This is a genomic window from Ruegeria sp. AL1, assembly GCF_056540905.1.
Genome location: NZ_JBQFXP010000014.1, coordinates 1 through 57671 on the forward strand (window position 1 = coordinate 1; position 57671 = coordinate 57671).

General features: G+C 55.1%; 50 protein-coding genes and 1 pseudogene. 22 read left to right on the forward strand and 29 right to left on the reverse strand.

The genetic code is table 11. The features are described from left to right. The first annotated feature begins 554 nt into the window (after window positions 1-554). The gene (locus ACRZ9X_RS19720; RefSeq protein ID WP_480521782.1) at window positions 555-941 is read left to right on the forward strand and encodes a VOC family protein; all 387 of its coding nucleotides are present in this window, start codon (window positions 555-557) and stop codon (window positions 939-941) included. A gap of 420 nt (window positions 942-1361) precedes the next feature. On the opposite strand, the gene ACRZ9X_RS19725 is transcribed toward ACRZ9X_RS19720, so the two are convergent. After that, complete coding sequence (locus tag ACRZ9X_RS19725) at window positions 1362-1703, reverse strand: hypothetical protein (RefSeq protein WP_480521783.1); 342 nt, start codon at window positions 1701-1703, stop codon at window positions 1362-1364. A 459-nt stretch (window positions 1704-2162) separates the two neighbouring features. Here ACRZ9X_RS19725 and ACRZ9X_RS19730 point away from each other — a divergent pair, with 459 nt between their 5' ends. Then, a complete protein-coding gene (locus ACRZ9X_RS19730; RefSeq protein ID WP_480521784.1) occupies window positions 2163-2339 on the forward strand; it encodes a hypothetical protein in 177 nt (58 codons plus the stop codon). 365 nt (window positions 2340-2704) lie between these two features. Here ACRZ9X_RS19730 and ACRZ9X_RS19735 read toward each other — a convergent pair. Continuing rightward, window positions 2705-3414: pseudogene (locus ACRZ9X_RS19735) on the reverse strand (IS5 family transposase). Between the two features lie 627 nt (window positions 3415-4041). Between ACRZ9X_RS19735 and ACRZ9X_RS19740 the strand changes: the two are divergent. From ACRZ9X_RS19740 to ACRZ9X_RS19775, 8 genes are all read left to right on the forward strand, one after another. After that, window positions 4042-5187, forward strand: coding sequence for a M24 family metallopeptidase (locus ACRZ9X_RS19740; protein ID WP_480521785.1), 1146 nt, complete (start codon window positions 4042-4044; stop codon window positions 5185-5187). Beyond that, a complete protein-coding gene (locus ACRZ9X_RS19745) occupies window positions 5184-5897 on the forward strand; it encodes a maleate cis-trans isomerase family protein (protein ID WP_480521786.1) in 714 nt (237 codons plus the stop codon). Before ACRZ9X_RS19740 ends, ACRZ9X_RS19745 begins: the two co-directional genes overlap by 4 nt. A gap of 133 nt (window positions 5898-6030) precedes the next feature. Further along, entirely contained in the window at window positions 6031-7131 is a 1101-nt protein-coding gene (locus ACRZ9X_RS19750; RefSeq protein ID WP_480521787.1) for an ABC transporter ATP-binding protein, read from the forward strand. Between the two features lie 102 nt (window positions 7132-7233). After that, window positions 7234-8334 (forward strand): extracellular solute-binding protein, encoded by a 1101-nt coding sequence (locus ACRZ9X_RS19755; RefSeq protein ID WP_480521788.1) that lies wholly within the window; start codon window positions 7234-7236, stop codon window positions 8332-8334. 70 nt (window positions 8335-8404) lie between these two features. Next, a complete protein-coding gene (locus ACRZ9X_RS19760) occupies window positions 8405-9679 on the forward strand; it encodes an ABC transporter permease (protein WP_480521789.1) in 1275 nt (424 codons plus the stop codon). A 5-nt stretch (window positions 9680-9684) separates the two neighbouring features. Continuing rightward, complete coding sequence (locus ACRZ9X_RS19765; protein WP_480521790.1) at window positions 9685-10896, forward strand: ABC transporter permease; 1212 nt, start codon at window positions 9685-9687, stop codon at window positions 10894-10896. Between the two features lie 160 nt (window positions 10897-11056). After that, complete coding sequence (locus ACRZ9X_RS19770; RefSeq protein ID WP_480521791.1) at window positions 11057-12268, forward strand: aminopeptidase P family protein; 1212 nt, start codon at window positions 11057-11059, stop codon at window positions 12266-12268. A gap of 295 nt (window positions 12269-12563) precedes the next feature. Continuing rightward, the gene (locus ACRZ9X_RS19775; protein WP_480521792.1) at window positions 12564-13265 is read left to right on the forward strand and encodes a hypothetical protein; all 702 of its coding nucleotides are present in this window, start codon (window positions 12564-12566) and stop codon (window positions 13263-13265) included. A 79-nt stretch (window positions 13266-13344) separates the two neighbouring features. Here ACRZ9X_RS19775 and ACRZ9X_RS19780 read toward each other — a convergent pair whose 3' ends face one another. From ACRZ9X_RS19780 to ACRZ9X_RS19795, 4 genes are all read right to left on the reverse strand, one after another. Then, window positions 13345-14271, reverse strand: a complete 927-nt coding sequence (locus tag ACRZ9X_RS19780; RefSeq protein ID WP_480521793.1) for a serine hydrolase domain-containing protein — start codon at window positions 14269-14271, stop codon at window positions 13345-13347. Window positions 14272-14288: 17 nt separating this feature from the next. Continuing rightward, complete coding sequence (locus tag ACRZ9X_RS19785; RefSeq protein WP_480521794.1) at window positions 14289-14618, reverse strand: hypothetical protein; 330 nt, start codon at window positions 14616-14618, stop codon at window positions 14289-14291. A gap of 176 nt (window positions 14619-14794) precedes the next feature. After that, window positions 14795-15766: an agmatinase gene (speB, locus tag ACRZ9X_RS19790; RefSeq protein ID WP_480521795.1), complete on the reverse strand. Its 972-nt coding sequence runs from the start codon at window positions 15764-15766 to the stop codon at window positions 14795-14797. Between the two features lie 238 nt (window positions 15767-16004). Further along, window positions 16005-17525, reverse strand: coding sequence for a UxaA family hydrolase (locus tag ACRZ9X_RS19795; protein ID WP_480521796.1), 1521 nt, complete (start codon window positions 17523-17525; stop codon window positions 16005-16007). A 116-nt stretch (window positions 17526-17641) separates the two neighbouring features. On the opposite strand from ACRZ9X_RS19795, the gene ACRZ9X_RS19800 reads away from it, so the two are divergent. From ACRZ9X_RS19800 to ACRZ9X_RS19830, 7 genes are all read left to right on the forward strand, one after another. After that, a complete protein-coding gene (locus ACRZ9X_RS19800) occupies window positions 17642-18379 on the forward strand; it encodes a GntR family transcriptional regulator (RefSeq protein ID WP_480521797.1) in 738 nt (245 codons plus the stop codon). Next, entirely contained in the window at window positions 18376-19428 is a 1053-nt protein-coding gene (locus tag ACRZ9X_RS19805; RefSeq protein WP_480521798.1) for an aldo/keto reductase, read from the forward strand. Before ACRZ9X_RS19800 ends, ACRZ9X_RS19805 begins: the two co-directional genes overlap by 4 nt. Beyond that, entirely contained in the window at window positions 19418-19846 is a 429-nt protein-coding gene (locus ACRZ9X_RS19810; RefSeq protein ID WP_480521799.1) for an RbsD/FucU family protein, read from the forward strand. The genes ACRZ9X_RS19805 and ACRZ9X_RS19810 overlap by 11 nt, the downstream gene beginning before the upstream one ends. Further along, window positions 19843-20673: an amidohydrolase family protein gene (locus ACRZ9X_RS19815; protein WP_480521800.1), complete on the forward strand. Its 831-nt coding sequence runs from the start codon at window positions 19843-19845 to the stop codon at window positions 20671-20673. Before ACRZ9X_RS19810 ends, ACRZ9X_RS19815 begins: the two co-directional genes overlap by 4 nt. A 1-nt stretch (window position 20674) precedes the next feature. Continuing rightward, window positions 20675-21787 carry a fumarylacetoacetate hydrolase family protein gene (locus ACRZ9X_RS19820; protein WP_480521801.1) on the forward strand — a complete coding sequence of 371 codons (1113 nt, stop codon included), beginning with the start codon at window positions 20675-20677 and terminating at the stop codon, window positions 21785-21787. Between the two features lie 13 nt (window positions 21788-21800). Beyond that, window positions 21801-23306 (forward strand): aldehyde dehydrogenase (NADP(+)), encoded by a 1506-nt coding sequence (locus ACRZ9X_RS19825; RefSeq protein ID WP_480521802.1) that lies wholly within the window; start codon window positions 21801-21803, stop codon window positions 23304-23306. A gap of 143 nt (window positions 23307-23449) precedes the next feature. Further along, window positions 23450-25132 (forward strand): AMP-binding protein, encoded by a 1683-nt coding sequence (locus ACRZ9X_RS19830; RefSeq protein ID WP_480521803.1) that lies wholly within the window; start codon window positions 23450-23452, stop codon window positions 25130-25132. A gap of 155 nt (window positions 25133-25287) precedes the next feature. On the opposite strand, the gene ACRZ9X_RS19835 is transcribed toward ACRZ9X_RS19830, so the two are convergent. Further along, entirely contained in the window at window positions 25288-25938 is a 651-nt protein-coding gene (locus tag ACRZ9X_RS19835; RefSeq protein ID WP_480521804.1) for a TetR family transcriptional regulator C-terminal domain-containing protein, read from the reverse strand. A 105-nt stretch (window positions 25939-26043) separates the two neighbouring features. Between ACRZ9X_RS19835 and ACRZ9X_RS19840 the strand changes: the two genes are divergently transcribed. After that, window positions 26044-28503, forward strand: coding sequence for a GcvT family protein (locus tag ACRZ9X_RS19840; RefSeq protein ID WP_480521805.1), 2460 nt, complete (start codon window positions 26044-26046; stop codon window positions 28501-28503). A gap of 1146 nt (window positions 28504-29649) precedes the next feature. Here ACRZ9X_RS19840 and ACRZ9X_RS19845 read toward each other — a convergent pair. The 3 genes from ACRZ9X_RS19845 to ACRZ9X_RS19855 all read right to left on the reverse strand — a co-directional run bounded on the left by ACRZ9X_RS19845 (window position 29650) and on the right by ACRZ9X_RS19855 (window position 32727). Next, on the reverse strand, window positions 29650-31173 hold the full coding sequence (locus tag ACRZ9X_RS19845; RefSeq protein WP_480521806.1) for a tripartite tricarboxylate transporter permease: 1524 nt from the start codon (window positions 31171-31173) through the stop codon (window positions 29650-29652). 1 nt (window position 31174) lies between these two features. Next, window positions 31175-31666 carry a tripartite tricarboxylate transporter TctB family protein gene (locus ACRZ9X_RS19850; protein WP_480521807.1) on the reverse strand — a complete coding sequence of 164 codons (492 nt, stop codon included), beginning with the start codon at window positions 31664-31666 and terminating at the stop codon, window positions 31175-31177. A gap of 80 nt (window positions 31667-31746) precedes the next feature. After that, the gene (locus tag ACRZ9X_RS19855) at window positions 31747-32727 is read right to left on the reverse strand and encodes a Bug family tripartite tricarboxylate transporter substrate binding protein (protein ID WP_480521808.1); all 981 of its coding nucleotides are present in this window, start codon (window positions 32725-32727) and stop codon (window positions 31747-31749) included. Between the two features lie 109 nt (window positions 32728-32836). On the opposite strand from ACRZ9X_RS19855, the gene ACRZ9X_RS19860 reads away from it, so the two are divergent. The 3 genes from ACRZ9X_RS19860 to ACRZ9X_RS19870 are packed head-to-tail and all read left to right on the forward strand — an operon-like array spanning window position 32837 to window position 35867. Further along, window positions 32837-33502 carry a response regulator transcription factor gene (locus ACRZ9X_RS19860; RefSeq protein ID WP_480521809.1) on the forward strand — a complete coding sequence of 222 codons (666 nt, stop codon included), beginning with the start codon at window positions 32837-32839 and terminating at the stop codon, window positions 33500-33502. Beyond that, window positions 33499-34875, forward strand: coding sequence for a sensor histidine kinase (locus ACRZ9X_RS19865; RefSeq protein ID WP_480521810.1), 1377 nt, complete (start codon window positions 33499-33501; stop codon window positions 34873-34875). Before ACRZ9X_RS19860 ends, ACRZ9X_RS19865 begins: the two co-directional genes overlap by 4 nt. Continuing rightward, window positions 34845-35867: an ABC transporter substrate-binding protein gene (locus ACRZ9X_RS19870; protein ID WP_480521811.1), complete on the forward strand. Its 1023-nt coding sequence runs from the start codon at window positions 34845-34847 to the stop codon at window positions 35865-35867. The genes ACRZ9X_RS19865 and ACRZ9X_RS19870 overlap by 31 nt, the downstream gene beginning before the upstream one ends. Window positions 35868-35877: 10 nt before the next feature. Here the strand turns inward: ACRZ9X_RS19870 and ACRZ9X_RS19875 are convergent, their stop codons facing one another. From ACRZ9X_RS19875 to ACRZ9X_RS19895, 5 genes are all read right to left on the reverse strand, one after another. Beyond that, a complete protein-coding gene (locus ACRZ9X_RS19875; RefSeq protein ID WP_480521812.1) occupies window positions 35878-36777 on the reverse strand; it encodes a mechanosensitive ion channel family protein in 900 nt (299 codons plus the stop codon). A 253-nt stretch (window positions 36778-37030) separates the two neighbouring features. Next, window positions 37031-37504, reverse strand: a complete 474-nt coding sequence (locus tag ACRZ9X_RS19880; RefSeq protein WP_480521813.1) for a hypothetical protein — start codon at window positions 37502-37504, stop codon at window positions 37031-37033. A 52-nt stretch (window positions 37505-37556) separates the two neighbouring features. Next, the gene (locus ACRZ9X_RS19885) at window positions 37557-38642 is read right to left on the reverse strand and encodes an alpha/beta hydrolase (protein ID WP_480521814.1); all 1086 of its coding nucleotides are present in this window, start codon (window positions 38640-38642) and stop codon (window positions 37557-37559) included. Between the two features lie 128 nt (window positions 38643-38770). Then, window positions 38771-39571, reverse strand: a complete 801-nt coding sequence (locus ACRZ9X_RS19890) for an outer membrane protein (RefSeq protein ID WP_480521815.1) — start codon at window positions 39569-39571, stop codon at window positions 38771-38773. A 48-nt stretch (window positions 39572-39619) separates the two neighbouring features. Next, complete coding sequence (locus tag ACRZ9X_RS19895) at window positions 39620-41296, reverse strand: sulfatase-like hydrolase/transferase (protein ID WP_480521816.1); 1677 nt, start codon at window positions 41294-41296, stop codon at window positions 39620-39622. A 331-nt stretch (window positions 41297-41627) separates the two neighbouring features. On the opposite strand from ACRZ9X_RS19895, the gene ACRZ9X_RS19900 reads away from it, so the two are divergent. Then, window positions 41628-42530: a helix-turn-helix domain-containing protein gene (locus ACRZ9X_RS19900; RefSeq protein WP_480521817.1), complete on the forward strand. Its 903-nt coding sequence runs from the start codon at window positions 41628-41630 to the stop codon at window positions 42528-42530. Window positions 42531-42647: 117 nt separating this feature from the next. Here the strand turns inward: ACRZ9X_RS19900 and ACRZ9X_RS19905 are convergent, their stop codons facing one another. The 14 genes from ACRZ9X_RS19905 to ACRZ9X_RS19970 all read right to left on the reverse strand — a co-directional run bounded on the left by ACRZ9X_RS19905 (window position 42648) and on the right by ACRZ9X_RS19970 (window position 57671). Beyond that, window positions 42648-44150 (reverse strand): mannitol dehydrogenase family protein, encoded by a 1503-nt coding sequence (locus ACRZ9X_RS19905; RefSeq protein ID WP_480521891.1) that lies wholly within the window; start codon window positions 44148-44150, stop codon window positions 42648-42650. Further along, window positions 44150-45154: an ABC transporter ATP-binding protein gene (locus ACRZ9X_RS19910; RefSeq protein ID WP_480521818.1), complete on the reverse strand. Its 1005-nt coding sequence runs from the start codon at window positions 45152-45154 to the stop codon at window positions 44150-44152. The genes ACRZ9X_RS19905 and ACRZ9X_RS19910 overlap by 1 nt, the downstream gene beginning before the upstream one ends. A gap of 12 nt (window positions 45155-45166) precedes the next feature. Next, on the reverse strand, window positions 45167-45997 hold the full coding sequence (locus ACRZ9X_RS19915) for a carbohydrate ABC transporter permease (RefSeq protein WP_480521819.1): 831 nt from the start codon (window positions 45995-45997) through the stop codon (window positions 45167-45169). Window positions 45998-46009: 12 nt separating this feature from the next. Next, window positions 46010-46876 (reverse strand): carbohydrate ABC transporter permease, encoded by an 867-nt coding sequence (locus ACRZ9X_RS19920; protein WP_170712197.1) that lies wholly within the window; start codon window positions 46874-46876, stop codon window positions 46010-46012. A 107-nt stretch (window positions 46877-46983) separates the two neighbouring features. Beyond that, complete coding sequence (locus ACRZ9X_RS19925) at window positions 46984-48288, reverse strand: ABC transporter substrate-binding protein (RefSeq protein WP_480521820.1); 1305 nt, start codon at window positions 48286-48288, stop codon at window positions 46984-46986. A 94-nt stretch (window positions 48289-48382) separates the two neighbouring features. Further along, window positions 48383-49408 carry a LacI family DNA-binding transcriptional regulator gene (locus ACRZ9X_RS19930; RefSeq protein ID WP_480521821.1) on the reverse strand — a complete coding sequence of 342 codons (1026 nt, stop codon included), beginning with the start codon at window positions 49406-49408 and terminating at the stop codon, window positions 48383-48385. Window positions 49409-49468: 60 nt separating this feature from the next. Then, the gene (locus ACRZ9X_RS19935) at window positions 49469-50491 is read right to left on the reverse strand and encodes an adenylate/guanylate cyclase domain-containing protein (protein WP_480521822.1); all 1023 of its coding nucleotides are present in this window, start codon (window positions 50489-50491) and stop codon (window positions 49469-49471) included. Between the two features lie 3 nt (window positions 50492-50494). Beyond that, on the reverse strand, window positions 50495-50854 hold the full coding sequence (locus tag ACRZ9X_RS19940) for a group I truncated hemoglobin (protein ID WP_480521823.1): 360 nt from the start codon (window positions 50852-50854) through the stop codon (window positions 50495-50497). Window positions 50855-50969: 115 nt separating this feature from the next. Continuing rightward, a complete protein-coding gene (locus tag ACRZ9X_RS19945) occupies window positions 50970-51800 on the reverse strand; it encodes a class I SAM-dependent methyltransferase (protein ID WP_480521824.1) in 831 nt (276 codons plus the stop codon). A 63-nt stretch (window positions 51801-51863) separates the two neighbouring features. Further along, window positions 51864-52691 carry an alpha/beta fold hydrolase gene (locus tag ACRZ9X_RS19950; protein WP_480521825.1) on the reverse strand — a complete coding sequence of 276 codons (828 nt, stop codon included), beginning with the start codon at window positions 52689-52691 and terminating at the stop codon, window positions 51864-51866. A gap of 567 nt (window positions 52692-53258) precedes the next feature. Continuing rightward, complete coding sequence (gene galE, locus ACRZ9X_RS19955; RefSeq protein WP_480521826.1) at window positions 53259-54266, reverse strand: UDP-glucose 4-epimerase GalE; 1008 nt, start codon at window positions 54264-54266, stop codon at window positions 53259-53261. A 37-nt stretch (window positions 54267-54303) separates the two neighbouring features. After that, complete coding sequence (locus tag ACRZ9X_RS19960; RefSeq protein ID WP_480521827.1) at window positions 54304-56601, reverse strand: glycosyltransferase; 2298 nt, start codon at window positions 56599-56601, stop codon at window positions 54304-54306. Window positions 56602-56676: 75 nt separating this feature from the next. Then, window positions 56677-57363: an NAD(P)H-binding protein gene (locus tag ACRZ9X_RS19965; RefSeq protein WP_480521828.1), complete on the reverse strand. Its 687-nt coding sequence runs from the start codon at window positions 57361-57363 to the stop codon at window positions 56677-56679. Further along, window positions 57270-57671 carry a DUF1348 family protein gene (locus tag ACRZ9X_RS19970; protein WP_480521829.1) on the reverse strand — a complete coding sequence of 134 codons (402 nt, stop codon included), beginning with the start codon at window positions 57669-57671 and terminating at the stop codon, window positions 57270-57272. Before ACRZ9X_RS19970 ends, ACRZ9X_RS19965 begins: the two co-directional genes overlap by 94 nt.

Genomic DNA, 57671 nt, shown 5'->3' on the forward strand with positions numbered 1-57671 from the left:
AAACACCTTGCGCAGGGGACGTCCATAGATCCACTCCTTGGCGGTTAAGATGCGCCAGAAACCCTCTCTTATCACATCGACTTAAACTGCCCCAGTTGCGCTGACGTCAGACAGAGGCGGTCATACATGGCGGAAACCCTAACTTTGTGTCATACGTCGATACTCAGTATCGACACTATGCACCTGGTGCAGACAACAAATAATTGACGCCGTGTATCGATAAGAAGGTACAGAGTATTGATGAATGCAGAACAAGCACGAATGGCAAGAGCAGCGCTCAAGGTGGGTGTTCGTAAAATAGCGGATATAGCCTGGGTAACCCCGACCACAATTGCTAACTTTGAGAACGGGTCCGATCTAAAGCAATCAACAGTAGAGGCATTGAGGAACATCTATCAGTCACTCGGAGTGCAATTCCTACATGACGGCGCCACATCTAACGGCACTGGTGCTGTATTGGTAAGGATGGGTAACCAGTGAAGATATCCCGCCACCCCAAGCGGGGCACGATAGTCACGGCTTGTTTTGACACAGCAAACTTCTAGGAGCCCATCATGGCATTATTGGCTTTTGACCACGTGAACATTCGCACCACCAACCTGGAGGAAATGGTTAACTGGTACGGTGAAGTTCTTGGCTTGCATCCGGGCAAGCGACCAGATTTCGGTTTCCCGGGCGCTTGGCTCTATTTGAATGTCACTGCAGTGGTGCATTTGGTCGAAGTGAGTGAACAGCCTGAAATTGGTGGAAACCCTTCACTGGAACATTTCGCCTTTCAGGCTGAGGACTTCGACGCTTTTGTTAAGAAACTTGAAGATAAGGGTGTTGCCCACACGATTGATCCCGTACCCGGGACGCCCATTGTGCAGGTCAATTTTCGAGACATCGACGGCAACCACATTCATGTTGATTTCGTAGTTGAAAACGGAGCGGCATCTTAGCTGCACGCAGCAAGTGCATTAGGCCTGACGCCGTGTTGTCACGTGCTGCGTGCAGATATCCTCTTGTTTCAGCCGTATAGCGATGAGCCTCCAACCTAGCCTTTCGGAAACCGCGTTAGTTGCTTTGCGGGGACCATCCTTATGGACAGGGTCCCATTTTCGTTTTCGCAAACATATATCAGGTGAGGCTTTCTTTCAAACCCACCTGCCCGAATAAAATCAATCGCATACTCACCGCCAGACTCAGAGCAAGCAGCCTTCCAATCTGCGATAGCTTGCTCCTCTGTCATTGACCAGCAAAGGCTGGGCACGCAGATTAGCATCAAAGAGAGAAATTTTTCCATAATCGTTACCTTTATTGACACAAAACACCTGGGTGGCTCAGGTCCGCTGGACCGCATAGAAACCGGGAAATGACAGTCAACTTGCCAGTCTTGTCACTGCGTCCGATGCTCGCGCGAGAAATAGTTTGGAAAGCTCATTTTCTGGCCTGGGATTGTTTTTACCTGACGACGAAACCAAAAGCTGTTCAGCTTGGTAAATACAAATCGCGCGCTGGAATATTTTCTCGGCCAAAGGTGATGAATAACAGCCTTGCTCGCAATAATCCAACTCTTGAGAGATTCCCTCAAGAGCTTCTGAGGGAAGGCTTCTTAACACGACACTAAGAGCGGAAGTTAAACCTAAATGCCCCTGATCCAAGCCTTGCTGAAAGGACTCGCTTGACACCGAGCAGGTGGGCACAAAAAACTCATTACTCACTACACGTCACCTTTACACCTGACACACACGCCGAAAACAAGACGACGCAAACCAACTATATTTCTATGTTTCGATGAGGATTGCGGCGAATGCGTGGCCGAAGTTGGAAGGCGGTCAAATTGTTAATAAAATTTACGTGAATTGGCAATTTCAAGGAATAGACTCGGAGGCGAGTAGGATTGGCTCGCGCCCCCAAAGCCCATTCTTGAGAGCCGCCGCACACGGCTAAGAGCCATGCGCGCGTGTGGTACGCAGAAAACCCAGTTTCAACGGGTCTAACCGCGCCAAAACCGCTAAAGCTGCTAAGCGGACCGCCGCCGCGTATTAGTGCGGTTCAGAATTAATATTTTGGTCACGATTAACGCACCATGAATGATACATTTTCAGCTTGTTCAACTTGGTTCAGGCAAACATTGGCCACAAGAATGACATTACTATTTCAAGTTCTAGGTGAGCGCCATGGAGCTATGCAACGGCAACGAACTGAACAACGACCATAACAAGTGGTCAGAGTGGACGATGCGCCCCAAAAAGCGCGAAGCCAAGCTGACTGACTATGCTTCCGGATTCGTCATTGCCTTGGCAACCTTTGTTGTCTGCGGCGCTCCGCAGTATTTGATTACCCTCACGTCCTGATCCTCTAGACATCCCGTCCAATCCCGGTACCCGCACACTTTGTGCCAAACTCCACTTTTTTTGAAAGTGTGAGTCTGAAGGGTCGCACCATCCCCATAATGGCGCGGCCCTTCATTGTATTGAAGAATCATGGCTGCCAGTTCGCCGATTTCGGCAGCATTGTTAACAGAAGGTTAACAGTCCATTTCACAGCCCTTAAACGACCACATGCATTAATGGTCACATGTCGCGCATGCGCCGAAAACAAGTATCCAGAGTTTGGTGAGGATCACGGGATGTTTGACTATGCTTTGACTATAGCAACAGCTTCAATTTGGATCACAGTCGGTTTCATTGCCAGCAGCGCGTTAATCTAGGCTCAGGACTCATAGCCAGTAAATCACGAGGGTAGCCAATGAGATTGCCGAGAGGAAGACCTTTGGGCATCTGTCATAACGGGTTGCAACACGCCGCCAATCCTTGAGCCTTTCGAGCATATTTTCGATACGGTTCCGTCGTTTATATCGGCGCTTGTCATATCGCACGGTCGCCTTGCGTTGCAGTCGACATCTGGCAGGCTGCTCATCAATGCACGTGCGCCTATGTAATCACTGACCTGCCCGGCGGTGACAAACTGGTTCAGCGGACGCCCTCGGCTGTCACAGATCGCGTGCAGCTTTGTGTTCATACCGCCTTTGGTTCGACCCCTCTCGGCAGCACCCTTCGGATGCGCCTGCCGGGCAGTGAATCAGGCGGCCACGTCCCCTTTTTTGACCGCAAGGCTGGACGCCGTGCGATGGGCATTGAGATATGTTGCGTCGATCATGGCCGTCTTTTTCTCACCATGGTCGGCCGCCAATCCCATCAACATCTGCGCAAAGATCCCCTTATCACCCCATTTCTTCCAACGATTGTAGAGTGTCTTATGCGGCCCATATTCTTTGGGTGCGTCTCGTCGCCGTAAGCCATTGCGATTGATAAAGATAATCCCACTCAACACACGCCGATCATCGACGCGCGGATTGCCCTGAGACTTCGGGAAGAAAGGTTCAAGACGTGCCATCTGCGCATCCGTCAGCCAGAAAAGATCAGACATGGTCACCGCTCGGTTTTCAAACCGTGAGTCATGCCGAACCACTGATATCAATGGGTCCTGTGCCTAGGAGGTTGTGGGGTATTTTTTGTGGAGGTATGGATTGTATATCCCGTCCAATACGTCTTGAAAGTAGAGACGCACACAAAATTTGAGGGCAGAGACACACATAATTGCTGGTTATCGGCCTTGCGCAGTTCTTTAAGTCCTTGTAAGTAAAGAGATATACCTTACCGCGCCAAATTGCTCGATATTCGCAACCCGCACCACTCTGATATGTCACCACAAATTGGACTATGTTTGCGCGGTTTAAGCCGTATATCCGGTGTTCGACATTCACACAGACGGCTCAGTGACCTTCGCGCCTTGGCGGTTCGGTGCAGCGTCATTGCCCAACAGCCGACACGTTGTTGCGCGGATCAAGGTTGACACGCTTATGACAATTGGATGACGTCTCTCTAATTTCAATTCCGGAGGGGTCATGCGGATCGCGACCAGATACCCTAGGCGCAGTACGCATCGGGTTTTTGTGCTCGGTTCTTTGCGGGCTGCTAATAAAGGTGCCAACGGGCCGACCACCATGCAAAAAACACGCATGGCCTTCTACGCTCTGGCTCGGGACATCGGCGAATGAGAGGGTTCACGCAAGCAGAGTTTGAGGGCAGGACCCGACGCGCCCAAAAGATGATGGAAAGGGCCGGAATATCCGCCCTGTTACTGACGACAGAACCGGACCTGCGCTATTTCACCGGATATTTGACCCGCTTCTGGGAAAGCCCGACGCGTCCATGGTTTTTGATTGTCCCGCTGGCCGGAAAACCCATTGCCGTAATCCCGTCTATCGGCGCTGCCCTGATGGCACAGACCTGGATTACCGACATCCGGACCTGGGTTGCCCCTGATCTGTGCGACGACGGGGTCTCGCTATTGGATGATACGATACGGGAAAAGACACCTTCTGACGGGGTGATCGGCGTGCCTGATGGCCACGAGACCCACATTCGTATGCCGTTGGCAGATTTGACACGTGTGCGAACGGCACTTGGCGCGCGACGCATCGACAGCGATCAGGGTATTCTGCGGCAATTGAGATTGGTCAAGTCCGAGGCCGAAATCACCAAAATCAAAACCGCGTGCGATATTGCGGGCCGGGCTTTTGCACGCATACCAGAGATTGCGGCCAAAGGAGTCGCTCTGAACGACGTGTTCCGCAAGTTCCAGATTCTATGCCTTGAGGAGGGTGCCGACTGGGTGCCTTATCTGGCCGGTGGCGCCGAGCAGGGTGGATATACGGATGTAATCTCGCCTGCCCGTCCCGAAGCTTTGAGAGCGGGCGATGTCCTGATGCTCGACACCGGTCTGGTCTGGGATGGTTATTTCTGCGATTTCGACCGTAACTGGTCTGTTGGCCCCCCCGCGCCGACCGTGCGCGACGCGCATTCCAGATTGATTGAAGCCTCGGACGCCGCGTTTGAATTCGCCCGCCCCGGAACAACGGCAGCAAATCTGTTCGAGACAATGAATAAGGTTCTGACGGATGGCAACAGCGGAACGGACGCCGGACGCTTAGGTCATGGACTGGGAATGTCATTGACCGAATGGCCTTCTTTGATTCCAACCGATCACACGGAATTGCAGCCGGGAATGGTACTGACCCTCGAGCCGGGAATTGAAGTGAACGGAAAGATCATGGTGCATGAAGAGAATATCGTGATCACAGAAACCACCCCTCAATATCTCAGCCCGCGTTCTGAATCGGAGATTCCTCAAATATGACCCTGATGTCTTATCGTCTGGACGAAGATGACACGCACCCCAATCCCATGGGGCTGATCGTATTGCAGGCTGACGAAACCATTGAACCCGAATTCCGAACCTGGTTCGGCGATGGTTCGGACCCGCTCTATGTCACACGGATACCCAGCGGCGCGAATGTCACGACCGACAGTTTGTCCCGGATGGAGAAAGACTTGCCCCGGGCGGCAGACCTGCTGCCCAAGTCCCAACCTTACCGGGTTGTAGGATATGCCTGCACATCGGCGAGCTCTGTCATCGGTTCGGACCGGGTTGAAGAAATGGTCAAGAAAACCTGCAATGTGCAAACAGTAACAAACCCGTTGCGCGCGGCTGTCGCCTGTGCAGCCGATCTGGGGGTGTCGCGGTTTGCGCTGTTGTCACCTTATGTGGAAGAGGTCAACACACCCCTGCGTGAAGCCTTTGCCCGGCAGGGTATTTCCATGGATATCTTTGGTACATTCGGAGAATCTGAAGAATCCAAAGTCGCCCGCATCACCCCCCAATCAGTTCTCGAAGCCGCCGTCGCGCTGGGATCGGATCCTTCAGTTGAAGCTGTTTTCCTGAGTTGCACAAACCTCAGGACTGCAGCAATCCTTGCGAAGGTCGAGGCGCTGCTGGGCAAACCTGTCTTGTCAAGCAACCAAAGCCTTGCCTGGCACATGACACATCTTAACACGCTAAAAGATTAGCAGAAAATCATTTCGTTACCGGTAACCGAACAATTCCGTCTTGCCAGTTCCGCATTGCTGCGTCTTTAATGCAGGCCATGATCAATGAAATCCGGACCAAACCGGATCATAAATTGACGCAACAGGGGGTCTTGTGACCGACACGAATAATGATGCCGCGTTTGTTGAATTTCAACGCGTCCAAAAGTCTTATGATGGCGAGAACCTCGTTGTAAAAGACTTGAACCTGGCGATGCCAAAAGGCGAATTCCTGACCATGCTGGGGCCGTCCGGATCGGGCAAGACGACCTGCTTGATGATGCTGGCCGGTTTTGAAACTGCCACCCATGGTGAAATTCTGCTGGATGGAAGCCCCATCAACAACATCCCTCCGCACAAACGCGGTATTGGGATGGTGTTTCAGAACTACGCCCTGTTCCCGCATATGACCGTGGCCGAAAATCTCTCGTTCCCGCTGGAAGTTCGGAAAATGGACAAATCCACGCGCGAGGCAAAGGTCAAGCGCGCGCTGGACATGGTGCAGATGGGCATGTTTGGCGGCCGTCGTCCTGCACAGCTTTCCGGGGGGCAGCAACAGCGGATCGCGCTGGCCCGCGCACTGGTTTTCGAGCCCGAGCTGGTCCTGATGGACGAGCCTCTGGGCGCGTTGGACAAGCAATTGCGCGAACATATGCAGTTTGAAATCACCCGTCTGGCGCATGAGTTGGGCATCACCACAGTCTACGTAACCCATGACCAGACCGAAGCGCTGACCATGTCCGACCGCGTTGCGGTGTTCGACGATGGACGCATTCAGCAACTGGCCCCGCCGGATCAGCTTTATGAAGAGCCCGAAAACAGCTTCGTCGCGCAGTTCATTGGCGAAAACAACACGCTGGAAGGTGTGGTGAAATCCATCGATGGTGACACATGCCTCGTTCAGCTGGACGACGGCTCGGAAATCGACGCAGTGCCGATCAACGTGCATAATGCGGGCGATCGCACAAAGGTTTCGATCCGGCCCGAACGCGTTGAATTCAACAAGGATCGGCTGCATGCTGACGCGCATACGCTGAAAGCGACGGTCAAGGAATTCATCTATATGGGTGACGTGTTCCGCTTCCGCATGTCGGTGGCCGGCAATGACGAATTCATTGTCAAGACACGAAACGCCCCCGATGCCATCCGTCTGAAACCCGGCCAAGAGATCGAGATCGGCTGGCTCGCACAGGATTGTCGTGCGCTGGACGCATAGACCAAGCCGCGCAGGACAGATGCGGCTTCACTGAGGGACCGGCTGGCGAAAACCCGTGCGTCAGCTGACCATACAACAAACGGGAAGTACTGGGAGTAACACATGAAACCAACCAAAACACTGCTGACCGCAGCGGCCCTTGCGACGGCTGCTGGCGGCGTTTCCGCCGAAGAGATGACACTCGTGTCCTGGGGTGGAGCCTATCAGAAATCACAATCCAAGGCGTATGCTGAACCATTTATGGAGATGAATCCTGGCGTGACCATCGTCTGGGACGAAAGCTCGCCGGAAGCGGTCGCAAAACTGCGTGCGATGAATGAGGCTGGCAACATCACATGGGATCTGGTGGACGTCGTTGCGGCGGATGCAATCCGTCTGTGTGACGAAGGTCTCGCGATGGAAATTGATCCCAACGAGCTGCTTGCCGCAGCGCCCGACGGAACATCGGCAGAAGATGATTTTGGCGACTTGCTGGTCAGTGATTGCTTTATCCCCCAGATCGTCTACTCGACAACGGCAGCCTATCGCCCCGATTTGCTGCCATCTGGTGCCTCTGCCCCTGACTCGATCTGTGCAATGTTCGACCTTGAAGCCTACCCCGGCAAACGTGCTCTGGAGAAGCGCCCGATCAACAACATGGAATGGGCGTTGCTCTGCGACGGTGTTGCCAAGGATGATGTCTACGATGTGTTGGCAACAGAGGAAGGGCAGCAACAGGCGCTCGATAAGCTGGGCTCGATCAAAGATCAGGTTGTCTGGTGGGGCGCTGCGGCGGAACCTCCTCAGCTCCTGGCCGATGGTGAGGTTGTAATGGGCACGTCCTACAATGGCCGCTGGTTCTCGGCGATCGAAGAACAGGACCAGCCGTTTGCGATGCTGTGGGATGCACAGGTGTTCGATCTGGACGGCTGGATCATTCCGGCTGGGCTGAGTGAAGATCGCCTCGCCAAGGTCAAGGAATTCGTAAAGTTCGCTACGGATACGCAACGTCTGGCGGATCAAGCCGCTTACATTTCGTACGGCCCGGCCCGTGCTTCGTCGGCTCCGCTGGTCGGTCAGCATGCCGAACTGGGCATCGACATGGCGCCGCATATGCCGACCGATCCGGAAAACGCCAAGAACACGTTCCTGTATAACTACGAGTTCTGGGCCGACTACCGCGACGACATCGACGCTAAATTCCAGGCGTGGCTGGCGCAATAAACGTCTGATTTCATGATACAGTCGGGGGCGGTGCGCCGCCCTCGGACCAAAGAAAACCCAAGGGGCACCGATGACTGACGCAAGCCAAAACGCCGGACCTATGTTGGCCGCGGACGGAACGCCGCTCAAGCAATCGCTGGCACGTTCATTACGGCGGCAAAAGCTGCGCGCGCTGATGCTGGTGGCCCCACTGCTGCTGTTTGTCCTGTTCTCGTTCATCGTTCCGATTGCTTCGATGCTGTTCCGGTCGGTGGAAAACAGCATTGTGCAGGAAACCCTACCCCTGACGGTCGAAGCCCTGCAAAACTGGGATGAAACCAGCGGCGAGCTGCCGGATGAGGCGGTTTATGACGCCTTTGTCCGCGACATGGTTGTGGCGGTCGACAACAAGACACATACCCGACTAGGCTCGCGCCTGAACTACGAAGAGACAGGCATGTCCTCGATGTTCCGCCGCTCGGGTCGGAAAATGGGCAAGCTGGACCCCGAAACCGATGGACCGTTCAAAGATCAGGTCATCGAAATCCACGAGGGTTGGGGCGAGCCGCAGACTTGGGCGGTGATCAAGACGCACTCTCCTGCCGTCACCAATGGTTACTTCCTGAACGCGGTTGATATGCGCCGCACGCCCGAAGGCGCGCAATCGCAGCCCGAGGACAAGCAGATCCTGATCAAGCTGTTCGGGCGTACGCTGTTCATGTCGCTGGTGATTACCGGGGCCTGTATCCTGTTGGCCTATCCGGTGAGTTATCTGCTTGCGACGCTGCCGATGCGGGTGTCGAACCTGTTGATGATCCTTGTCTTGTTGCCCTTCTGGACCTCGCTTCTGGTGCGGACCTCGGCATGGAAGGTGATGTTGCAACAACAGGGGGTGATCAACGAAACGCTGGTCTGGCTGGGGCTGGTGGCCGATGACGCGAGACTGGTGATCATCAACAACCAGATTGGCACAATCACGGCGATGACCCATATCCTGCTGCCGTTCATGATCCTGCCGATGTATTCGGTGATGCAGACCATACCCGAATCCTACACCCGTGCCGCTAAATCCATGGGCGCGACGAACTGGACGACCTTCTGGCGCATCTATTTCCCGCAATCCATCCCGGGCATCGGCGCGGGCTCGATCCTCGTGTTCATTCTGGCGATCGGCTACTACATCACGCCGGAAATCGTCGGCGGCACCAAGGGCGTCTTCATCTCGAACCGGATCGCCTACCACATCTCGTCCTCACTGAACTGGGGGCTGGCGGCTGCGCTGGGTACGATCCTGCTGGGCGTCGTGCTGTTGCTCTACTGGTGTTACGACAAGATCGTCGGCATTGATAACGTGAAGCTGGGATAATCGACATGGCCGCACTTACTCCGATATCCCGCAAACCTCTGTCGATGGTCCTGCCCAGCGTTGCGCTGGCAGGGGCCTTTGCCGGTATTTTCGTCGGCGCAGGCAACGGCTCGATCCTTCTGGGCATCATCGCCGGGGCCGCCCTGATCGCCGCGCTGGCATGGGTCTACATCACCGTCCTCAAAAACGAGACGCTGGCCCGCTGGATCACCATCCTTGGCTTTGGCATCTTGGGCTTCTTGGCGTCCGGCCCGATGGGCGGCGTTCTGGGCCTGCTGGGCGGCTGGTTCTTTTCGTGGTTCATCTATTGGCTGTACGAAGGCCGTTATCGCCGCAAACTGCTGCCCTATCTGACGCCGAAGCAGGTTTTCTATCACTACCTGTTCCGGGTCATCTGCGGCGCGATCTTTGTCTTCCTGATCACCCCGATCCTTGTGGTGCTGCCGCTGTCGTTCAACGCGCAGGACTTCTTTACCTTCACGCCGGAAATGCTGCGTCTCGACCCAGAGGGGTACTCGCTGAAGCATTATCGCGATTTCTTCACCAACAATGAATGGCAGCGCAGCTTCAAGAACTCGCTGATCATCGCCCCGATTGCGACGGTGATCTCGGTCTCGCTGGGCACGCTGGCGGCCATCGGCCTGAGCCAGAGCCATGTGCCCGGTCGCCGTGCCATCATGGGCATCCTCATCTCGCCCATGATCGTGCCGCTGATCATCTCGGCGACCGGCATGTTCTTTTTCTACAGCGACATCGGCCGCTTTTTGGAGGGCACGCTGGGCATGAACAAGAACTTCGTGGGCTATGTGAAAGTGATCCTCGCCCACGCTGTTCTGGGCATTCCCTTTGTCATCATCACCGTGACAGCAACGCTGGTGGGCTTTGACCGCTCGCTGACGCGGGCGGCGGCGAATATGGGTGCGGGTCCGGTGCGGACGTTTTTTTCAATCCAGATGCCGCTGATCCTGCCGGGCGTGATCTCGGGTGGCCTCTTTGCCTTCATCACCTCATTCGACGAGGTGGTCGTGGTACTGTTTGTCGGCTCGGCCAGCCAAAAGACCCTGCCGTGGCAGATGTTCACCGGCCTGCGCGAACAGATCAGCCCGACCATCCTGGCGGTGGCGACGATCCTTGTGGTGATCTCGATCGCGCTGCTGACCACGGTCGAATTGCTGCGCCGCCGGTCCGAGCGTCTGCGGGGGCTTTCCCCCGCTTGACGCAAGCGCAGGCCTGATCTAACGATTTAACCGTTCATCCCAGCCGCGATGGCGTCGCGGACGCACTGGAATGATCGGCTCTCGGACCCCGAGACCGCCTGTCCTGAACGCCGGGACAAGTGGCCGGGTTTGCCGCCCGGCATAGATGAGAGACCAGACCATGACAAATCGCCCCGAATTCTTCACCTGCCACAATGGCGACAAGGCTCCTCTGCCGTTCAGCAAAGGCGAATACGACCGCCGTCTGGGCAAACTGCGCGCCATCATGGCAGCGCGGGATATTCCGGTGGTCCTGCTGACCTCGATGCAGAACATCGCCTATTACTCGGGCTTTCTTTATTGCGCTTTTGGCCGACCCTATGGCTGCGTGGTCACGCAGGACGCCTGCACGACCGTTTCAGCCAATATCGACGCAGGTCAGCCGTGGCGCCGTTCGGTCGAGGACAACGTGATCTATACCGATTGGAAGCGCGACAATTACTGGCGCGCAGTGGCCAGCTTGATTGGCAGCGCGAAACGGATCGGGATTGAAAGCGACCACCTGACTCTGGCCGCGCGGGACACCGCTTTGGCGATGCTGGGCCAGCCTGAACTGGTCGACATCGCGCCCGACACCATGGCTGCCCGGATGGTGAAATCCGCCGAAGAGATCGAGCTGATCAAAGGCGGTGCTCGCACCGCTGATGTCGGCGGGGCTGCCATCCACGCCGCCATCCGCGAAGGCGCAACCGAGATCGAGATCGCCATGGCAGGCCGCGACGCGATGGAGGCTGAGATTGCTCGCGCCTACCCAGATGCCGAATACCGTGACACATGGGTCTGGTTCCAGTCCGGCCTCAACACCGATGGCGCGCATAACCCGGTCACCAAACGCGCGCTGCAAAAGGGCGATATCCTGTCGCTGAACACTTTCCCGATGATCTCGGGCTATTACACCGCTCTGGAACGGACCCTGTTTCTGGGCGAGCCTGACGCCGAAAGCCTGCGCATCTGGAAGGCCAACGTCGCCGCCCACGAACTGGGCCTGAGCCTGATCAAACCCGGCGCGACCTGTTCCGGCATCACCGCCGAGATCAACCGGTTCTTTGAAGATGAGGGCCTGCTGCAGTACCGGTCCTTCGGCTATGGCCACTCCTTCGGCGTTCTCAGCCACTATTACGGGCGCGAGGCCGGTCTGGAACTGCGCGAGGATATCGACACGGTTCTGGAACCCGGCATGGTCGTGTCCATCGAACCGATGCTGTGGATCCCCGAAGGTCAACCCGGAGCCGGAGGCTACCGTGAGCATGACATTCTGGTGGTCGAAGAAGATGGGGCCGAGAATATCACCGGCTTCCCTTACGGTCCCGGCCACAACATCATCGGGGCGTAAGAGAACACGTAGGGATCAAGATCAGCCTTTTGCAGAAAGTCGAGCAGGCATAAGAAACAGGGCTCGGAGCGCATTGTCCGCTTCGAGCCCAAGTTGCAGAATGCTACGCCGTGCATCAATGCCGGAAGTGCAGACTATAGCTGCTGTTGATTTTTCAATACCATTGGCAATCTAACGATCAAGTCGCAGCGTTCTGTGAGAAAGCCACCACTACACCATCTTCACTTTTTGGGTTGTGCTTTCGATCACAACGGGTGTCTCATACAAATTGTAATGTGATCATTGGATCTTAGCCGTGTTCGACGCATCGACATACCTCGCGATAACATCGATCGCAGTCATCGGCACTGTTCACGTCTTCTGCGTGTCTTTTTACCGGAGATTCCCTGCCCTAGCAGCCTGGCTTTCTGATTTTTCATCCGGGATCGGACTTGGCTATGCCTTCCTTTTCTTACTGCCAAAAATCGGTGAATTGTCGGCCGATTTGGCTGCAAATGGGAAATGGGAAAACTCGCTGTTCGGTTATTCGCTCCTAGGATTTCTCATTTACTACTTGCTGGAAGCCAGTCGCTACACGGGGGCCGATAACAGGTTGTCGCTTGGCTTGGACACAGTCGCGCTCGGAACCTATAATTGCCTGCTTGCCATTACCGTCATGCAAACAACGGGAACATCGCCTGAGCTCTACGCGATTGGAACGTTGGCCTATTCCTTGCATTTGTTTGGGGTGAATATCTTTCTCTATAAGACCCACCCCGGACACATGTCTGGATGGCTACGCGCATACTTTGTCGCGTCGCTTGCAGTCGGCATATTGATCGGTCTCAACGCAGACAAAAGTAGCATGATCTATTCAATTGCGACTGGGTTAACAGGGGGCGTGATCATAGCCCTGTCTCTTCGGTTTAAACTACCCAGCCTTTCGGCCGTGAATACAAAAGCTCTGTTGATTGGTGTGGTGTTTGCTGCGGTCGCAGTCGAGGTCACCCGGTACTAACCCGACGACACTGTTAAGTCTTTTCGTAGTATAAGCCGAGCCATTTGGCTCAGCTTACAAAATTAAGGTAATCTGAAATTCATTTGCTCAAAGTCTCTGCAATGCCTTTCATCGCAACCATACAGTCCAGGTACATAGGTGTATTTTGAACGTCTGGCTGGCTTGATAGCTTCACCATAACGACATTGGCTTTCTGGTTCACATACATTAGCTGCCCATAGACACCAATGCCGTAGAACGCACCATTTTCTCTATCTTTGACCCAGACTTGGTTACGGTAGTGGAATCCTTCAAACACCTCTGCATATGCGCTTTTCTCATAAGCTGCGATGACGTCATCATTTGCTTGAATCGTGTCAGCTATCCAATCTGGAGGAATAACCTGAGAGTCGTTAACCTTACCGTTGTCCAGCATCATTATGCCAAATCGCAATAGGTCACGAGAGCTGGTAAATAACCCACCACTCGTTTGCACAATCCTTTTGGGCCCTAGTTCGCTATATGCAGGGTCCTGAGCACCGATATCCTGCCACAGCTCGGCAAGTACATCCAGATAGCTCTCGCCACTTGCCGACTCGATAACCATACCCAGCAGTGCAGATAGAACCGAACGGTAATTATATACCTCACCGTCCTCTACCAATGTCTCGCGATCACTCAGAGAGATCATGTACTCTTTGACGCCAGACTCTGTATCACAAACTTCTACTTTTTCTGAGAGGTCCTGACCAAACGCACAGAACAGATCACCGGCATCGTCTAAGTAGCCGCTAGAAGCATCTTTCCAATCAACAGCAGCGGTCATATCAAGGAGATGTCTAACCGTTGTATTTTTGAATGCTGGGCCTTCCAACTCTGGCAGGTATTCGGTGATCAGCTTCTTAGGATCTAATTCTCCCGCCTCAACTGCCAGCCCTGCGGCCATGCCCAACACTGTCTTGGTGATCGAGTGAATGCGGTGAGGCGTATCAGCTCTCATGCCATTGAAGTACTTTTCAGCGACCAATTTGCCATCGTGATAAATCAAAAAGCTATCGGTATGCGTTTGATGCAACCAATCGTTGATGTTCTGTTCTTCATTATTGCTAGCTGTGAAAACAAAAGTCTCAAGCTCAGTTGGGTATGCCGTTTTTCCAGAGTACGTACCCAATCTGACGGTGGAACTCGTGCCAATTCGCCAAAAACATTTGTGCCTTCAAATATCCAAGGGCTTCTATCCACAGACTCAACGGTTTCATCCCAGAAATAACCAGCCTCTGCGCTTGCTGGTTTTGTAGAAGCAGTAAATACCGAACCGGAGGCCAAAAGAGCGATAGCGGAAATCACTAACAGCTTGTTTGCATTACTTTTCATTTTGGGAATCTCCTTAGAGCAATGGAAGCACTACACAGTCTCTCTATAATTCAACTCCGGTGTCCAGTCACGTCGAGCAATCGTCGCTTGGTCCCGCGTTGCGGACATCTATCAACAAAAAAAAAATCGCCCAAGCTGCATCACGAATTGCGAAAGGCCGTTGCGACAGCCCGCCTTTATCGTTTGGCGCGTTCGTGAAAGATGAACCCCAGAAAGTTCAGCAACAGCTGCGCCGCCAGAATCTGGGTGCTTTCGGTCGGGTCATAGGCCGGGGCCACTTCGACCAGATCGATACCCACAACGTCCCCGCGTTTGGCCAAGCCCTGTAGGATCTCAAGCACGTCGTAGTAGAGAAACCCGCCATGGCTGGGCGTTCCAGTGCCCGCTGCTATCGACGGACAAAACGCGTCGATATCTATCGTCACATAATACCGCGCACCTTGCGGGATACGCGCCAGTACCCCTTCGGTCCCCAGCGTGCGCACCTGCCGCACCGACAGGATATCCGACCCGCGCCGGCGGGCATCTTCGTACCCTTCTTTCGCAGTCGATGAGACATTTCGAATACCCAGCTGCGTCATGCCCGAGACATAATCTTTCTCGATCGCCCGTCTCATCGGGTTGCCATGCCCGGCAGTCACGCCGTGGCGCTCATCGACGAAATCCAGATGCGCATCTATTTGCACCACATGGATCGGCCCGTTCTGCGCACAATCCTCGGCAAAGGCGTTGATGCAGGGGATGTTGATCGAATGATCTCCACCAATGGTCACGGGCAGTGCCCCCGCTTGCAGGATTTTACCTACACCATACGCAATGTTGGCATGGCTCTCTTCGGTCTTGGTGTGGATGATATCAGCATCACCCAGATCGATCATCCGCACCGAACCATGCAGATAGGTCGTGTCATCCTCGTGATCATAGGCTCCGGCATGGCCAAAACTGAACAGGGTCGAGGCCTCGCGTACCGCCCGCGGTCCGAACCGCGCACCTGGTCGCCACTGGGTGCCGAAATCAAACGGTGCGCCGAGAACGGCGATATCGGCATCAATACTGTCCCAATCTGCAAGGTATGGAGATTTGGCGAAGGTGGAAATGCCAACAAAGGGCAGATTCAGCCGCCCGGCCTTATACCCGTGATCCTGCAAAATGCTAATCTCCTGTTCACCCGATCAACCACGGCCAATACAATCCGTGTGGCGCCATCTTTGACACGCAAACCAGCCATGTCGAGAGGGGGCGTGTGGCCTGTTGAGACAATCTTATCCTGGGTGGGCGGACAAAACTCCTTCAACGCCACTCTGCCTGCACCAGCGCGCCACGCATCCAGTATATAAGGTAACTATGGCCAAATTCCGCCGCTGCAGTAGGACCTAAGGTGTACGATTACATAACCGCGCCGATTTGCCAGGGAACAAATTCAACCCCGCCAAAGCCAAGCGCTTCGCTTTTGGTTTTCTCGCCCGAGGCCACGCGGATCAGTATCTCGAACAATTCCTCGCCCTTGGCTTCGATACTGATCCCGTCAGTGACAATGTCGCCGCAATTCAGGTCCATGTCGTCGGCCATGCGCGCATACATCTCGGAATTTGTCGCTAGCTTTATGCAAGGCGTCGGCTGATAACCGGAAACGGACCCGCGCCCGGTGGTGAATACAATCAGGTTCGATCCCGAAGCCACCTGTCCCGTCACCGAGCATGGGTCAAACCCCGGACTGTCCATAAAGACAAAGCCTTTCTTGTCGACGATCTCGCCAAATTTATAAACGTCGCGCATCGGAGCAGTTCCACCCTTGGCAACCGCACCCAGCGATTTCTCGAGAATGGTCGTTAACCCGCCACGTTTATTGCCCGGGCTCGGGTTGTTGTCCATCTCGCCGCCATTGCGTTCGGTATAGTTTTCCCACCAGTGGATACGGTCGATGAGTTTTTTGCCCACATCAACGGTTTCCGCCCTGCGGGTCAGCAAATGTTCCGCACCATAAACCTCGGAGGTTTCGGACAGGATCGTCGTGCCGCCATGACGCACCAGCAAATCCGAGGCATAGCCCAAAGCCGGATTCGCGGTGATGCCGGAATACCCGTCCGAGCCGCCGCATTGCATGCCAACCGTGATTTCGCTGATCGGTGCGGGCTCTCGTTTCACGGCATTCGCCAACTCGGCGATCCCGCGAATTTCAGCCAGACCACGCTCGATGGTTTTGCGCGTACCGCCTTCATTCTGAATGGTCATGTAGCGCAGCACCCCGTCTGAACGAATGGGACGCCCTCCCACAAGATCGGCAACCTGCATCACCTCACAGCCAAGACCAATAAGCAAAATTCCAGCAAAGTTCGGATGCTGGGCGTAGCCCGCCAAAGTCCGGAACAATGTGGCATAGCCTTCGTCCTTGCCCGACATCCCGCAGCCTGTACCGTGCACTATTGGCACAACGCCGTCGACATTGGGGAAGTCATCCAGCAAACCGCTCTTTTCGGCGGCCTCAGAAATAAAACGCGCGACAGAACCCGAACAATTGACAGTTGTCAGAATGCCAACGTAGTTGCGGGTTCCGACCTTCCCGTCGGCCCGGTGAAATCCCTGAAAGGTTCGTTGTTGGGCAATTTCGGGCAGTGGTTTGTTTGCGCTTGCGTGGGCATAGTCCTGCTGATGCGCTCCCATGCCCAGATTATGGACGTGAACATGCTCGCTCGGCGCGATATCGGATTTTGCCTGCCCTATGATCTGGCCATATCGGATAACATTCTGACCCGCCGCGATCGGGGCAACGGCGATTTTGTGTCCGCGCGAGATTGCGCTTTGTAAACGCTCGGGCACACCGGATGGTTTTTCCCCTGCCGACAAATCACGCAGCGCAATGACAACATTGTCGTCCGGGTTCAATCGAACAACATCCCGGGTCGGCATCTCTGCGGCCCTAGTTCCCTGATCTGTTTGCATCTCATTCCCGCTAAATTGGCAGCAGTGCTAAACCGCCCCTCACCACTTGTCAACTAACATGTTAGTATGGTAACCGGCAGCTTATGAGCAAACCCCAGGACATCAACGCGCTTCTCCTCAGAGACATCTCTTCCGGTTCAGGATCGCTTGGTCAAAGGGTCTATAAAGCAATTAAGCAAGCCATTTTATCCCTGGACTTTGCACCCGGAGAAATCCTGAGGAAAGCCCCGATATGTGGGCGTCTCGGCGTGTCGCGCGCGCCTGTAGCCGAAGCGATTGCCCGGCTGGCCTCGGAAGGTCTGGTGGATGTTGTACCGCAGTCCGGAACGCGCGTGTCTTTTCTGTCGATGGCCGAAATTCGTGAAGGCATGTTCCTGCGCGAGGCGCTGGAATTGGCAACCGTAGCCAAGGTAACCCGCGATCTTACGGAAGACCAGAACGTCAAACTGAATCGCAACATGCGTCTTCAATCTCTTTTGGTCGAAGACCAAGACGTCCGGGGCCTTTATGAAGCGGATGAAGAATTTCATGCACTGCTCATGGAGTTTACGGGTTTTGCCCGTCTGGCGGATGTCGCGAAAACCGTGTCGTTGCAGGTCAGCCGCGCCCGGCTGTTGCTGTTGCCCACGCCCGGACGCGTCATCGAAACGCTGGGCGAGCATCGCGCAATTCACATAGCCATTCAGAACCGTGACGAGCACGCCGCGCAGGCGGCGATGCGGCGGCATCTTGGTCAGTTGTTGCCACGGATCGAGCTGTTGCAACAGGATCAACCCCATCTTTTCACCCAATCCACGCAACCGACCCGAGAGGCAGGATGACTGTTTTAAGCACCGAACTTCTGAACAACCGCACAATGCGCCCGGTTCCCCTGACCCGTATGGGATTTGGCGGTGCAGGGCTGGGGAATCTGTATCGAAAGGTCTCGGAAGAAGACGCACAGGCGGCGTTACAGACCGCCTATGATGCAGGCATCCGTTTTTTTGACACCGCGCCCCAATATGGTCTGGGCCGGTCCGAGACCCGCTTTGGCGATGCAATCCGGCGCTTTGGGCGCGAGAACATTCAGCTAAGTACCAAGATCGGGCGGTTGCTGTTGGACTGTGAACCCCATGAGGTGACGCCGGAATCCTTTGTGGACGTCCCGCAAAAGCGCATTGTGTTCGACTATACCTATGACGGTGTCATGCGATCATATGAAGCCAGCCGGGACCGCATCGGAGTGGCGAACGCAGATATTCTGCTGGTCCACGATGTGTGTGTCTTCAGTCAGGGCAGTCAAGAGATGTCGGACGCCAAGGTCCGCGAACTGTTTGACGGAGGCGGGTACAGGGCATTGGTCGAGTTGCGCGACGCAGGGGAAATCGCGGCCATCGGTGCGGGTGTGAATGAATGGCAGGTTTGCGAAAAACTTCTGGGGTTGGGTGACTTTGACGGCTTCCTTCTGGCCGGGCGCTATACTTTGCTGGAACAGGAGGCATTGGACAGTTTTTTGCCGCTTTGCGAAAAGCGCGATGTCGGCATTATTCTGGGCGGGCCTTACAATTCCGGCATCCTTGCCACAGGGGCCGTACCCGGTGCCAAATACAACTACGCCGACGCGTCGGAGCAGATCCTTGATCGCGTTCGCAAGATCGAGACCGTTTGCGCCTCACATAACACGCCCCTGATCGCCGCTGCCCTGCAATTCGTTCTGGGCCACCCCAGCGTCAAGACAGTGATACCCGGTGCCGTGAACGCTGCCGAGGTTCAGGCGAACGTGGCCTTGCTGAACCACGAGATTCCCGCTGACCTGTGGTCCGACCTGCGCAGCGAAGGCCTGATCCGCGCGGACGCCCCTTTACCGTCGGAGGCCGCTCATGTTGCGTAACATTGATCCCATTCTGTCGCCGGAATTGCTTTTCACCTTACGGGCTATGGGCCATGGCGATGAGATCGTGATCGCGGATGCCAATTATCCGGGCTCCAGCACAAGTCCAACGTGCATTCGGGCGGATGGCTCGACAGCCAGCGATGTCTTGCACGCCGTGCTGAGCGTCATGCCTCTGGACCGATTTGTCCCGGACCCGGCCCTGACCATGCAGGTCGTCGGCGACCCTGACGCCACGCCGGATGCCGTAACCGATTTTCAGCGCATCATCCATGAAATGGCCGACAACCCGGTACAGATTCAGAGTTTGGAGCGGTTCGCATTCTATGACCGCGCCTCTACGGCTTTTGCAATTGTCCAGACAGGCGAGCGCAGACTCTATGGCAATATCATCCTCAAAAAAGGTGTTGTGGAATGAGACTGGATGCGCATCAGCATTTCTGGGCCTTGTCCCGCGGCGATTATGGCTGGCTGACACCAGAGCTGACACCTCTTTACAGGGATTTCCTGCCGGACGACCTAAGCCCTCTTCTGGCGAAAGCCGGGATCGAAGGGACTGTGCTTGTTCAGGCCGCCCCGACGCGGGCGGAAACCGAATTCATGCTGTCGCTCGCAGACCAAACACACTTCATCAAAGGCGTCGTCGGTTGGGTCGATTTCGAAGCCGCAGACGCTCCGGCGCAGATCGCGGGTTTTGCGGCGCATCCCGCTTTTGTAGGGCTGCGACCGATGATACAGGACATCGCCGATCCGAACTGGATGACAAATGACGCGCTGACACCCGCGTTTGAGGCCGTTCAGCACCATAACCTGACCTTTGACGCGTTGACCTTGCCCCAGCACCTTGCCCCATTGCGAAAGCTATTGGCGCGGCACCCCGAGATGACAGTTGTTATAGATCACGGGTCCAAACCTTTGATCAAGGACGCCGTAATGGACGGCTGGGCAGACGACATGGCGGCATTGGCCCGAGACACGACTGCATGGTGCAAACTGTCCGGCCTGGTAACCGAGGCGGCGTCAGACTGGAAAACCGAGGATCTGACACCCTATGTTCAGCATCTGCTGGACACATTCGGGCCGTCCCGACTGATCTGGGGCAGTGACTGGCCGGTCTGTACATTGGCCAGCAGCTATGATCGCTGGGTCGACACAACGGATACGCTGCTGCGCGCCCTGTCGGACAGCGAGCGCCGCGCAGTGCTGGGCGGAAACGCTGCAAAAGCATACAACCTGAGAGACTGAAATGACTTCACTGAATCTGGAGCCCGGCGGATTGTGGCTGGGCCGCATCGAACGCGCGGATATTGGCCCCTGCGTGGTAACACTGCGCGACAGCCAGATCATAGATATAACATCCAAGACAGCCCCAACCGTCCGGGACATTCTGGAAAGGGAAGACGCTGCGGAATATGTCCGCAATGCAAAAGGGGTCTCACTCGGACCGACGGACGCAGACCACCAATGGCTGGCGCCCTGCGATCTTCAGGCGGTCAAAGCCTGCGGTGTGACCTTTGCCCGCTCCATGGTCGAGCGCGTGATCGAAGAACAGGCGGCAGGCGATCCGGCCAAGGCCGAGGAAATCCGTGCCAGAATAGGCGCGCGCATAGGAGACAGCCTGTCGAACATCGTTCCGGGCTCACCAGAGGCCGCAGCGGTCAAGGATGCGTTGATATCGGAGGGGCTGTGGAGCCCTTATCTGGAAGTTGGAATAGGCCCGGACGCTGAGGTCTTCTCGAAAGCGCAGGTTTTGTCTTCCGTCGGCCATGGTGCCCTGATCGGACTGCACCCGATCTCGACCTGGAATAATCCCGAGCCCGAAGTCGTGCTGGTGGTCACGTCCAGGGGCGAAATCAAAGGCGCAACGCTGGGCAATGACGTGAATCTGCGCGATGTCGAAGGGCGATCGGCCTTGTTGCTGAGCAAAGCCAAGGACAACAACGCATCCTGTGCGATTGGCCCGATGATCCGGCTGTTCGACGACACGTTTACGCTCGACGATGTCCGATCTGCCGAGTTGACTTTGACTGTAACGGGGTCAGATGGTTTTGTGCTGAACGGGCATTCATCCATGTCTCAGATCAGCCGCGATCCCGTCGATCTCGTCAACCAGACCATTGGTCGGCACCATCAATACCCTGACGGATTCCTGCTGTTTCTCGGAACACTGTTTGCACCGACACAAGATCGCGACACGCCGGGCAGCGGATTCACGCACAAGCTTGGCGACATCGTCACGATAACCAATGACAAACTGGGCGCACTGACAAACACGGTACGCCTGTCGACCGAATGCCCCGAGTGGCAATTTGGGGCCTCCCACCTGATGCGAAACCTGGCCGCTCGCGGCCTGATTTAAGAAAGACCTGTATATGTTGACCGGAAAACACCTGATCGCGGGAGAATGGGTAGATACAGACACCAAGTTTGCGTCCCAACCCGCCCATGGACCAAGTCACGAATTCTCGACAGGAACTGCTGCGCATGTCGATGCCGCCGTCAGAGCCGCAGAAGAGGCGTTTGTGTCATACGGGTGGTCCTCTCGGGCGGATCGTGCCGCGTTCCTGCACAAAATTGCCGATGAAATTGACGCACGCGGGGACATCATCACCGAGATCGGTTGCCAGGAGACCGGACTGCCCGAGGCACGTCTACAAGGAGAGCGCGGTCGAACCGTCGGGCAGCTTCGCCTCTTTGCGGATCATATCGAGCAGGGGGATTATCTGGACCTTCGTCGCGACCCAGCAATGCCGGATCGCGCACCCCTGCCCCGCCCGGACCTGCGGATGATCCAGCGCCCGATTGGCCCGGTTGCGGTCTTTGGCGCATCGAACTTTCCACTGGCTTTCTCGGTTGCGGGTGGCGACACCGCTGCGGCACTGGCTGCGGGTTGTCCGGTCGTCGTCAAAGGCCACCCCGCCCATCCGGGCACCGGAGAGATAGTGGCACAAGCGATTGAGGCTGCGGTGAAAGCAACCGGGCTTCATCCTGGCGTTTTCTCGTTGGTTCAAAGCGACGGGATCGAGGTGGGAACCGCTTTGGCTCAACATCCGCTGATCCGGGCTGTCGGGTTCACGGGATCACTGCGCGCCGGGCGTGCGCTGTTCGATCTTTGTGCTCAACGCCCGGAACCCATACCGTTCTTTGGCGAACTCGGCTCAGTTAATCCGATGTTTGTTCTGCCCGAGGCCGCCCGGACCCGCGGTGCTGACATAGGCTCTGGTTGGGCTGGATCGTTGGCCATGGGAGCAGGCCAGTTCTGCACCAACCCCGGAGTTGCAATCATACTTGACGGAGATGGTGCCGAGGCACTCCAATCCGGCGCTCGGACGGCTCTTGAGGACATGGCCGAACAAACCATGTTGACCGAAGGGATCGCTGCGGCGTATCAGGCAGGTGTGGCCCGAATAGCTTCCGCATCAGGCGTTGCGCAAGTGGTTCGGATGGACAGCGCTCCACGCTGTGCCGCCCCCAACCTTTTTGTCGTTTCGGGCGACGACTGGTTGTCGGACTCCAATCTTCATGCAGAAGTCTTTGGACCCGTTGGGATCATTGTTCGTGTGCGAGACGCCGATCAGATGCTTGAGGTGGCCCGGTCCATCGAAGGTCAACTGACCTGCACCCTGCACATGGACGATACCGACGCCGCGATTGCGAAAAAACTGATGCCTGTACTGGAGCGGAAAGCGGGCCGTTTGCTGGCCAACGGTTTCCCCACTGGCGTTGAGGTTTGCGACAGCATGGTTCACGGCGGCCCCTACCCCGCATCTACCAACTTCGGGGCTACATCGGTTGGTACCTTGTCCATTCGACGTTTCCTGCGTCCGGTTTGTTACCAGAATCTGCCGACAGGCTTACTTCCCGAGGCAATGGGATAAAACGAAATATGGGTTGAACCCCGAAAAACCCGCGGTGTTCCGGCACCGCAGATGCCGGCTTGCGAGTATCGTCGACAATCAATTGGGGCAGCGGCGCCGCGCGCCAGTATTTCTTTGGGCACAAGCTAGGTTTTAGTCGTGCAATGTGCAGGCGACTGGCTGTAACCTGTCCTGAATGCGTCTTTTCGGGAGGACAGGTCTTGTTGCAGAATTTTGATGCGTTGGGGCCAAACGCGGCCAATTTCGTTCCACTTTCACCCTTGTCATTTCTGGCGCGTGCGCGCGATCTGCACGCAGATCGCGTGGCTGTCATCTATGAGGATGTGCGCCGCATCTGGTCTGACATCGTGGACCGCTCCTATGCGATCGCCAGCGGATTGCGCGCAATGGGGATCAAAAAAGGCGACACGGTCTCTGTGTTGTGCCCCAACATTCCCGAGCTGTTCGAGCTGCACTTTGCCGTTCCCTTATCCGGCGGGGTTCTGAACACCATCAACGTCCGTCTCGAAGCGGAAACAGTCGCCTATATTCTGGATCATGCCGACAGCCAACTGGTGATTGTCGACCGCGAATTTGTTCCACTTCTTTCACAAGTGTTCGAACGGATGGGAAGTAAGATCCCGGTCATTGAAATCACCGACCCCAATATCGGATCGACCGAAACGCTTGGGGGCCGCGACTATGAGGATTTGGCAGCGGCCGCGCTTGATCCAACGCTCAGTGATTTACCCGAAGATGAGTGGGACGCAATTGCCTTGAACTATACCTCGGGGACATCTGGACGGCCGAAGGGTGTGGTTTACCATCATCGCGGCGCATATCTGATCGCGATGGGCACCGTTGCAGCCTGGCAGATGCCGCATTATCCGGTCTATCTGTCCGTGGTTCCGATGTTTCATTGCAACGGCTGGGGTCATCCCTGGGTCATGGCGATCCTCGGGGCAACATCCGTCTTTACGCGCATTCCCGCCGCAGATCGGTTGTTGAACGCGATCCGCACGCACGGTGTCACACATCTGGGGGCAGCGCCAATCATCCTCCAGATGATGGCTGAAAGCGAGGATGCGGGCGACGTGCCCTTTGATCCACCGATCAACGTTCTGACAGCGGGCGCACCACCGCCGCCCTCGATTCTGGAAAAGACCAGAGCAATGGGGCTCGACGTCATGCATGTGTACGGACTGACCGAAACCTACGGGCATATTTCGCAGTGTCTGTGGCAAGCTGAATGGGAGGACAAGGACCCGGCGGAACAAGCCCTGTTGCAGGCCCATCAGGGCATCGCGCTTCCGGTTGTCGAGGCCGTGACCGTCGTCGACGAGGCAACGGGAAAAGAAATTGCGCGGGACGGAGAAACGCAAGGAGAAATCGTCATTCGCGGCAATACAGTAATGAAAGGTTACTACAAGGACCCTGAAGCCACCAGCCGAGCCTTCAAGGATGGTTGGTTCTGGTCCGGCGACGCGGCGGTCATGAAGCCGAACGGTTATATTCAGATCAAGGACCGCTTGAAGGACGTGATCATTTCAGGAGGCGAAAATATCTCATCCGTTGAGGTCGAAGCTGTCTTGTACCGCCACCCCGCGGTGCAAGCTGCCGCTGTAGTCGCAAAGCCCGATTCCAAATGGGGCGAAGTGCCTTGTGCCTTCGTTGAATTGCGACCCGGGCACGAAGCCCGGGAAGAGGAACTCATTGCCTTTTGCCGCGACCATCTGGCTGGTTTCAAAACACCAAAGGCAGTCGTTTTCGCCGAGTTGCCCAAAACCTCCACCGGTAAAATTCAGAAGTTCCAGCTTCGAGAAATTGCCAACAGGACAACGACCTGAACCAGCGGCGACCGGACCAGACTGCTGGTCCGGCCAACCAGGCCAAAAGCACAGTTTCATGATCGGACTGACGGCACCCAAATACGCAAAATCTTAGGTATTAAGTTTCAACTTGTGCCTCGTGCATAACCGGGGCAATTCCCGCTTTAGCGCAATTAGCTTACTGTTTTGGTCTGAGCCTCAAGCTCAATGCCAAGCACCATTGCCAGATAAGTCAGCACCTGCCTTTTTGATTTGTCGCGCGTGAACCTGGCTGGATACATCAGCATGTTCAGCCAAAGCCCGTCAAACATGCCCTCAAGCGTGAGTGCGACCTGTTCGGCATCCGCTGTGGTGGCTTTACCTTCAGCAATGATGTTGCCAATCAGGAACGTGCAAATGTCCTGCCGTTCCATGTCGATCCGCGAAGTGATCGCCCGGTAGGTCATGCGATGCCCTGCTTCGCCAAAGAAAGCAAACCAAACCGCCAACTTCTTTCGGGTACATATACGCGGGTGAAACTGCGCGGCGACGATCAAAGAGAGCTTGTCGATATCCGAAAGATCATTGCGCCGTGCCCCCTCCATCCACATTTCGCGATGTTCCGCAGCGAGGTGCTTAAGCGTTTCGGACAACAACGCTTCCTTGCTTTTGAAGTGAAAATTGGCCAACCCAAGCGACAGCCCGGCTTCAGTTGCAATGGCTGTCAAAGTTGTCCCGGATATCCCTTTGCGGGCAATGCAGTTGATCGTTGCATCGATCAACTGCTTGCGGCGCACCTCTGGCGGTGCAGTTCGCTTTTTTCGAGGGCGCTCGTCCGGGGTCATTTTCTTTCTCTATTGAATGTTTGTTCAATCAATAATTTGATTTTTGACCCTCGTCAAATGTAGGATTTGATCAAATCTCGATTCGCTTAACGCCAGGAGAACCCGATGAACAAGCCCCTTCCCCAACATGCTCAGACAGTCATCATCGGCGGCGGCTCCATTGGTTGCAACACCGCGTATCACTTAACAAAACTGGGCATGTCGGACGTTATTGTTCTGGAACGGAACCAGCTGACATCCGGCACAACCTGGCACGCGGCGGGCCTGATCGTTGCCGGTCTGCTACCGTCCGAGGCAGAGTGCGAAATCTACACGCATGGGCGCGATCTGTATGCCAGGCTCGAGGCCGAAACGGGCGTCCCAACGGGATTCCGCAACGTTGGCTATTTGCAGGTCGCCAGCAATCAGGAACGCGTACACGAGATGCGCAGGCTGGCCCCTTTCATGCGACGCCACGGTATCAATATCTACGAGGTTTCGCCCAAAGAAGCGGCTGATCTGTTTCCCATCGGGGACCTCAGCGACGTACTGGCCGGATTTTATATCCCCGAAGACGGACGTGCCAACCCTGTGGACGTGACCATGTCGTTGGCAAAAGGTGCTCGCATGGGAGGGGCGCAGATTTTCGAGGGTGTAACCGTATCAGATATTCTGACCCGCAATGGCACCGCCACAGGAGTCCGCACGGCGGATGGGCAGTCGATAGCCGCTGAAAATGTGGTGATCTGCGGTGGAATGTGGTCGCGCCAATTGGGGGCGAAAGCCGGCCTGAACCTGCCGCTGCAGGCTGCAGAGCATTATTACCTTATTACCGAGAATATCGACGGGCTCAGCCGCGACCTGCCTGTTTTGGAAGATCCCTCAACCTATACCTATTACCGCGAAGAAGTGGGCGGACTAATGTTGGGCCTGTTCGAGCCTGGGGCCGCACCATGGAAACTGGACGGTATTCCCGATACCTTCGCCTTCGGCGAGATTGAGCCCGATTGGGACCGGGTCGGCCCTCATCTTGAGAAAGCCTATTCCCGCGTTCCAGACGCCCTCAATGTCGGTGTTCGGAAATTGTTTTGCGGACCAGAGAGCTTTACCCCGGACCTTGCCCCGCTGGTCGGGGAAACCCCGGAACTGCGAAACTGTTTCGTCGCCTGCGGCATGAATTCTTTGGGTATTTTGAACGGTGCTGGCACGGGTAAAGTACTGGCACAGTGGATTGTCGACGGCCATCCGCCGATTGATGTGACCGGTATAAATGTCAATCGCTTTACCCGCCATCAAGCAACCCGTGCGTTTCGCCGGGACCGTGGTCCCGAGTTGTTGGGAAAGATGTTCGGGCAACATTTTCACAACGAAAGCTACCACACCGCGCGCGACTTGAAACGGTCTGTTTTGCACGACCGGCTTGCAGCCAGTGGGGCGTATTTTGTGGAAGGGCACGGCTGGGAAATGCCGGACTGGTTCGCGCCGACACCTGGCGAGGCCAAGATCGAAAAGTTCAGTTGGTTCCGCCAGAACTGGTTCGAATGGCATGCCGAGGAACATAAGGCTGCCCGCGAAGACGTCATCATCATGGACATGTCCACAATGTCCAAATTTCAGGTTGAAGGCCCCGATGCGCTTGCCCTGTTGGACCGCTTGTCCTGCAACGACATCGATGTTGAACCCGGCCGGGTGGTCTATACCGCTTGGGTCAACGCCAAAGGCGGATTCGAAGCGGACCTGACCGTGACCCGTCTGGCCCCGGATCAATTCATGGTGGTGGTTGGTGAAAACAGTCACGGGCACACTCAGATGCGCATGAGGCGGCACATTCAGACCGGTGAAACAGTCGTTATCACCGACGTGACGGCGGCCATAACGCAGATCAATATCCACGGGCCAAAAGCGCGGCTTTTGATGCAGAAGGTGACATCGGCAGATATGTCCAACGCGGCCTTTCCCTTCATGACCTGGCAGGATATCGACGTCGGATATTGGGTTGTGCGGGCGTTGCGCGTCACCTTCGTGGGTGAACTGGGCTGGGAGCTTCAGGTTCCCTCCTACGCGGCCGTTCAGGTCTATGACCTGTTGAAAGAGGCCGGTCGCGATCTGGGTCTTCGGGACGCGGGAATGCAAACCCTGAACTCGCTGCGGCTTGAGAAGGCCTATCGGGATTTTGGTCTGGACGTGGACAACACCGACAACCCTATCGAGGCCGGGTTGGGGTTCGCTGTGAAAATCGACAAACCTGGCGGGTTCATTGGTCGTGACGCGCTGGCCGCAATCAAATCGCGGGGTGTTCCGAAAACAAGAATGCTGCAATTCCTTTTGATGGATCCCGAACCGCTGCTGTATGGCAACGAAATGCTTTATCTGAACGGCGCAGAGGTCGGGCATCTGCAAATCGGCGGCTATGGGCACAGTCTGGGTGGAGCCGTCGGTATAGGCTTCGTCGAACTCGACCAACCACTGACCCAATCCCGCGTTCAGGACGGAATGTGGGAGGTCGGAGTAGCGGGCCGCCGAGTTAAGGCCACAGCCTCTCTCAAGCCGTTATACGATCCCAAGATGACCAAAGTGAGATCGTGACCCGCGCTACAGGCTTTGCTCAAAACAGTTGGGCCGCATCGCTGGGTCATTGAATACACTTAAACCCCTGATAGGTCGCGCTAGAGTCAACATGCGCGTCTTGGAACACACGACATGTGTTGCCACTAGCTCAACGACCGAGGCGATTTCAGGCGGACGACCACGTCCAACGGTTCTGCATCAGTGAGAGCAATGATCGCCAATCGCGCGCGCCCAGAGCAGTTCCGAATTCCCGACCTGTAGGGATTCTAAAAGCTACGTTCAAAACGGTCGCAAGCAGGAATTGGACGTACTTCTCCATCTGAACGCCGTCACAAATGCAATTCTGGCATCATTTTTTGCTTCGAATAAGTCCATGAGACCAAAGCTCACACTTTCAATCACGGCCTACGCACGGTCATCTCGTTCGAACTTACCCAGTATTAAGGGACAGCCAACACAGGCTGTCCCTCGAGGATAACATGACGCTCATCTGATACCGCTGATTGGGCAATGCATGGCAGAACGTGTGGATGGCGGCGTCCGGCGCAGGACTGAACCCTTCGCGAGCCAGAAGCACGACGTCCGAGGTGCCCAGACAACCAAATCCGTCCCCTTCGTGTCTGAAAACCATAGGCGCTTTGACTACACAAACCCAGATATGACCAAGGGCGTTATTGCGAACATCTCTGTCGCACGCTCTAATGGTGTCAATTGCGATCTTCGCGTCATTGGCACCGACACTCTCACGCAAATCGATGTATCTGAGCAAAAGCGCGGCTCAAAGATCAAGCTAGACGATGGGGTGTCAGGCCGAGCAAGACAACAGAACGGTTCGGGATACATGAAGGCACTGTAAGAAACTGTCGTGACATCCCGGACGCCAAAATTGACGACATTTTGCCATCACTCATTGCAAACATCAGGGCATACGCGAACCCATTCAAGTGATGCTGAAATCGGCACCAGCTCCACTGATAGTGCCTATGTTTCGATGGGCAATACGGTCTCGGACATAACCGCGCAGGGCCCATGATCATCGACACGTAAATGTCGCGCCGAGGCCAAGTCAAACTCACAGTCGGCGAGGCAAATCGTCTTTTCATCACAAAAAACAAGCCCCGAGTTGCATGATGCAACTCGGGGCCAGTCGGTTGGTAAACCTGATCAATCGCCGTCGGCGACACCCTCGGCACGAGCCCTGGCGCGGCGCTGGCGGTAGCTCGGAAGAACCACCAGAACGACCGCGAGGATCAGCAAACCCAGGGTCATGGGGCGCTGCCAGATGAAGCTCATGCCATCGTAAAGCTGCATCGCACGTGAGAAGTTGTTTTCCAGCAGTGGGCCCAGGATGAACCCGATCAGCAATGGTGCAAGCGGATAATCCGCAAATCGCAAGATCGTGGCGCAGACCCCGAACCCGACCAGAATAAGAAGCTCAGTCGAATTGTTCTGCCCGATATAGGCCCCCATCAGAGTGAAGAACAAAATGAACGGGATCAGGAAGTTGCGCGGAACGGCCAGAATTTTGGCGATGTAGGGAATGAGCGGCAGGTTTAGGATCAGCAAAACCAGATTGCCCAGATACATCGAGATGATCACGGCCCAGAAAATCTGCGGCTCGTCCACCATCAGACGCGGCCCGGGCGATACATTCAGCGCGATCAATGCACCCAGCAGGATCGCGGTTGTTCCCGAGCCCGGAATGCCGAGCGTCAGCAGCGGTACAAAAGAACCCGTGCAGGCCGCGTTATTGGCGCTCTCCGGTGCCGCGATCCCTTTGACCGAGCCCTTTCCGAACTGCTCTTGTTCTTCTTTTGAGGCGATGTTGCGCTCAACCGCGTAGCCTAGGAATGAGGCAATGGTCGCCCCTGCCCCGGGCAAAACGCCGATAAAGAACCCTTGGATGGACTGGCGACCGATCACCGGCGTGATTTTGCGAGCTTCTTCGCGCGTGATCCGTAGATCCTTGATCTCGCCTGCATTCTCGCCGTCACCGGTTTTGGAACGGTTGGGGTCCAGCACCAGATAGATCGCCTCGGGCAGCGCGAACATCGCCATCGCCAGAGTGATGAAACCAAACCCGGATTGCAGGTCCATGATCCCCATCGTGAAACGCGGCGCGTTGAACAGGACACCTTCACCGACGGTCGCCATGATCAGGCCCAGAAAGGTCATCAAAAGCGCCTTGCTGACCTGACCGGTTCCGGCAAAGGCGGCGATCGCGGAAAGACCCACTACCATAAGCGCAAAATACTCGGACGAATGGAACAGAAGGGCCACCGATGCCAGCGCCGGGGCGAATATCATCAACAGGACAGCGCCGATACTGCCACCCGCAAAGCTTGAGATCGCGGCGACCGTCAGCGCTTTGCCGGCCTTGCCTTGCCGGGTCAAGGGATAGCCGTCAAAGCTCGTTGCCACGGTTGAGGCCACCCCGGGCGCGTTGATCAGGATTGAAGAGGTCGAGCCCCCGAAAACCGCGCCATAATACACCCCCGCCAACAGGATCAGGGCGGCAGAGGGATCGCCGATGGTGATGGCGACGGGGATCATGATGGCGATGATCGACATCGGGCCAAGACCCGGCAGCATGCCGATAAAAGTCCCGATCAGACAGCCGCCGATCACCATCAGGATATTCGTGAATGTGAAAGCCGTAGACAGGCCTGTCATAAGTCCTTCAAGCATCTCAACCTCCGTTCAGAAATGAAGGCAAAGGGCTCAGGAAGATGCCCAGCACGGCATCAACCAGATACCAGATGCTGCCTGCAGCGATTGCCGCGACCACGGCCATCAGCACATAGCGGCGTTCCCCCAAAAGGAAGCTGCCACAGGTCAGGAACAAGAACGTTGCCGCCAGAAAACCCAGTGGTCTGAGCAACAGAGCATAAGCCACCATCAGACCCAACAGAGACAGGGCTTGCCCGACATTGTACTCTCCCAGCCGGGACAGGTTGATGTCTGCAGCGTCTTCTTTCTTCTCGGTCTTTTCCAGACCCAGCAAAATGGCCAGAGACAACAGAATTCCGCCCGCTGCGAGGACCTTAGGGAACGTAGACGGCCAAATCGGCCGCTGCTTCATGATTGGCGGCAAAAGCCCGTCCATTGTGAAATAGGCCGCATAGCCGTAAGCAAGACACAGCAGCAGGATGACAAGCGCAATCCAGCGATCTATCGCCATCGTCCCCTCCCTCGTTTATCGTTGCTGCGTCCGGGCAAACCCGGACGCATGAGTGGTTTTTTGGAGCTTTCAGAGCGGGCTTACAGGAAGCCCAGCTGGCGCATCAGATCACCGATGACCTGTTCCTGGTTTTCGAGGAAGGTCTGGAAATCAGTGCCGGGGTTGTGGATGTTCACCCAACCGTTACGCGAACGAACCTCTTCCCACTCGGGGGTGTCGTACATCTTGGCAATTGCGTCCTGATAGGCTGCAAGCTGATCGGCCGGCAAATCCGGTGCCGCAAAGAACCCACGCCAGTTGACAAAAGTTGTGTCATTGCCCTGTTCGACCATGGTCGGCGCGTCCGGATATGCCTCGACACGATCCGAGGCTGTCACGCCGATGACGCGAACCTCACCCGCCTTGGCCAGTTCGACCGCTTCCGAGAACCCGGTCGACACGGCCTGAACCTCGCCGGACAGCAGACCAGCCATGGTTGCGCCGCCACCATCGTAGGGGACGTATTTCATCGCAACCGGATCAGCTCCCGCGGCCTGGAACACCATTGCCGCGACCAGATGGTCCATACCACCCGGCACCGAGCCTCCACCGACGGCAACACCGGACGGATCTGCGTTAAAGGCCTCGATCAGGCCATTCACATCCTGAATGTCGCTGTCCGCAGCCACAACCAGAGCCGCGTAATCGCCGATTGTCCCGGCCACCAGTGTCAGATCGCGGAAGCTTTGTGGAAACACCCCGGTCAGCGAGCGGATCACGATGGGGGTCGAGTTTACCATCAGCGTGCCGTGATTGCTGGCCGAGTTCTCGATCAGGTACCCGATGGCCTTGCCACCGCCACCACCAGACATATTCTCGTAGCTGGCCGTGCCCACGAGGCCGGACTTGGTCAGCGCCTCGCCGGTTCCGCGTGCAGTGCCGTCCCAACCACCACCGGCACCGCCGGGGATCAGAAAGTGGATACTGTCAACGACTTGCTTGTCATCCGCAAAAACCGGGCCCGCGAGACCCAGTGATGCAACGGCAGCAATTACGGCGCGACGGCCGAACTTGAATTTCATTACGATTTCCTCCCATTTGACAACGGCCGTTCTTGCCGCTCATGTTTTGGGACTTTGACAATCTAATCTGACACGGACCTGACACAGGCCCAGAGAGCCGAATCCGACGATGCGATACCTGCTGATCGAAGACAATGAAACGCTGGCCCGCGCCGTCGTGGACCGCCTGAGCCTGGACGGTCACGTCGTGGACCACGCTGCAGATCTGGCAACGGCACATGACTTCACGGCCACAACCGATTACGATTTGATTTTGTTGGATATTATGCTTCCAGACGGGGACGGGCGCACCTTTTTGGCAGGCCGCCGCGAAGCCAAATCCCGCACGCCGGTTATCGTGTTGACCGCGCGATCCGAGGTCTCGGACCGGGTCGGGTTGCTGGATCTTGGTGCCGACGATTACATGGTGAAACCGATCGACTTTTCCGAGCTGGAAGCCCGCTGTCGCGCCGTGTTAAGACGTCGGGGAGGTGAAGCCCGGAACGTGATTTCCTTTGGTGATCTGGAATATGATTCTCTGGCCGGAGCACTGAAGATCGGTGGTTCCGAGGTGCGCCTGCGCACCCGAGAGCTTCGCCTGTTCGAAGTTTTCATCAACGCGCCCAACCAGCTGTTTTCCAAATCCAAGCTGGTTGACCGGTTGTTTTCCTATGACGAGGAAGCCTCGGAAAATGCAATTGAGGTCTATGTCGGGCGTCTGCGCCGGTGTCTTGAGGGTTCAAACGTGGCCATCACGACTGTGCGCGGACTGGGCTATAAACTGGAACAGAGATGACGGCCCCGAAGACCAAAGGATCCATTCGTCGGCGCTTGTTGATCCTGCTGTTGTTCAGCGCAGCGGTGCTGGGGGTTCTTTTATATGTCGTGGTACAATCGGTTGCCCGGCAGATCGCGCAGGAAAGTCAGGACAATATTCTGGCAGCATCAGCGATTTCGATACTCGATAGTGCACGCGTGACAGATGGCGAGGTCTCGATCGATCTTCCCTATTCGGCACTGTCGATGCTGGACAGCGTGACGGACGAAAAAGCCTTTTATGCCATGCGGCTAGACGATGAGTTTCTGTCCGGATATGAAAACCTTCCGAAATCCGGAGACTACGCAAGAGGCGATACGGCCTTTCGCTCGGCTTCATATCTGGGTGAGGACATCCGCATCGCATCCACCCGGCGTAGTTTCTCCACCGATGAAGGTCAGGCCTTTCTGGAAATATCCGTGGCTCAGACGCTGACCGGGCTGAACCGCACGTTGGCCCGAATTTCGCGTATTTCACTCGGCGTTGGCCTCAGCTTTTTTGCGCTGTCGACCGTGCTGGCGGTGTTGATTGCACGCAGCACCATTGACCCGTTGCACCGGTTGACGGCTTCGGTTTCGCGCCGGGGGCCAAGCGATCTGCGCCCGGTCGCGGCCCCGGTTCCCAGCGAAATGGCCCCGCTGGTATCATCGCTGAATACCCTGATGGGTCGTCTGCAACATTCCCTTTCCCGATCCGAGGATTTCATCGCCGAGGCCGCTCATCGTGTGCGCACGCCACTTGCCATCGTGCGCACTCAGGCTGAAATCACACTGCGGCGGGTCGAAAAACCGGAAAACAAACAAGCGGTCCGCGAAATGATCCGGGCCATTGACGAAAGTTCCCGGACGGCGGGCCAATTGCTCGATCACGCAATGGTAACGTTCCGCACCGATGACCTGTCCAAAGAGACCATCCGCCTCGATACGCTGGCGCAGGAAACGGTCGCGCGTCTGCAACCGCTGTCCGAGATGAAAGAGGTTGAAGTCAGAACCGTCCGCCTTGATCCCGTCGTCATTCGGGGCGACGCCATCCTTTTGCAGAATGCAATGCACAATCTTCTGGACAATGCGCTGAAATACTCGGCCCGGGACAGCCTAGTCGAAGTTTCGGTTGAGAAGGGTCCATCGGACATTACCATTCAGGTATCCGACACTGGATTGGGCTTTCCCGATCTGGAAGTGGACAAACTATTGGACCGGTTTGCACGGGGTAAGAACGCGCAGGGCGTGGTCGGATCCGGGCTGGGTCTGACCATCGTTGACGAAGTGGTCCGCGCGCATGGCGGCACGATGAAGCTGACAAACAAAGCAGGAGGTGGCGCATGCGTGGTCTTATCATTTCCCTTGGAATGATCGTCTTGGCGTCGGCGTCCAGCGCCTTTGAAGTCGAGGATCACGCGACTTTCGGCAAAGAGGACGCCGACCAGGTTTTGCGGATCATTTCCACCGCCGATATCAACTTTTTCGAACCCATGATCCGGTCTTATCTGGCAGACCACCCCGATGTCGCCGTCGACTACACAGTGGCAAGTTCAACCGAGTTGATGCACGCCCTTTACGAGGAAGGTTTATCGTTCGATCTGGCCATATCCAGCGCCATGGACCTGCAGACGAAGCTCGCAAATGACGGGCTGGCACAACGCCACAGCTCGAACGAAACCGAGGATTTACCCGATTGGGCCGTCTGGAACGAAATGGTATTTGCATTCACACAGGAACCTGCGGGGATCGTCGTTTCAAACAGGTTCTTTGCAGATATGGACATCCCGCTGCCCGAAAACAGGCAGGAGCTGATCAATATCTTGCGCCAAAACCCCACGGCTTTCGAGAAACAGGTAGGCACCTATGACATTCGCGAATCCGGGGCCGGGTATCTGTTCGCAACACAGGATGCGCGGGCCTCGGACACCTATTGGCGCCTGACGGAAGTCATGGGAACGCTGGACCCCAAGCTTTATTGCTGCACGTCTGACATGATCGACGACGTCATCAACGGTGAGTTGGCAATCGCATATAACGTCCTCGCGAGTTACGCCGAGAAAACCGAGCAGTCAGATACCTTTACCATCGTTTTGCCGTCCGATTTTGCGCTTGTAATGCTGCGAACCGTTCTGATCCCCTCTACGTCAGAAAACCCCAGACTGGCAGCCGGATTTCTGGACTTCGTTCTGGCGCAAACCTTTCCACGAGGCACTTCACCGTTGTTGCAATCCACCATGTTGGAGGATGCGAACGAAAATGCGTTGCGGCGCATCAGGCTTGGACCGGGTCTTTTGGTGTATCTTGACCAATTCAAGAACCGAAATTTCATCGCGGAATGGGAACGTGCAATTCTACAGGACTGAGTAAGCGGGATCACCGCACACTCACCTCGGCGAACACGTTTTGGCCCGGGAATGCAAATTCGACACGAGCTTCCGTAAAAACTCGTTTGATTTCAAACGCAAGGTCGTTACGCGCGCGCAACTCAGCCTCCCACTCGTTCGCGCCCACGAAGCAATCCACAAGCAGCGTAATCCAGCAGTCTTCAACTGAGAAAACCGTCACGAAATTCTGCGTATCTGCATCTTTCTGGAATTGCGGGTTTGACTCGATAAAGCCAGAGATCCGGGTACACACCTCGCGGATGCGCTCTGGCTCTGTGTCAAATGGCACGCCGATCTTCCATTGCAGCCGGCGCGCTGTACGGGACGAGAAGTTTATCAGCGGGGCATTTGCCAGCTCTGCATTCGGGACATGAATGACCGAGCGGTCGAATTTCCGGATCACCGTCGATCTGAGCTGAAGTTTCTCGACAATTCCGTCCGTGCCCGCCCCGAAATTAACCCAATCACCCTCGGAAAATCTCTGTTCTCCGGCGATATTCACTCCGGCAATCAGATTACGGATCAGATCTTGTGCGGCCAAAGCCACAGCAGCCCCGGCAATGCCGAGACCGGTCAGGGCCGGTCCCAGATCAATGCCCCAGTTTTTCAGAAGGACAACGAGCATGAGAATGGCAAGCAGCAGTCGGATGAATTGCGGCAGCCAGGTTTTGCGGATGACTTGGATTCCCGTTCCCAGATCGGAAACCTGCGCCAATGCACATTGGAGAAACGCATCAATCAGCCAAAAGACCGAGAACACCAAAAGGAGGCGCACAATGGTCTCCACCCAGCCCGCTAGCAGGCCCGGCAGCGTGAGTACCTGGAACGAAAGAAAAGCTGCTAGACAGACGCATAAGGCAGATGCCGCGGGCTTTGCGCCTTCCTGCACGTCGCGCGTTATGGAAATTTGCAGTTTCGAAGCTGCAAGCGCAACCAGACCGGTTGTTATGTTCGCAAAAACGCCGCGCATCAGCCAGACAGCCACCGGGAAAAGCAAAGCGGCAACTACAACACGCGGATCAGCAGAATCCCACCAATGTGCGAGAAGACCGATCTGATTTTGTATCGCTGCAACTTCCATCTGCCCCCGCACTTGATGACTGGATCTGGGATGCGCTAACGTTCAAGGAGACGGCGTCCGGCTAGTCGCCTGCGAATTGGATGGTGATTTTCTGGTTCAACGGCAATGAGATCGAGGCGCCTTCTGCTTTGTACGTCGCCACGATTGAAACGCATTCGGAATTCACAAGCTGAATATCCCCTTTGGCAAGTCCCGGAATAAACGCACCAGCACCGCCTTTGTAATGACCAATGAAGCTGTCCAGCGAGGTCATTCCATAGACTGTGCCTTCAATTTCCCCACTGCGTAATCCCCCTTCGCCCACCTTCAGACCGCGCGCGGTGAACGGAAACTCCTGCCCATTCTCTAGTTTCAGAATGCCTTCTCCCCATCTATACCCAGCGATGAAAGCCACCGTGTTTCCCGAGAATGTGAGCGTCGCAGATTTTTCCGGATTGGCAGGGCACTCACTTTGCGCCTGAACACCCCCGGGCGATATTGAAATCATGAAAGCTATCGCTGCGGCACACCATTGGGATCGCAAAATGCCGGACATGTATTTCTCCTTTTCCTTATTCCTTTTGTTTCAGCTTGACTTTGATCCCCGGTCACTGAGAACCCGGTGTCAAAACGTCCAGTGTCCCTTCGACCGTTACGGCAATCGTCTGACCCAGCCCCAGTTTCGGACCGTCGTTGAAGCTGGCCCCGGATTTGATGGACTCTCCTATCAATTGGACCACTTGCGGTGAATTCTTGAACTTGGAATGCGACAGGGAATCCGCGTCTTCCACATCGCTGAGGTCGATAGCTATGACCCCAAGTTCAGACAACTCGCTGACATCGCTCTGCCCCAGCCTCGAGACTCCTCCAGCCACACGTCGACTTGCACGCAGGGCTTTGTCGTCATTGGACACAAGTACAATTATGTTGCGCTGATTTTCCGGGATCAGCTTGATCTGCTCCTTGAACAGATCAATGTCGATGTCGGGCGCGGCCAGAATGACATTGTTCACCTTGCCGGTTGGATTCAGCCCGGTAGTCATGACGATTTGGCGCGAAGCTTCCATGACAAGAAAGGTTCCCATGGAATGTGCAACGACATCGTAACCCTGCACGGCGGGTATATCCATTGTCTGAAACATACTCACAAGGTCATCACGAGCGACCAGCGCACTATTCAGGTCGTAGACATACTTGAGCGTGTTTGCGCTTGACGCCCAGGTAAAAAGGACCGGCACTCCGTCATAGCCGGTATCTTCGACGAACTGGGTAATCTGCAGGATCGCTTCGGTAGTATTGGTGTTGTAGCCATGCACGTACAGCAAGATCTCTCTCTGATCGGCGGGCCGCGCCCTCAGATAGGCTGCCAAATCCCCGCGAAATGCGTCACGTTCTTGGAACCGAACCGGGTCATCGATCACGAAATGCTTGGTCGGATCAGCAGGTGGTCGCGACGGCGTCTTGACCGACCCTGTCTTTCTGTTCTTTGGGACGGACACTTCGACCGCAGCAAACTGTAGTCCGCTGCCGCGCTGCCCGGAAAACAACTCATTTGGATCAGAAGACGCCGCTCGCGACGTTGCGATGAAAATGCGGTGTTTGTTGAGGTCAGGGGTGGTTTCGACCGGAACAGTCGTCTCAATCCCAACCAGATTTGGCGCCTTGCCGCACCCTGCAAGCAGAGCACAGGTCAAAAAAACAGTGACAGATTTTTCACACGGCCTGAGGAGCCCGCATCTCCAATTCCGCAGCGCCCCGGTCAGGTTTCTTGAAATGTCACGCAATGCGGTCCAGCTTTTCGATATCGAACGCATTGATACCCTCAGAAACTGTAGCCAAGTCCGATGAACGGTCCGTGCTGTTGGACATCATAGCCAAACAGCCCATCGGACCGGTTGGTCTCAAAATCCATGCTGTAATAGCGATAGCCTAACCGTATCGATGTCCGGTCGCTGATTTTCCCGCTGAATGCCCAACTGGCGCTGAAGGCCAGATCGTTGTCTTCGACACCAAACCCGCTGGCATCCAGAATGACTGCGGTCGTCCAGTCATCCGTCAGCGTCATGGCCGCACGCGCGCCTATCACCGGCTCGAACCAGGTCTCGGTTCCGCCCAGATCGATGGAATTTGACATCGGACCCGTGATCGATACTTCCTGGCGCAGGTAGTTGTACCTGACACCGGCCGAGACATCGAAGATATAGGACTGACCCGCCGCTGTAACGCCGCGCCCGAAACGGTAGGCACCCATCAGGCTCAGCCAATTCTGTTCGGTTTCGACATCCACATCCAGACCAGCGCCGACAGGTCCGGGCAACGTGACCGCCGCGTCATCCGAGATACTGAGGTGATTTCCTTCAACAATCAGGCCCCAGCTTTCGCTCCACCTTTCGTACCGCCCCGAAATCGTGAAATCGAGCACATCGAGGGCGTCTGAAAGGTTCAGGTCGATATCCGCACTCTGGCCTGCGACGGTCGACGTTCCAGTGGTCGATACAGGCGCAAAGAGATAAAGAGTCAATTCCGATGAAACCGTTCCGCTGTCGGAAAACACCGCCGTTTCTGCGATGGCCGTCGCGGGAGTCCACAGAACAATCGCTAAGCCCAAAAGGTAAGTACGCATCTTTTCTGCACCTTATCCATTTCGTTTCGTTGTTCTTCTGAACGGAATCTACTGCTGGACCGCAGCGCGCTTTACGTTGAACTGCTGGACTGCGGCTTGCGTTTCTGGTCGCAGATTCTCGATTCCCTCATATGGTACGTCTTTTGCGTTTTCTTCGTCCGGGAACTTCTGCTTCCGCGCCATGTGCCGCCCGAGGATGCGCACAAACTCCTGACCACCCCACGCGCCAACTTCTGCCGAAACGGGGTATTTCTCGTGCGTATCCCGGAAGATATCAAAGAAATCCGCGCCAATCGGATTCTCGCCCGGACCCGGCAAATTCAGTTTGAGCTTGTCTTTCACGATGGCCTTCGGAACGTTACCCGAGTAAACGATGACGCTGTCCCGGCGGGCCTTTTGTTCATCATTGAACAAAATCGTAGCCGACTGATCGACTCCATCGACAAGTCGGTCACGCGGGATGTAGTCCGTCGCGCCTGCCAGCCGCGCAAACGTGGTATAGAGATCCGAGACATGGATGATGCTGTTAAGGTTCGCGTCAGGCGCAATCATACCGGGCCAGCGAATAAAAGCATCCACACGAATTCCACCTTCGGTGGTGTCGCCCTTTCCCCCGCGATAGATCATCGGTGTGAACCCGGACTGGGGTGAGTATTTTGTAAAATGCCCATTGTCGCCCATGACAACAACAACCGTGTTGGATTCGAGGCCCAGCGTCTCAAGCTCGGCGAAAATCTCACCAAAATAGCTGTCGAGCAGTTGCATCTTGTCGACATAAAGCCCGCCATTTGCACTTTGCGGCCCGGTTCGACCGGCGCGGGTGTTGTCCAGCGGGATCATCGGCCAATATTGCAGGAAAAACGGCGCGTCCTCGGCGGCTAGACGGCGAAGTTCTTCAACGGTCTTGTCCTGAAACGCCTGGTTCATTTCATCGTATTTTTCCGCATTCCAGCGTTCGCCGGGCGTCATGCGGATTTCGTTTATGGGACCGCCCGCCTCGCCTTCAATGACCGTTGCCATGGCCGAGGCATCGGGGCGAAAAAAATCGTCAATCGTGTATTCGGGTGTGAAATCTCCGATGCCGACAGACACCTGTTCGCGAATGGCGTCATCGTTGAAAATGGTCAGCTGCCCTTGCTGGTGCACAGCGTGTTGAGCATAATCAAACCCCTGGTTCATCGCCCAGCTTTCGCGAATGTCGCCCATGTGCCATTTCCCGACATGGCTGGTGTTGTACCCAGCCTCTTTTAGGACCTCAGCCAGCGTGACTTCTTTGCCCGGAAGTCCGAAACCGGCAATATCAACGGCCGTGTCACCCATATTCATACGCACCGGCAACCGGCCTGTGGTGAACGCAACACGTGTCGGGGTGCATGAGGGCTCTGTATACATGCGCACCATCCGCATGGCCTCATCCGAGAAGGCATTGATGTTTGGTGTTTCATATCCCCTGACGGCGTTCAACTCGGGGATGCCCATATCTCCGAAACCAAGGTCATCGATCAGAAGATAAAGGATGTTTGGCGGCCTGCCGTCATTTCGCGACCGAAACTCTTCAAGGGCCGCATCGACAGCCGCATTGTCCGCAGCCCATTGATCTTGGTGCTGCGCTGCCAGGATATAGTACTCGGCATCGTGTGAAATCGGATTTTCCTGAGCCGAAACAAACGCCGGTATGACCGCAGCGACGACTGCGGCAACGGTAAAACGATATACTTTTTTCAAATCGGAACCCCTCTCATTTCAGATGGCCGAATGGCCTTGGTCATGCTGAAACCGCACATCCGAAGCCTCGTTTGCCAGCACAGTTTCCCCGTACAGAAAGACCCGCAGATCGCTCTGGCAGTCGCGTGCCATGGTTCCGTTGCCGTTCTGCGGCATCGGATAACACTTGATTGATCTTGGCTGCCCCAGTTAACCTGCGAATTACCAAAGAAAATTGCCTCTAAGGGCAGCAGATCAGATTCAGATGGACGGAAGCATCAAAAATTCGCCAACTGAACACTTCGCGCCGAATTTGTCGCGGCGTATGCTATTGCGCCCGGAGCATCCCAACATGCTTGACAGGTTCACGCCATGGGATCTGGATTTCAGACAATTGGGACCGGGTGATCTGCGATCAGAGGTCGTTCTGCACGGTGTGGCCGACTGCATGGTCAGCAAAATCCAGATGAACTGCGCTGTCCATCAGACCGGCGCTCCTCCGCAAGGGTATCTGACCTTCGGAATTCCCGACACAGATGGCCTCGACAACTGGCAGGCACAGGAGATATCCGGCGATCCCTTGCTGACTTTTGGTTCTGCCACCGGGTTTGAGAGTTGCAGCAACGAACGCCACAAAGGCTTGAACCTGGTTTTTTCTGAAGCCATGTTCATCGACTTTGCCTATGCGATCGGACTGGACGTTCCGGAGCGTGTCATGTCCACATCTGCATTTGACCCGGACGAACAAACCAATCGATTACGTTTTCTGAAACAACGGATAGAAAAGCTGCTGTCATCAGAAACCGTACTCTGGACGAAACCACTGATGGAAAGCCTGGCCCTTGACGTTTTGTCCATTTTATACGGTGGCGCAGCCGAGTATGACGACCGCCCGGTGCACAACCGCCGCTATGTCCTTGGCAAAGCAGTCGAACTGATGGCCCTTTCCGAGGAAGACATTATCCCGATTTCAGAATTGTGTCGCAAAGTCGGCGCATCGTGGCGCACCATCAACCGCGCGTTTCTGGAGGAATTCGGGGTCGGCCCAAAGGCGTATTTCAATCGTCTGCGGCTCAACCGGGTGCGATTTGAATTGGTCCGCACCAAGGGGGAGATATCTGTCGCTGAGGCCGCCAACCGATTTGATTTTTGGCACATGGGGCAATTTGCAAAAGATTATTCTGCTCTGTTTGGCGAGTTACCATCACAGACCCTGCGCCGCCTGAAATCGCAACCCGACCCGGGCTGGCGCTAAAGACATCCGTCTTTTGCTGCCTCATTAAGGCGCGCGTTAAGTGGATTTGTTCAGACTACAAGCTACACGCATAGATATTGCAACAAAAACAACGCGGACCAAAATACGCCAGATCACTCAAACCGCTTCGCTCAAATACGACTGCATTGCTGCACGGCTCCCTTCCTCCCTTATCTGACGCAACCAACGGGTAAATGCAGCCTTAAATTGCTCGTCCTTCGCCAGGTTGCCATAAAATTGCTCGGCTTCAATCCAAATACGAGGGTTATGACGTGCGGCCGTCGCCCTGCCGTGAAGAACATTCCAAAGCGGATCATTGGCGACAATCGCCGACCCATCTTCACGCGTTCCCGCACACATCCGGCACCAGAATGCCTCTGCCAGAGCGAGACCCCGAATTGATGCCTTGGCAGCCAGCGCTTCGCGCAAAGTGGGCAATAAGAAACCGGGATGCCGGGATGATCCGTCGAAAGCCACGCGTCGTGTTGTGTCTCGAATAGAGCGGTTCGCGAAACGTACGCCAACCAGTTTCAGATATTCCGAAGGAGTCATTCCCGGCACCGAGTCCACATGCCCTAGAATATCCTCGGTCTGAACTTTTTCGAAAAAAGAAGCAATCTGCGGATCATCCATACAATCGGAAATCGTTGGCATGTTGAGGATTTCCCCAACATTGGCCAGCAATTGATGGCCCCCATTCAAAATCCGCAACTTCATTTTTTCATAGCTGTGTACGTTCTTTGTGATCGTTACCCCAACGTTTTCCAAAGGCGGCCGACCCGCGCAGAAATTGTCTTCAATGACCCACTGACGAAAGTTTTCATGTGTGACCGGTGCAAGATCATCAATCCCCAACGCGTGGCATTGATCCAAGACCTCATTAGTGGTCGCGGGAACGATACAATCGACCATTGAATTGGGGAATGCGCCGTGCTGCTCAATCCAATCGGCAAGATCGGGATTGGACAGGCGCGCCAGCCTGACCACGCAATTTCGCAAAATCGTTCCATTGCCCTGCAGATTGTCGCAGCTTAACGCCGTGAACGGCGCCAACCCCGCCAACTTACGCCGGTTCAGCGCCGCGACCAAAGCGCCAAACACCGTACGGGGCTGATCGGGGTTTCGCGCGTCATACTGGATATCAACATGGGTCTCATCGAATACACCGGTGTTGGCATCCAAATAATAGCCCCCCTCTGTCACCGTGAGAGACACAATCCTTATGGCAGGTTCAGCCATCTGTTGGATTAGCGGTCCATTATCGGCCTGAATTGGCAGATAATCTATCATCGGCCCGATAATTTCGGCCGAGACACCGGATGGGTCAAGCTCGATCAGCGTGGTCAAATAGTCTTGCGCACGCAGATTTTCCCGCATCTGCACGTCATAATCCCGAACCCCCGCGCCGATCAGCGCCCAATCCCGCGCCTGACCGAGTTGCATCAATTCGTGGATGTACCACGCCTGGTGCGCGCGATGGAAATTGCCTACACCAATATGAACGATACCCGGAGACAGATCCTCAAATCTATAAAGCGGTGTCCTTATGTCTGAAGGCACCTCCTCTAACCGGTCGCGGCGCAACCTGGCCGTTATGTGTCTTTGCGGCACGGGTTTCATCATTCGAGCCGTAAGCCTTCCGCATCAAAACGGTGGATTACGTCCGCACGTGGCGTCAGGTGGATGCGGTCGCCATGACGGAACCCGACCTCGCCATCGGCGCGTACAGTGATCGTTTCAGCCAGCCCGGTTTCATGTACGTGAAAGAACGTGTCAGAGCCGAGGTGTTCCGATACACTGACTACGCCCGACCATGTGCCGTCGCTGTCTGATACAGCGATATGTTCCGGACGGATGCCGATGGTGTGGGCGTTGTGTTTGACGGCTTCATCTCCCTGAATGAAGTTCATTTTTGGCGAGCCGATGAACCCGGCAACGAACAGGTTGCGCGGTGTTCTATAAAGCTCTAGCGGAGTGCCCACCTGTTCAATCACACCGGCCTGAAGGACGACGATCTTGTCGGCCATTGTCATGGCTTCAACCTGATCATGCGTGACATAGATCATCGTGGTTTCAAGCCGTTCATGCAGCTCGCTGATCTCAAGTCGCATACCGACGCGCAGAGCGGCGTCAAGGTTCGAGAGCGGCTCGTCGAACAGAAAGGCCGCTGGTTCGCGGACAATGGCTCGTCCGATGGCCACCCTTTGGCGCTGGCCGCCGGACAGTTGGCCCGGACGGCGATCAAGGTAATCGGCAAGGTTCAGAACACTTGCCGCGCTTTCGACACGCCGATCGATCTCGGCCTGTTCCAGTTTTGCCATGCGCAGTGGAAACGCGATATTCTTGCGCACCGACATATGCGGATAAAGCGCGTAGGACTGAAACACCATCGCCAATCCGCGTTTGGCAGGCGGTACATCGGTGGCATCCACCCCGTCGATCTCAATATGGCCACTGGTGATGTCCTCTAACCCGGCGATCAGGCGCAGCAGGGTGGATTTACCGCAACCTGATGGGCCGACGAAGACGGTGAACTCGCCATCTTCGATGGTCAGGTCCAGCGGGGGAATGACCTGCACGTCGCCGAAGCTTTTGGTCACGGACTTGAGTTGAATGCGTCCCATGTGTCGGGTTCCTTATTTCACAGCGCCGAAGGTCAGGCCGCGGACAAGTTGTTTCTGGCTGAACCAGCCAAGGATCAGGATTGGTGCAATCGCCATGGTCGAGGCCGCGCTGAGCTTGGCAAAGAACAGACCTTCGGGACTGGAATAGCTGGCGATGAAGGCGGTCAGCGGGGCGGCGTCGACCGCTGTCAGGTTGAGGGTCCAGAACGCCTCGTTCCATGCCAGAATGAAGTTCAGCAGCACGGTCGAGGCGATGCCGGGGATGGCCATGGGGGTGAGGACATAGAGGATTTCCTCTTTCAGCGTTGCACCGTCCATCCGTGCGGCTTCCAGAATCTCGCCCGGAATTTCGCGGAAATAGGTGTACAGCATCCAGACGATGATCGGCAGGTTGATCAGCATCAGAACAACGACCAGCCCTCCGCGACTGTCCAGCAGGCCCAGTCGGATGAACAGCAGGTAGATCGGATATAGAACGCCAACTGCAGGCAGCATCTTGGTGGACAGCATCCACAGCAGAATGTCCTTGGTGCGTTTGGATGGGACGAATGCCATCGCCCACGCGGCAGGCACCGCGATGATCACGCCCAGTATGGTCGATCCCCCGGCGATTATGACCGAATTCCACAAGAACCGCATGTAATCGGAACGCTCTTGCACGATGGCGTAGTTCTCAAGCGTCCAATCAAAGTTCAGGAACAAGGGCGGGCTGGCAATCGCCTGCGCCTCGGTCTTGAAGCTGGTCAGGATGGTCCAGAGGATCGGGAAGAAGATCAGCAATCCAACGGCCCAGGCGAAGGCGGTGTTCAGCGATTTGCGGCGGGTTGTGACAGCGCGGGCCATGGTCTTATCTCCTCACGCGTCCAGGTTCTTGCCGACGATGCGCATCAGGAAGATGGCAACGATATTGGCAAGAATGATGGCGTAGACACCTCCGGCTGATCCGAGGCCGACATTCTGGCTTTCCAACACGCGCTGGAAGATCAGGTAGGTGAGTGTACGGGTGCCGAATGCGCCGCCCGTGGTCACGAAGATCTCGGCAAAGATCGACAACAGAAAGATCGTCTGGATCAGGATCACGATGGTGATCGCGCGGCTCAGATGCGGCAGGATAATGTGGTAAAAGCGTTTCAGCGGTGGCGCGCCATCCATCTCGGCGGCTTCCAGCTGTTCGCTGTCCAGCGACTGGATCGCCGTAAGCAGGATCAGCGTGGCAAAGGGCAGCCACTGCCAAGACACGATCATGATGATCGAGGTCATGGAGGCCTCAGAGAGCCACGAGATCGGCTCGGCCCCGAAAAATCGCCACAGATGGGCCAGCAGGCCGTTCACCGGGTCCATGAACATGTTCTTCCAGACCAACGCGGATACGGTGGGCATCACGAAGAACGGGGCAATCACAAGGATACGAACAACACCTTGCCCCCACATCGGCTGATCCAGCAGCATTGCCAGCAAAACGCCCAGAACAACCGTAATGACCAGCACGCCTCCGACGATCAGCAGGGTTGCCTGTACAGCGGGCCAGAAGGTGCTGGAGGAGACGAACCGGACGTAGTTGTCAAACCCGACCCAGCCCAGATCGCCACCGCGAAGCGGCAGGTATTTCTTGAAGGAGAAATACAGAGTCATCGTCAGCGGCACGAGCATCCAGCCGAGCAGCAGGACCACTGCGGGTGCCATCATCAGGCGGGCAACGGATCTGGAATGTTGGGTAGCCATGACGCAAGACCTCTCTGTTCAGGCATAGCCTAGCCTGCGAGAAAAACGCGGAGTGTGGAAGTGGGGAGCAGGGGACAGATCGCCTGTCCCCCACTGGGGAGGATGCCTCAGTACCCTGCGGCTTCCATTTCTTCGGCGGTGAAGGCCTGCGCTTTGGCCAGCGCCTCATCCACCGTTTGCTGTCCGGCATAGACCGCCGAGAATTCCTGGCTCACCTGCGTGGCGATGCCTGCGAATTCCGGGATCGCGACAAACTGGATGCCAGTGTAGGGCGTCGGTTGCGCGCAACAATTTTGTGGATCAGCCAGAAGGATGGATTCCAGTGTCATCTTCGCGAATGGAATATCCTTGTAGTTGTCATTCTCATAGAGCGAGGTCCGCGCGCCCGGAGGTACGTTGGCCCAGCCTTCGTTTTCAGCCACCAGCTCAATATAGTCCTTCGAAGTTGCCCATTCGATGAACTGCTTGGCTGCATCTTCCTGCTGGGTCCCGGCCGGGATCGCCAGCGCCCAGGCCCAGAGCCAGTTGGCGCGTTTGTCGACACCCTCCGAATTAGGCGCAAGCGCAAAGCCCACCTTGTCGGCAACCGTCGAGTCGTCGGGGTTGGTTACAAAGGATGCCGCAACCGTGGCATCAATCCACATGCCGCACTTGCCCTGTTGGAACAGTGACAGGTTCTCATTGAATCCGTTTGTCGCATAGCCCGCCGGGCCGGATTCACTCATCATATCGACGAAGAAGGTCAGCGCCTCTTTCCATTCGGGCTGATCAAACTGAGGCTTCCAGTCTTCATCAAACCAACGCGCACCGAAGGAATTACCGGTCACAGTGATAAAGGCCCCGCCTTCGCCCCAACCAGCCTTACCGCGCAGGCAGATACCGTTGATGTCATTGTCCCGGTCAGTCATGGCCGCAGCCGCTTCGCGGATGAACTGCCATGTGGGGGCTTCGGGCATCTCCATGCCCGCTTTTTCCATCAGGTCAGTGCGGTACATGATCATTGAGCTTTCGCCATAGAACGGGGCAGCGTACAGCGTTCCTTCGTGGCTCAGCCCGCCAGCCATCGCAGGCAGAAGATCGTCAACGTCATATTCGGCGGACATCCCGTCCAGCGGCACCAGCCAACCATTTGCGCCCCAGATCGGCGTTTCGTACATACCGATGGTCATGATGTCGAACTGGCCACCCTTGGTGGTGATGTCCGTGGTCACGCGCTGACGCAGCACGTTTTCTTCCAGCGTCACCCATTCCACATCAATGCCGGTCGCCTCGGTGAATTTGTCGGTATAACCCTGCATCCGGATCATGTCGCCGTTGTTCACGGTCGCGATTGTTATGGATTGCGCATGGGCTGCTGCCGTGGCGACGAATGTCAACGCAGTCGCCGCACGAAGTGCGTGTTTCAAATACATCCCTGTCCTCCCTGAGCTTGGATGTGGTGCAGGGACCGTAAAGGATATCTTGTCGCGCCGTCAATAAAAACTTTACGCGCGTTAATTTTTAGACTTAGGCAGACTCCCTTAAAACAAGCCGCGCCGGGAACAACGTTTCAGTGCGCTTATCAAATTTCCCACCACTTTCAATCAGTTCGAACAAAGCCTCCACACTGCGACCCGCCACATTGTCATAGTCATGCGCGGCCGTTGTCAGCGACGGACAGGTAAACTTAGAGAATGGATGATCATCATTCGAGGCGACCCGCAACGAACAATCCGGCTGTCGGCCAACGCGAATCCCCATTTCGTAACTCGCGGCCAAAAAGCCGATGGCCAAACGATCATTGCTGCATAGGACCGTGTTGGTTTTTAGCATTTTCTGTTCAAGAACCTTTCGCGCACCTTGATGGCCAATCTCTTCAAACTTCCACCCTTCGCCGTCGATCCTGATGACATGAGGCTCAAATCCCAGGTTTTCCATAACCTCAATAAACGCGTGACGTCGCTTGTTGGCGTTTGGATTTGCAGGGGTTCGCATCTCGAAAAATGAGGGGGGTTCTCCGGTGCGGGTCAGATACTCGACCGTCTGGGACACAAAACTGAAATTGTCCGAGCCGACAAAAGCCGCCCCGAGCCCTTCGAGGTTGCTGTCAAACAAAACGGTCGGAACATTGGTGCAGAACTTTTCGATCGCCGATCTGTCTGACGCGCGCCCCAATGGTGCCAACAAAACGCCTGCCGGCTTCATGGACCGCAGACTTTCGAGAATTTCGTTCTCCAGTTTTTGTTCGCCATGCGAGCTAAAAAGCGTGGGCCTGTAACCCGCCGCAATACAGGATTGTTCAAGATATCTGGCGATTTCGGCAAAAAACGGATCTGCCAGATAAGGCACGACAATCCCGACATTCTTTGTCAATTTCCGATTTTGGTTAATGGCATAGATATTCGGTCGATAGTCGAACCGTTCCAGAGCTTCTTCAATACGCGCGCGGGTACTGGCGCGAACACTGTCGGGATCGTGAAAATATTTGGAGACGGTCGGTCGCGAAATACCGCTGAGCGCCGCGAACTCCTCCATGTTTCTTATCTTGGTCATGGCCTCGGATGTGCGCGTGAATTTATCGTAACTTTACATAATATTTCCGCGCGGAAAAAATCAATCGTTATCCGTCAACCGCCAGACATCCTGCTCGCCAAAACCTCGGATTGGTTTGGCCCCCACATTCTCCAGGTCGAACTGATCTCTTAGGACCCGTGCGACTTCGTCCTGAACTGAAATCTCCATCGGCTCAGAAAACTCTTGAAGGCGGGACGCCAGGTTAACAGCGGGGCCGAATATATCGTAGACGTATTTTTGAATACCAACCACGGACCCAACGACCGAACCAGAGGCGAGCCCGATGCGGCAGCGCCATTGATGGGGATGGCTCAGGTTGCGGCGCGTCAGATAGCGGACAAAGCGGATGGCGGTATTGGCGATGGCCTTGGCGTGATCCGGTGTTGGATCAGGCAACCCTGCGACCGTGATATAAGCATCTCCGATCGTTTTGATCCGCTCGCAGCCAAATTGTTCGCCAATGCGGTCAAAGGCGCTGTAAATGTCATTCAGTTCGGTGACCGTGACACTCGGGTCTTGCGATGCAACCATGTCGGTAAACCCGACAAAGTCCAGCATCAGAACCGAGACCGGATCGTACAGTTGAGGTGTGACAACGCCGAATGTCTTGTATTCCTCGTAAACAGACCGCGGCATCAGGTTCAGCAGTAATTTTTCGACCTGCTCTTTTTCCCGCTTCAGTTCGCGCGTGTTCCGCTCAACCATCATCGAATAGGAATCTATCATCGACTCCAGCTCTTTGATACGGGTGATGTTTTGGCAAACCAGTACAAGGACGTCATCTTGCGCGACCGTGAAATCCAGCGCAATCACCATCGTTCTGCGTTTTTTCTTGAAGCTGATCTCGGAGGTGTGACGCCCGGTTTCGACAAGTCCAGCCTGCACCGTATTAATATCCAGATCGGGGAAAAGCTGCTGCAGATGGCCCGCGTTGTCTTCATTGCTGAACCATTCGTCAAACGTGTCGTTGCGAAACCCGAACTGTAGTGTCTGACGGTCCAAAAGCGCCACGCCGACGCCTATGGCGCGGAGCAGCTGTTCATTGATGGCTTCGATAGTCATGATTTACCTAACGATCAGAGGACGGCGTTTTTCGAATTCCGCGACGACAGTATCGATATCTTCTGCCGCCACACTGTGTTTTTCCAACGCATCCTGAAGCACGGTCTCCAGCTCATCAAAATGGGCGTCCGTGATTTCAAGATGCGAATGAAGCTGACGCAATTGATTGTCTGTATAAGACGCAGGGCCCCCAAGAAGTGAAGCAATGAACTTTGTCTGGTGGTCGACCATCTTGGACATATCAACTTCGTCAAAGAACGGACCAACCTCGTCATTGTCCAGGAGGGTGTCGTAGAACGAGATCACGATCTTGCTGATCTTGGAAAACCCGCCGTATTTTTCATAAAGTGTACGTTCGGCCATCATTAAACCCCCTCTAAAAACTGGTACCCTAAAAGCGTTATGAATGCCGCAACCACCGGTGTTCAACGCCCTGGGATTTGGGCATTATAGAGCGTTGAACACAAACTTCACCTTATCAGCGACGTTTTACAATAATCTCTGCATATTCGGACGCGATACACAGCGCGTCATTGGTCGAGATGTCGAACTTGTCGATCAGCGCAATGATATCGGCCTTCAAGGCCGCCTGCCCGTCCGCGTCCAGAGCATCAAAGGCCTTTTGCATGGGGCCATAGAAGGTCCGGAAGTATTCCAGAAAGTGCTCGGCCGACCGGTAGCGGAACATGAAATTCTTTCGCTGGAACGAAACAACGTCACACTGTGCGCCAAAGGTTTCATCAATCCAATCGCGGTTGCCCCACATAGCAGGCGAATTCACACCTGCAGGCGGCGGCACGTGCTTGCCGATGGCTTTGAACAGCAGCCCAATGAAACTCTCTGGCGTCCAGTTCGCCATTCCGATCTTGCCACCGGTTTTGACCATGCGCTGCAGTTCAGTGGCCGATTGCTGCTGGTTTGGTGTAAACATCACCCCGAAGGTCGAGACGACTGCGTCAAAGGACTGATCCGGGAAGGGTAGGTCCTCGGCATCGGCGACCTTGTAGGTGACGAACAGACCTTCGGCCTTTGCGCGTCTTCCGCTGGCATCCAGCAGAGCCTCGACATAATCGGTCGAGGTGACATCGCAAAAACGTCTGGCGAACGCCAGGGTGGCATTGCCGTTTCCGGCAGCAACATCAAGAACTTTGGCATTTGGCACCATATCCATGGCTTCGGCCAGTTCTTCCCCTGTAATTTGCAGAGTCACCCCGACCTTGCCGTAATCCCCGGATCCCCAGGCGGCATTCTGCTTGGCCTTGATGGCTGCAAAGTCGGTCGTTGTGTCGATGTTTTTTTGGAGTCCCATAGTCTTTAACCTCTTGGAGTTGTACCGGTCTCACGCCCGGCGGTTTCATCGAATTTCGACAGGTTACGCTGCTTCCTGATCAGGCCAGCTGACATTGGCGGCGGACCGTTCAACGCTGGCCACATGCTCAAAGATTCTCGAGTTGACCCATTCAGGTTGCGAAACCGGTGCCATATGCCCCAGCTCGGGAAGCAGCGCGATCCGTGCGTTGGGCAGCGCTTGGGCGATCGCCCCTGATACGTGCTGCGTGATTTCCGGCGATTCCAGCCCTGTCATCACCAGCGACGGGATATCGAGCCCGGACAAATCCTTCAGTTCCCAGTCTTCCGCCAACCCGTTGGCGAAATCGGCCTTCACGGAGGCAAGCATGCCCGCAAACCGATGCTTGGCTGCTGTTGGAAGCGCGTCCCAAAATCCTTCTTCGTTCCAGAAGTCCAGAAAGCGCTTCAGGCCTGTAAACGGATCACCTTTTTCGACCGCCGCAGTCACCACATCGGACAAGGTTTGGATTTGCTTGAACATCGGGTTTTCCTGCGCGAGGAAATGGAAGGACGCAGGTTCATAAACTGTCAGGCTTTTGACAAGGTCAGGGCGCATCAAGGCAACCTTGATCGCAATCCCGCCACCGTTCGAGTGGCCCACCAAGTGCACAGCCTGCCCCAGCGCTTCAATTTCCCGAATAACCGGCACTGCCGAAATGGCCGTCCCTGTCTGCGAAGTGTCACCAACCAAAGGCGTGCGCCCGTAACCGGGAAGGTCAATGGCGTGAACATCAAAACGCCCCTCGAGATCTGCGATCAGCTGGGCCCATTGTCCGCCACTGGATGCAGAAGAATGCAATGCAACAATAGGCGCATTGGAAACGTCGGAAGATCTAAATGGAATAGTCATCGTTCTTACCCATTTGCGTTTGGAATAGGCAAAAACTGACCGTTGTTTGTTTCAAAGAAATTTCGCAAAGCGGTGTGACGTGTTTCATTTGTACTATGTGAAATGGGTCACTTAATGGCGTAAACATATAAAAAATAGAGGATAAATCGCCTCGGATGATTATTGAATTCTCAAGTCAGAAACAATTGAAACCTACGGCTTCGGTTCTGGCCTCCTTTATTACGCTTAAGAACTTTGACGCAGCCCCCAGAAATCAGGCCACAGAGGAGTTATTCGTCAGACTTCGTGTCTGACGACCACGACAGCGGCCAGCAGTTCCGAATGTAGTCCACCGTGAATGACTACACGCGCGAGACGTTGGCAACTGTCGTGGATCGAACATTGTCGGGTGAGAGGACTGGATGAGCTTACGGGCAGGCGTGGGTCGAAGTCTTCTGACATGGCTCGTTGAAGACCAAACAGTGTGAAACCAACTCAAAACAAAGCTATTCGAAGTTTTAGAACCGTTTGCTTTTCTGGCTTCACCGGAAATGCCAACCGATTTTCAGTCAAATAGGTTGAAAACACTCAACCTCTTTGCTGCAACATCCAATTCCAACTCGTCTTGCACATATCATCAAGGCCTCGCGAAGCCTTGAAACCCAGAAGTTGATTTGCATGAGTGGGGTCGGCAACAACAGAATCCACATCCCCCGGACGGCGAGGCATTAACCTGTAAGGTAGCTCTCGCCGACATGCCTTTTGGTACGCTTCATGCATTTCAAGAACCGAATATCCTCGTCCGGTGCCAAGGTTGGCTATATGACTTCCAGTACCCTCCAGAAGTTCCGCAAGTGAAAGCACGTGCCCCTCAGCCAAGTCCATCACATGAATGTAGTCTCGCACTCCAGTTCCGTCGGGCGTATCATAATCTGTTCCGAAGACGCGGAGATGGGGCAGATCACCCGTGGCAACCCTTGCTATGTAAGGCATCAGATTATCCGGTGTGCCTTTCGTCGATTCTCCGATTAACGCCGAGTCATGAGCACCTACAGGATTAAAGTACCGCAAAACGCCAATTTTCCACCTAGGGTCGAATTTCTGTAGATCTGCAAGCAGTTCTTCACTGACCAGCTTCGTAAAACCATAAGGGTTAGTGGAACTAAGCGGCGCGCTTTCCTTGACTGGCAAGATGTCGGGAATGCCATAAACCGTTGCCGATGAGGAAAAAACGAGGTTGAAGACCCCCGCAGTTCGCATTTCATTTAGCAGAGAGATCAATCCAGAAACGTTATTGTCGTAATATTCGACTGGCATTCGGGTCGACTCGGCAACCGACTTCTTCGCAGCAAAGTGTATGACAGCATCTATTGTGTGCGTCTTGAAAATTCGACGTATTGCGGCTCGATCTAAAAGGTCGTCTGCAAAGAACGTAACTTGCCCGCCTGTCAGTTTCTCCAATCGCTGGGGCACGTCCGCAAGCGCATTCGAAAAGTTGTCGACAATAACAACTCCATAGCCCGCCTCTACCAGAGCGGCGTATGTGTGAGAGCCGATATAGCCCGCACCTCCGGTTAATAGAACGGTGGGCTTCATATCTGCGTCTGCTCCGATCGATTTAACTCTTCGCTCATCACCCAATTGTTTTTTTAATTTTTCGCTTCAAAGACCAAAGCATGTACTTTTTTCTTTTGCCAGAGAGTCCTTTAGCGCCCTTCTTGAAGCTTCGGAGCATCGCTCTGGCACGGCGCACATCGTTCGTTTCCTCGAAATGCTGAATAGAATTTGACACCACCTCGCCAAATTTGTAGGCGAGTTGAGGTGTTGAAACCAGTCTTGTCTCTTCTGAAACATCCGCGGTGCCTAAAAAATTCTGTAGTGCATACGCCAATGCCACAGGGTCGTAGATTCCGGCGGCTTTATTACGTTCAATCAGGGTATTGGCCCAATTGCTGTATGCTAACAACTCGTCCTCCCGAAATCCACGATAGTTCGACGAAATAGCCTCAATAAACTTCATATCGGTCTGCGACAACTCTCCAACGAGATGACTGAAGTTTTTCTCGATCACAAATGTTCTGGTTGCCGTTTGAATGCCCTCTCTTTGAGAGGTTATCGAGCCCTCGTGTTTGCGATAGTAAACGACAGGAATTGGCAGAACGTGGCCCTTCGAAGCACTATTTGCTGCCATGTTCCGACTGACCCAATCGAAGTCAACGCCGGCTGCCAAACTCTCATCAAATGGCTCGAGAAAAAACCTACGCCGAAACGCGTAACTCGGAAAACGGCCTGCCATGCCTGCCAGCAATCGTGTTCTCAGATCGTAAAAGTTCTTGTCTCTCGGTCTGGAACCTATGTTATTTAGGCAATCCTCACCAAATGTTGAGAACGAGACCACGTCAGCATCCGGAAAGGCATCAAAATACTTCAATGTCAGACTCAGCCTGTCCGGAGCACTAATATCATCGAAATCGGCAACGACAAAAATGTCGCCCGTGCCTGCATGAAACGCTGTATTTAGCGCAGCAGACCGTCCTTTTCCGCCGCCGTCTACAACGACAAAGCGGTTGTCATCATTTGCCAACTCACGAATTTTCGCAAGTGTTTCATCGGTGGACCCATCATCAACGATGACAACTTCGTAGTTGGAATAGTCTTGGGTTGTCCATGATAGTGCATAATCATCCAACCAACGCTCACCATTCCTGACCGTGGTGACAACCGTGATTTTGCGAGACTTCCCGTCGGAAGTAGCCGCCGCAAGTTTGTTGTCTATTGCAGCGCCGGCCGCAGTCGCCTCGGGAAGGTGACCCTGCTTGCGTAGCATGCCGTGAAGACCGAAACAGTCCGGGGTTACCGTCTCCACATAGCGTTTCAAGGCCGCGTATCTTTGTTTCTTTTCTTCTAGATGCGCTTCGCCTTTTGAGTAGTCGTGCAAAAGTACCGCGTTCGGCTCGTACACAAACCCCCGTGGACCATAAAATCGCCACATCCGGGCGCAGAGCTCGACACCTTCGTGACCGGCTAGAACGGGATCAAATCCATCGTGCCGCAAGAAATCTGCTCGGAGCACGCAAGATACACCCTCACCGTTCAAAAACGAGAGGCTGCGAAAATCTCCCAGATCGTAGTTGCTGGGTGCCGAGTCCAAATCCAGCGTTAGCGGCCTGATTCTGCCCCGAACCATAGGCGCGCCTGTTTCACGGGCACAACAAAGCAGGTTTTCAATACAACCTTCTTCGACGAGCCCGTCATCGTCCAGAAATATCAACCACTTGCCACGGGCAATTCGTGCACCGATGTTACGGCCCATACTACAGCCAACAACAAACGGTGTATCTATGTTTTGAAAAGCACCAAAAAACCGTTGAGCACGGGCTTTGAGATTATCGTTGCCATTGCTGACAAGAATTAGTTCTAGGTCATCGCGAAATTGGTTTGACACCCTTTCCAGGGCTTCACCTATCCGTTCATTGTCTTTGTGGCTCAATATCACAACCGAAGCGGTAATTTCTTGGTCCGGTCTATCATCGTCTCCAACACGCTCAACATTGCATTCTGCCAAAAGATTTGCTTCCACATGTCGTAATTTTCTTTGAGCGTCGAGATAGCGACCTTCGGCGAAGCTTGTTTGTGCCTGCGAAAAATTCTTTTCCAAGGTATCGAGCAATTTATCTCTCCTGGACGCAACGGGTTTTTGGGCCCGTCTCCGTGTCTTAAAATCGTGCACCACACAACTCAATTGAGTAGTAAGGTCAAGGACAAATTTCCAGGACATAGCCGTGGTGACCGCCGCCACCCAACCCCTGACGATACGGCGTGGCGGCTTGCCATAATAGGATGTCTGGTCTTGGTTCCTTGCACCAGAATTGTTGGTTTGACAGGATTTGGACGGCCCGTTTCCTTTTTCTCCCTCAGAAATCAGGAACATCCGATATTTGTCTGACTGCGGCCGAACAGCTGGCAACGTGCGGTTGCATACAGCATCCTTTTAACCACACTACGTCTACAGACCTGACAGGTGGTTTCTTGCTTTTTCGTCAATCAACAGCACGGGGCGCATGACAAATGTATCCAGACCGCTTTGAGCCAAGACGAATTCCCTTTTCTCCAAGTCGCGACACGACACTGTAAAGTTACCTATCACCATGATCTTCATAATCTCCGGAGTCGGGACGACTCTGCTGTCGCCAACGGCGGTGGCGCTGACGGCGATAATGCGTTGAACTTCATGGGACCGCTTCGCTCGAACGGTTTTTTCTGAAAGTGCTTGGATAAAATTGGTTGAGGATATCACTGGTGACCGTGGATCAGCCGGGGTTTCTCTCAAGATGTCCAAAGCAGAGGCTACGGAACCATGGCCCGACGTGATCCGGTCCAGAAGAGCTGCATTCATGAGATGACCTTCAACGATGGACGGCCGCCGCGATCTACACGCTCTGCCTTTGGTCAAACGATATTCGAACGCTCCTGGCGAGCGCAGAGGAAGGAGTGTTTCAGCACTGACCCGGGCATGGTGCCTGACACAACCGACGCCCGGAGCAGCCGGTTGTGATGCGCGGTCCATAAGTTCCGTGCATTGGGCAATTTTGGCCCCCGTCAGGGTACTTGTCCAGCGACCTGTCGTTCGTAATCCACGGCATCGAACCAACCCAGTGAATTGGTGATGCGACATTTTTCGTCCAGTTCCCATTCTTCCCAGCCGCTGGCCTTCACGAGATTACCGGTATCCGCGTGATGCCCTTCAAGCGTCCAACCAAAGATCGCATGGCCCCCGGCAAGTCGCACAAAGTCCCTTGTCAGTTTCAAGTCGGGGAAAGAGGCCATGAACCCACCAGCCATGGCGATCATAGCATCGCGTCCGAATTGGTTCTCTCCGCGATTGATCGTGATACCCTTATCAGGAGCATAGTGATCAGCCACGGCCTCGGGGTTGCCTGAGTTCCATGCCGTAGTATAAGTCTCGGTCATTTTCTCGAACAATTTTATATCCAATCGCAT

Coding starts and splice junctions, on each gene's coding strand:
- ACRZ9X_RS19765 (WP_480521790.1), top strand. CDS start 9,685: ATGGCCGCACTTACTCCGATATCCCGCAAACCTCTGTCGATGGTCCTG.
- ACRZ9X_RS19820 (WP_480521801.1), top strand. CDS start 20,675: ATGACTTCACTGAATCTGGAGCCCGGCGGATTGTGGCTGGGCCGCATC.
- ACRZ9X_RS19870 (WP_480521811.1), top strand. CDS start 34,845: ATGCGTGGTCTTATCATTTCCCTTGGAATGATCGTCTTGGCGTCGGCG.
- ACRZ9X_RS19845 (WP_480521806.1), bottom strand. CDS start 31,173: ATGCTTGAAGGACTTATGACAGGCCTGTCTACGGCTTTCACATTCACG.
- ACRZ9X_RS19940 (WP_480521823.1), bottom strand. CDS start 50,854: ATGGCCGAACGTACACTTTATGAAAAATACGGCGGGTTTTCCAAGATC.
- ACRZ9X_RS19855 (WP_480521808.1), bottom strand. CDS start 32,727: ATGAAATTCAAGTTCGGCCGTCGCGCCGTAATTGCTGCCGTTGCATCA.
- ACRZ9X_RS19880 (WP_480521813.1), bottom strand. CDS start 37,504: ATGTCCGGCATTTTGCGATCCCAATGGTGTGCCGCAGCGATAGCTTTC.
- ACRZ9X_RS19785 (WP_480521794.1), bottom strand. CDS start 14,618: ATGAAAAGTAATGCAAACAAGCTGTTAGTGATTTCCGCTATCGCTCTT.
- ACRZ9X_RS19905 (WP_480521891.1), bottom strand. CDS start 44,150: ATGAAACCCGTGCCGCAAAGACACATAACGGCCAGGTTGCGCCGCGAC.
- ACRZ9X_RS19720 (WP_480521782.1), top strand. CDS start 555: ATGGCATTATTGGCTTTTGACCACGTGAACATTCGCACCACCAACCTG.
- ACRZ9X_RS19970 (WP_480521829.1), bottom strand. CDS start 57,671: ATGCGATTGGATATAAAATTGTTCGAGAAAATGACCGAGACTTATACT.
- ACRZ9X_RS19910 (WP_480521818.1), bottom strand. CDS start 45,154: ATGGGACGCATTCAACTCAAGTCCGTGACCAAAAGCTTCGGCGACGTG.
- ACRZ9X_RS19860 (WP_480521809.1), top strand. CDS start 32,837: ATGCGATACCTGCTGATCGAAGACAATGAAACGCTGGCCCGCGCCGTC.
- ACRZ9X_RS19815 (WP_480521800.1), top strand. CDS start 19,843: ATGAGACTGGATGCGCATCAGCATTTCTGGGCCTTGTCCCGCGGCGAT.
- ACRZ9X_RS19850 (WP_480521807.1), bottom strand. CDS start 31,666: ATGGCGATAGATCGCTGGATTGCGCTTGTCATCCTGCTGCTGTGTCTT.
- ACRZ9X_RS19935 (WP_480521822.1), bottom strand. CDS start 50,491: ATGACTATCGAAGCCATCAATGAACAGCTGCTCCGCGCCATAGGCGTC.
- ACRZ9X_RS19915 (WP_480521819.1), bottom strand. CDS start 45,997: ATGGCCCGCGCTGTCACAACCCGCCGCAAATCGCTGAACACCGCCTTC.
- ACRZ9X_RS19925 (WP_480521820.1), bottom strand. CDS start 48,288: ATGTATTTGAAACACGCACTTCGTGCGGCGACTGCGTTGACATTCGTC.
- ACRZ9X_RS19740 (WP_480521785.1), top strand. CDS start 4,042: ATGAGAGGGTTCACGCAAGCAGAGTTTGAGGGCAGGACCCGACGCGCC.
- ACRZ9X_RS19920 (WP_170712197.1), bottom strand. CDS start 46,876: ATGGCTACCCAACATTCCAGATCCGTTGCCCGCCTGATGATGGCACCC.
- ACRZ9X_RS19805 (WP_480521798.1), top strand. CDS start 18,376: ATGACTGTTTTAAGCACCGAACTTCTGAACAACCGCACAATGCGCCCG.
- ACRZ9X_RS19900 (WP_480521817.1), top strand. CDS start 41,628: ATGCTTGACAGGTTCACGCCATGGGATCTGGATTTCAGACAATTGGGA.
- ACRZ9X_RS19755 (WP_480521788.1), top strand. CDS start 7,234: ATGAAACCAACCAAAACACTGCTGACCGCAGCGGCCCTTGCGACGGCT.
- ACRZ9X_RS19835 (WP_480521804.1), bottom strand. CDS start 25,938: ATGACCCCGGACGAGCGCCCTCGAAAAAAGCGAACTGCACCGCCAGAG.
- ACRZ9X_RS19800 (WP_480521797.1), top strand. CDS start 17,642: ATGAGCAAACCCCAGGACATCAACGCGCTTCTCCTCAGAGACATCTCT.
- galE (WP_480521826.1), bottom strand. CDS start 54,266: ATGAAGCCCACCGTTCTATTAACCGGAGGTGCGGGCTATATCGGCTCT.
- ACRZ9X_RS19965 (WP_480521828.1), bottom strand. CDS start 57,363: ATGGGAACTGGACGAAAAATGTCGCATCACCAATTCACTGGGTTGGTT.
- ACRZ9X_RS19890 (WP_480521815.1), bottom strand. CDS start 39,571: ATGCGTACTTACCTTTTGGGCTTAGCGATTGTTCTGTGGACTCCCGCG.
- ACRZ9X_RS19730 (WP_480521784.1), top strand. CDS start 2,163: ATGGAGCTATGCAACGGCAACGAACTGAACAACGACCATAACAAGTGG.
- ACRZ9X_RS19840 (WP_480521805.1), top strand. CDS start 26,044: ATGAACAAGCCCCTTCCCCAACATGCTCAGACAGTCATCATCGGCGGC.
- ACRZ9X_RS19865 (WP_480521810.1), top strand. CDS start 33,499: ATGACGGCCCCGAAGACCAAAGGATCCATTCGTCGGCGCTTGTTGATC.
- ACRZ9X_RS19960 (WP_480521827.1), bottom strand. CDS start 56,601: ATGTTCCTGATTTCTGAGGGAGAAAAAGGAAACGGGCCGTCCAAATCC.
- ACRZ9X_RS19745 (WP_480521786.1), top strand. CDS start 5,184: ATGACCCTGATGTCTTATCGTCTGGACGAAGATGACACGCACCCCAAT.
- ACRZ9X_RS19795 (WP_480521796.1), bottom strand. CDS start 17,525: ATGCCGACCCGGGATGTTGTTCGATTGAACCCGGACGACAATGTTGTC.
- ACRZ9X_RS19810 (WP_480521799.1), top strand. CDS start 19,418: ATGTTGCGTAACATTGATCCCATTCTGTCGCCGGAATTGCTTTTCACC.
- ACRZ9X_RS19760 (WP_480521789.1), top strand. CDS start 8,405: ATGACTGACGCAAGCCAAAACGCCGGACCTATGTTGGCCGCGGACGGA.
- ACRZ9X_RS19945 (WP_480521824.1), bottom strand. CDS start 51,800: ATGGGACTCCAAAAAAACATCGACACAACGACCGACTTTGCAGCCATC.
- ACRZ9X_RS19950 (WP_480521825.1), bottom strand. CDS start 52,691: ATGACTATTCCATTTAGATCTTCCGACGTTTCCAATGCGCCTATTGTT.
- ACRZ9X_RS19830 (WP_480521803.1), top strand. CDS start 23,450: ATGTGCAGGCGACTGGCTGTAACCTGTCCTGAATGCGTCTTTTCGGGA.
- ACRZ9X_RS19930 (WP_480521821.1), bottom strand. CDS start 49,408: ATGACCAAGATAAGAAACATGGAGGAGTTCGCGGCGCTCAGCGGTATT.
- ACRZ9X_RS19825 (WP_480521802.1), top strand. CDS start 21,801: ATGTTGACCGGAAAACACCTGATCGCGGGAGAATGGGTAGATACAGAC.
- ACRZ9X_RS19770 (WP_480521791.1), top strand. CDS start 11,057: ATGACAAATCGCCCCGAATTCTTCACCTGCCACAATGGCGACAAGGCT.